Origin of the sequence: Methyloceanibacter sp., assembly GCF_051306395.1 — a bacterium.
Classification (GTDB): Bacteria; Pseudomonadota; Alphaproteobacteria; order Rhizobiales; family Methyloligellaceae; genus Methyloceanibacter.
The window spans coordinates 1-56,268 of record NZ_JBPPND010000229.1; the positions used below are offsets into that span (position 1 = coordinate 1).

Consider the following 56,268-nt stretch of genomic DNA (forward strand, 5'->3'; position numbering starts at 1 on the left):
GCCGCGGCGTCCGCGCCCGGCACCGGAACCCGAAGCGCCGATGCAAGAGACTGCGCCGGACTCTATGGATGCGCCCGTGAAGCAGCGGCGCGCGGCCGCGATGGAGAGCGAAAGGGTGGAGACGGCCAAGGCGCCGCCTACGGCAGAAACGCCATCCAGCGAGACGGAAGCACGGCCGCAGCCCGCCGCGACCGGACTCCTCGATCGCCTCCGGCAAGAGTTCACCGAGGAAGTCGAGGAAGCCGGCGTCCGCGAGAAGAGCAACACCCCGAAGCGTTTGGGCGGGCTCCTGGATCGCTTCCGCCGTACCGCCACCGAGCAAACCACTAAACGGAAGCCGCGGGCATCCTCGTCAAAGCCGAAAGGGGGCAATATGGCCGCGCTGAGCCCGAACGATCTTCGCCACTACCTCACCCAGCGCATCGCTGCGTCCGAAATCGACGAGGCGGCAGAGATATCTTCGAAACCCAAATCCGGCGCGGTTCCGGCCGGCCCCGTCCTGAAATCGCTCGATACGGTGCTCGACAAAGTACTGGACGCGGCCACCGGCGGCTTACCGCGCGCGCTTCTCGTCGCCGGCACCTCGTCCCGGGCCGACGCGACCCAGGCCGCCATTGGGCTTGCCCGCGCGCTGGTAGATCGCAACGAACAAGTCGTGCTCGTGGATCTGGCCAAAGGCGCTTCCGCCGTGTCCGGTCCACTCCGCATGCCGCGCGTTCCGGGCTTCGCCGATCTCTCCGCGGGCCGCGCCAATTTCGGCGATGTGATCCGCGTGGACGATGAGACGCCCTTGCAGGTCATCGCGGCGGGCAATCCCGCCGTGCAAGGCGACGGACCGGAGCCCGACCGCTTCATGCGCGTGTTCGAGGCGCTGACGCAGGCCTATGGCTGCGTTGTCCTTCATGCGGACCTCGCGGCGATTGAGGTGCTGATGCCCGCACTCAAATTCGAGCTGCCCATCATGGTCGCGGTGCTGCCCCCGCGCGGCAATGTCGAGAGCGAGGACGAGGCACTCGCCACGTTCCAGGCCCTGGGCTGTCCGGTCGTCGTTTATGAGGGGAGTGGGAAACTACGCCGCTCAGGACTGTTCAGCCGCTCCGCCGCCGTCTGAGGAAAGACTTAGCCGTTCTGGCTGTTGAGGCGCTTGCGCAGATTTTGGGCGACGGTCCAGAGATAGCTGTTCGACTTGATCGCGCGCTTGGCCCGTGCAGCGGCAGCAAGCGGCAAAGTCAAAACCAGACCTTGCGGCTTGAAGGCGATGAAGCTGTCGAACAGCGGGTAGACAGCGTTGTTCCACTCGTCCTTGTGCCGCGCCTGACCGACGCCGAGATCGAAAAACTTGACGCCTGCGGCGCAGGCTTCTTCGATTTGACGACGCAATAGAAGTCCGCCGGGCGATTGGCGCTGCTCCTCGCCTTCGGTCAGAGAGGACAGCACGACGCCCATCCGGTCGTGGCACAGGGCCCCGTTGAAAGTCGCGAGCACGTTTCCATCCAAAGCCGCATAGCCAAGGCGAAGCCGGCTGGGATTGTCCTCCGGCAGCAAGGCGAGGTCCTGGTAGAACGCGCGCGCGTCCTCATCGAAGACATCCTTGACGCCCATGGCGACAAACTGCCGGGCCTTCTGCGCGAAGAATGTCTCGAGCAGCGCGAGCTTGTCGTCGCGTGTCTCGGCCCAGCCATATTCGAGGGCGCCCATGTCGCGCAGGCGCCGCTCCTTGCGGTCGAGGGTCTGCCGGGACCGCTTGCTGAATTGGCTCTCGTAAAGGGCATCGAAGTCGCCGAGCTTGATCGCATAGCCGCTATTGGGAGCGCGCTGATGGGACAGCAACGCGAATGGGTTGGGAACGCCATCCCAGTCAAAGGGCTGCGCCTCGAGAATGGCGGCCGACGCGCCCGCTTGCCGCCCGGCTTCGCGTAAGAGCCGCGACATATCGGTGCGCGTGAAAGCCCGCGCGGCTTCCGGGGCGAACAGCCCCATGCTGTAATTGGCGTGGTCTTGTCCGAGCCATTTTAGGAAACCAAGCCCCGCGCGCGTTCCCGTCTCGAATGGCCACAGGAACAGCGGCGTGCCGTCCGCCCCATAACCCACGACGATGACCGGCGTGTCTCCGCGCGGCGCCAGAACATGTTCGGCCCATGCCCAGCCCCAATCATAGGTCTGCGCGGCCGTGCAAGGCACCGCCGCCTGCAGGCTCTCCCACAGGACTTTGAGGCTTTCCAGATCGCCGGTGACGCAAAGCGAAACCGTGCCGAGAGAGGTGGTCACAAACGAGGGGTCGGCTTGTAGGGTTGCAGAGCGGACAATCTCCGTCGAAGGACGAGACAAGGCCGTGGAATTCATGACTCGGCACACCCTTTTTCCGCGGGCATCACCCAGCCGAAAATTCGATCGCGATCGGCAATCGTTTTGCAAGGAAACGCCGTCAAACTGTCGGCTCGGACGATGGCAGAACGAGGTTAATGGTTGATGCTCACCTATGAAGGGACGCCCCGTGGCTAAGGTCAAGACTGCCATGATGAAGGCCGCCATGGCCGGGCTCTACCATACGGGCGCCCACCGTCTTCTCGCGCCTTACACCCAAGGGACGGGCCTCATTTTCACCCTGCATCAGGTGCGCCCGCAACCGGCCGAACCTGCGCCCTTCGCGCCCAACCGCATTCTCGAAGTGACGCCGGAATTCCTCGAAGCCGTCCTCGATCAGGTGCACGACGCCGATCTCGACGTCGTCACGCTGGATGAGGCCGCCGACCGGCTCGTCCGCGGCAAAGGGAGGCGCTTCGTCTGCTTCACCTTCGACGACGGCTATGGGGACAACTTTCAGTATGCCTATCCCATGTTCAAGGCACGCGATCTGCCGTTTACGCTTTACGTGCCGACGAACTACCCGGATGGCCAGGGCGAGCTGTGGTGGCTCGCACTCGAACAGGCGGTCGCGGGCGCTGGCGAGGACATCGCGGTGATGCGCGACGGCGAGACCTGGCGGCTACCGGCCAAGACCCTCGCCGACAAAGAGCAGTCCTTCGAGGAGATCTATTGGTGGCTGCGCGGTCTCGACGAGAAGACCCAGCGGGACGCCGTCCGCAAGCTTGCCGAGGCGCACCATATTGATCTCTCCGCCCAGTGCCGCGCCATGATCATGTCTTGGGATGAGCTCCGCATCATGGCGGCCGATCCCCTGGTGAGCATCGGCGCACACACCAAGGATCACTTCGCTGTTGCAAAGTTGCCGGAGACAGAAGCCATGGGGCAGATGGTCGGCAGCACGGATCGCATCGAACGCGAACTCGGCACGCGCCCCGTTCACTTCGCTTACCCTTACGGCGATCCGGCAAGTGCCGGGCCCCGCGATTTCGCGCTCGCCGAGAAGGCCGGCTTCAGAACGGCCGTCACCACGCGCAAGGGCATGCTGTTTCCCGGCCACAAGGATCATCTGACGGCGCTGCCGCGTGTATCCCTGAACGGCGACTATCAGTCGTTGACTTATACGGCGCTCTATCTATCCGGTGCGCCGTTTGCCCTATGGAACGGCTTCCAGCAGGTCAACGCAGCTTGATGCAGATCAGTCCGGACCCTGCATCCAGCGGATGAGAAGCCCGGCCGGGATCACCCACAGCAGCCCCGCTACCAGAAAATACGCAACCTGCGCCAAGCCGTGCGCCTCCACGATTCGGCCTGAGCCGATCGCCCCCGCGGCCCACACATAGAGCACCAGAAACACGAGCAGGGCCACGGTGCCGATCAGCTTGCGGACGCGGCTGCTCATGCCGTCCCCCGCTGCGGCAAAGGGGCAGACGATCGCCGATTGAGTTGGGGGCTTGAGCCCGCTATCACCGCGCCCATGACCACGGCCGCCGCCCAGAGCCTGAAGACCGCTTCCGCCGTACCCGCCATACCGGCTGGGCACGCGCGGGCGCTGCGCATTTGGCTCTGCTCAATCGCGTTTCTCATCGTTGCCATGATCCTCGTTGGCGGCGCCACGCGGCTCACCGACTCCGGGCTTTCCATCACCGAATGGCAGCCCATCATCGGCGCCATACCGCCTTTATCCGACGCCGATTGGCAAGAGGCCTTCGAGGCCTACAAACAGATTCCCGAATACTCCCAGATCAATCGCGGCATGAGCGTCGAAGCCTTCAAGTCCATCTATTGGTGGGAATGGGCGCATCGTTTCCTCGGCCGCTTCATCGGGCTGGTGTTCTTCGTGCCGTTCGTCTGCTTCTGGATCGCGGGCTACATCCCCCGCGCGTTGATCCCGAAACTGGTCGGGCTCTTCGTCCTCGGCGGACTGCAAGGTGCGCTGGGCTGGTACATGGTGAAGAGCGGTCTCGTCGACCGGGTCGATGTCAGCCAATACAGGCTTGCCGCCCATTTCGGCGTGGCGGTGCTGATCTTCGGTTACACGCTCTGGCTCATCCTTGGGCTCGGCAGGGAGCCCGGAGAGAAGCCGGCGCGCTCAAGCGCGGCCGCCGTCGCCGCCGGGCTCGTTCTCGGTCTCGTTTTCGTGCAGCTCTTGGCAGGCGCATTGGTCGCCGGCATTGACGGCGGCCTTGGCTTCAACACCTGGCCACTGATGAATGGGGCCTTCATCCCAAGCGGGCTTGGCGAGGCCTCACCCTGGTATCTCAACCTGTTCGAGAACCCGCTCACCGTGCAGTTCGATCACCGCATGCTGGGTTACGCGGTCGTAATCGTCACGATCCTTCAGGCGATTTGGCTTAGCATGAGAGACACTCGTGCACCGTACGTCGGCAGCGCGGCGACTCTCGCCGTGCTCGCCGTGCTGCAAGCGACGCTCGGGGTGTGGACGTTGCTGCTTGCCGTGCCCATCGAGCTGGGCCTCGCCCATCAGGCCGGCGCAATCATCGTCTTCGCCGTTGCGCTCTACCATTTTTGGCTGACGACACATGCGGGCTCGGCAAGAACTCAAACGGCCGCCAGCGCCTGATCCAGATCGGCGATGATGTCGTCGACACTCTCGAGCCCCACCGAGAGGCGGACCACATCGGCGCCAGCGCCCGCGCGCTCCCGATGCTCGTCCGAAAGCTGCCGGTGCGTGGTCGAGGCGGGATGAATGATGAGGCTCCGCGTGTCGCCGATATTGGCGAGATGGCTGAACAGCTGAACGTTGCTGACCAGTCCGATACCGGCCTCATAGCCGCCCTTCAGGCCGAAGGTGAACACGGCACCCGCTCCGGCCGGACAATAGCGCTGGGCCAGGCCATGGAATTCGTTACCGGGTAGGCCCGCATAATTCACCCAGGCCACTTTGTCGTGGCCAGACAGCCATTCGGCGACTTGCAGCGTGTTGTCGCAATGACGTTGCATGCGAAGGGGCAGCGTCTCGATGCCGGTGAGAATCAGAAACGCGTTCATCGGCGAGATCGCCGGGCCCAGATCGCGCAAACCCAGCACGCGACAGGCAATGGCGAAGGCGAAATTGCCGAAAGTCTCGGCCAGCGTGATGCCGTGATAGCTGGGGCAGGGCGCCGTGAGTGTCGGGTAGCGTCCGCTGCCCATCCAATCGAAGGTCCCGCAATCGACGATGACGCCGCCGATGGAGTTGCCGTGGCCGCCCAGGAACTTGGTCAACGAATGAACGATGATGTCGGCGCCGTAATCCTTGGGCTTGGTCAGGTAAGGCGTGGCGAGCGTGTTGTCGACGATCAGAGGCACCCCCGCTTCCTGGGCGACGGCGGAAATCGCTTCGATGTCCGTGATGATGCCGCCCGGATTGGCGATGGACTCCACGAAGATCGCGCGCGTCTTCGGGGTGACCGCCGCGCGGAACGAGTCCGCATCCGTGGTGTCGGCCCATTTCACCGTCCAGTCGAACTTGGCGAAGGCCTGACTAAACTGGTTGATGGACCCGCCATAGAGCTGGCGTCCGGCGATGAACTCATCGCCCGGCTCCATCAGCGTGTGGAGAACGATCACTTGCGCCGCGTGTCCCGATGCGACGGCCAGGGCGGCCGTGCCGCCTTCGAGCGCGGCCATGCGCTCCTCGAGAACCGCCTGAGTGGGGTTCATGATGCGGGTATAGATGTTGCCGAAGGTCTCGAGGTTGAACAGCGCCGCCGCATGGTCCACGTCGTCGAACACGAAAGAGGTGGTCTGATAGATCGGCGTCGCCCGCGCGCCGGTCGCAGGGTCGGGCTGCGCGCCGGCGTGAATGGCAAGTGTGTTGAACCCTGGCGTACGCTCCTCGGCCATCGATATCTCCTAGTCGCTGTTGTTTATTGTGATGATCTCGTACTTGACCCCGTTGCCGTCGCCGAAGTCCGCGAACCAGATATTGCGGCCGCCGTCGCCGACCATCAGCCCCTGATAGTTCTTGAAGTAGTGCTCCGGATCTTGCGCCAGCATGTTGGCCTTTAGTTTTGGGCCGATGATAGTGTCGTAGTGGCGCAAGAACCATTCCTTTGAACGGATGGTCTGCTTCGTCTCGCCGAAATAGCGTACGGGAAAATGCATGTTGGCGACGAACCAGTCCTTGTCGTCGGTGCGTATGGCAGACTGCAGGGCCAGAATGACCGCCGTTTCAGGATATTGGAATCCTTCGTCTTCGGCATCGTCCTCGGCGCGGGCCGGCGACCCGAGCGCCACCATCAAACTGAGTGAGGCAATCAACACGGCGCGCACGTGACGCTCCCTAGTCCGAGGCGCGGAGGACGCGCTGCTGACCGCCCTTGGTCCCAAGCAGAGGCCGCTTGCTCGAAAGCATGCGCGAGTTGACGCCCGCCCAGCCGATCTCCCCCGAGAGGCGTCCATATTCGATCTTGGGGCAACGGTTCATCACCACTTTCAGCCCGGCATCCTCGGCGAGGCAGGCGGCCTCGTCGTTGCGCACGCCGAGCTGCATCCACACGACCTTGGCGCCGATGCGGATCGCCTCCTCGGTGATAGGGAGTGCCGCTTCCGAATTGCGGAAAATGTCGACGATCTCGACGGGCCGGCCGATGTCACCGAGCGTGCCGAACACACGCTGGCCGAGGATGGTCCTTCCGGCGTGGCCCGGATTGATGGGGATCATCTCGAAGTCCTTTGCCATCAGATATTTCATGACGAAATAGCTCGGCCGCTGTTCCTTAGGGCTCGCCCCCACCATGGCGATCACGCGATGGCGCACGAGGATGTCGTGGATATAGGCGTCCGGGTAGCTGTCGTGATCCATGGGAAGGGCAAGTGGGGTAGGGGATGACGCGCTGCAAGTCAGCGCGGCCAGTTAGGCTCGCGTTTGTCGAGAAAGGCGCGGATACCTTCTTCGGCCTCGGCATCGAGCATGTTCTCGACCATGATATCGGCGGCGTAGCGATAGGCCTCCTCGAGCGGCATTTCGAGCTGCTTGTAGAATGCCTCCTTGCCGATCTTCAGCGTGCGGGCCGGCTTATCCGCGATTCTGCGCCCCAACTCGATCGCCTCGTTCACCACCCGGTCGGTCTCGACCACGCGGTTGACGAGGCCCATGGCGTGCGCGTCCTGCGCATCCACCATGTCGCCGAGGAGCAGCATCTCCATGGCGCCCTTGCGCGACACGTTGCGGCTGAGCGCCACCATCGGTGTGGAGCAGAACAGGCCGATATTGACGCCGGGCGTGGCGAAGCGTGCATCGACGCCTGCGATCGCCAAATCGCAGCTCGCCACGAGCTGGCATCCCGCCGCCGTGGCGATCCCGTTCACCGCGGCGATCACCGGCTTCGGCGACCGCACGATGGCGAGCATCATGTCGGAGCAGGCGCGCATGGTCTCCGCGTAGAAGGCGCGGCCTCTGTCCTCATCGTTGCGGTGCGCCGTAAGCTCCTTGAGGTCATGCCCCGAGGAGAAGGCAGGCCCGGTGCCGGTCAGCACCACGGCCCGCACGGCATCGTTGAAGCCGGCCTCCGTCACCGCCCCATGCAACGCCGCCATGAGGTCCATGGACAGGCAATTGCGCGCTTTGGGCCGATTGAGGGTCAGCACCCGGACCGCCTCGCGGTCTTCGCAGAGCAGGATGTGGCTTTCGTCCATTTTTCGGCCTATCCCTAGGGCTTCTGTGACGCCAACGGCTTACAGGAAACCCCGCAAAAAACACGCGATTTCAGCAGTCTTCAGCGCGGTACTTTAGTACCACATAGCTAAGTAGCTGATTATGATAAAGAACCCCAATCCACTTGACCGCATCGAGCCGAGCCGCTAGAAGCGCCGATCTTTGCCAGACCTTAAAGTGACGCGCACCATGAAAACCTATTCCGCCACGCCCAAGGATATCGAGAAGTCTTGGGTCCTCATCGATGCCGACGGCCTGGTGGTCGGACGCCTTGCGGCGCTCATTGCGACGCGCCTGCGCGGCAAGCACAAGCCCAGCTTCACGCCCCACATGGATGACGGCGACAATATCGTCGTCATCAACGCGGGCAGTGTCGTATTCACGGGCAATAAGCGCGCCGGCAAGGAGTATTTCTGGCACACGGGATATCCGGGCGGCATCAAGAGCCGCACTGCCGAGAAGATCCTGGACGGCAAGCATCCCGAGCGCGTGCTCCAGAAGGCTGTCGAGCGCATGCTGCCGAGAGGTCCGCTTGCGCGCAAGCAGATGAAGAACCTCAAAGTCTACGCAGGGCCCGAGCATCCTCACGAGGCGCAGAACCCCGTGAAGCTCGATGTCGCCGCCCTCAACCCGAAAAACGCAAGGAGCGCTTAAGAGCCATGAGCGAGACGACGACGCTGGAAGATCTGGCTCAATTGAAAGGCGAGGGTGATGCACCCGCGCCCGAGCGCGTTTACGAGAAGAAGGTCGACGCGCAAGGGCGCGCCTATGCCACCGGCAAGCGGAAAGACGCGGTCGCCCGCGTCTGGGTGAAGCAGGGCCCCGGCACGATCACCGTCAACGGCAAGGACCATACGACCTATTTCGCCCGGCCCGTGCTTCGGATGATCCTGAAGCAGCCGCTCGTCACGGCCGCCCGCGAAGGCCAATTCGACGTGGTCTGCACCGTGTCCGGCGGCGGGCTCTCGGGCCAGGCTGGCGCCGTTCGCCACGGCATCTCCAAGGCGCTCACACGCTACGAGCCGGAGCTGCGCGGCGTGCTGAAGAAGGCAGGCTTCCTGACCCGCGATGCGCGTACCGTCGAGCGCAAGAAGTACGGCAAAGCCAAGGCCCGAAAGAGCTTCCAATTCTCCAAGCGCTAATCTGAAGCGCTTCGGTTTGGGAAGTTGCGGTGGAGGGGCCGAGGGCCCACTCCATCTTCCGCAACGCGTCGAATTCCGCTAAGCCGCCTTGAGCGAGACTACTTGGTTAGGTTCAACCCATGGCAACCAAACCCATCCGGGCCGCCCTGCTCGGCGCCTCCGGCTATACCGGCGCCGACCTGATCCGGCTCGCGGCAAGACATCCCAATATCGAGATTACCGCGCTCATCGCCAAGACCCATGCGGGGCAGACGCTCGCCCAGGTCTTCCCGCATCTGTCGAGCCTCGATCTTCCGAGCCTCGTCACCTCGGATGAGGTGGATTGGAACAGTGTCGACGTCGCGTTCTGCGGGTTACCGCACGGCACCGCTCACGCAGAGATCGCCAAGCTGCCATCACGCGTGAAGGTCATCGACATGTCCGCCGACTTCCGGCTGCGCGATCTCGATACCTATGCGGAATGGTATGGCGGCGACCACGGCGCGCCCGAACTTCTCGAAGGCGCGGTCTACGGGCTCACCGAGCATTACCGCGACCAGATCGCGTCCGCGCGGCTCGTGGCCTGTCCCGGCTGCTACCCCACGGCCGTGCTGCTCGCGCTCCTGCCGCTCGCCAAGGACAAGCTGATTGTGCCCGAGGACATCATCATCGATGCGAAGTCGGGCGTGTCGGGGGCGGGGCGATCGCTCAAGCAGAACATCCTTTTCTCCGAGGCGGGCGAGGGGCTCTCGCCTTATGGCGTGGGCAGCCATCGCCATGTGCCGGAGATCGAGCAGGAGCTAGGCGAGGCCGCGGGCCAGCCTGTGATCGTGAACTTCACGCCGCATCTTGTGCCAATGACGCGCGGCGAGCTCTGTACCTCCTATGTGCGGCTCGCCGGCAAGGCGACCGCTGCCGATCTCAGGGCGGCGCTGACAACGAGCTACGCGGACAGCCCCTTCGTGCGCGTGGTGGAGGAGGGCGTCATCCCGGCCACGCAACATGTGCGTGGCTCGAACTACTGCCATATCGGGGTATTCGCCGACCGCATCCCGAGCCGCGCCATCGTGATCTCGGCCATCGACAATCTGGTGAAGGGCTCCGCCGGCCAGGCGCTGCAGAACTTCAATCTGATGCACGGCCTCGACGAGACCACCGCGCTCGAGCAGCTCCCGCTGTTTCCCTAGAGGCAGCGTCGGGCGGGCCTACAATTTAAGTAAAAGTTTACGCGTAGAGACGCTGAATCCATCACCTCAACGAGGGTCCGTGGGTATGTTCAGCGCATCGCGTCGCGTAAGTTTTGTCCGGTTTGGAGCCTTCTTGGCCGCCTGGGGCTTGGTCGCTCTGGCCTCCTTCCTGTTTTTTACCGGCCTGATCGGTAACGAGTCCGGCGAGGGCCAGACCGAGCTTGCCTGCGCCAAGAAGAAGCTCGAGGCCATGTGGGCCGTGCAACTGCCGGCGGATGCCGAGGTTGTCGGCTCCCTGCCCGGGTCGGGGGTGGTTTCTGCCGATTGGGATCTGAAGGAGCTGGGCTGTTCTGGCGCGGTCTATCCGACAGCAACTCTTAAGCTGCAAGAGTAGATCGGGCGTCTCTGTTTCGTGCCAGAAGCGAATGCACCGCAAGCCCAAAGCGCATGCCGTAAGAGGACTTTCGAAAAGCGCTAGCTCTTGCTCTTCACGAAGGAGCCCGGCGCGTCCTCGATAGGCTTGAGCGGTCCGGCAGAGGGATCGCGGGCCGGGACCTTCTCGCCGGATTGCTCCGCGAGCCAGGCCGCCCAATCGGGCCACCAGGAGCCCGGGGTCTCGGTGGCCTGGTCGATCCACGCCTCCAGCGTCTCGGCCGGCCCCCCGCTCCAATACTGATACTTCTTCTTGGCCGGGGGGTTGACCACGCCGGCGATGTGGCCCGAGCCCGCCATGACGTGGCGCACGGGACCGCCGAACAGCTTGCTGCCCTGAAAGACCGAAAGCGCGGGCGCGATGTGGTCCTCCCGGGTGAACAGCTCGTAGATCGGAATCTTGATCTTGGACAGGTCGAGCTTGACGCCGCCAAGCTCCATCTCGCCCTTGCTCAGGCGGTTCTCGTGATAGAACTCGCGCAGGTAGAAGGCGTGGTTGGCCGCCGGCAGCCGCGTGGAATCGGCGTTCCAGAACAGGAGGTCGAACGGGAAGGGCTTCTTGCCGAGCAGATAGTTGTTGACCACGTAGGGCCAGATCAGGTCGCGCGGCCGCAGCATGTTGAACACCGCCGCCATACGCGAGCCGTCGAGATAGCCATGCTCGGCCATCATCTCTTCGAGCGACTTGAGCTGCGTGTCGTCGATGAAGACCAACAGGTCGCCAGCCGCGCTGAAGTCGACCTGCGCGGTGAGGAAGCTTGCCGAGGCGATGCGGTCGTCGCCCTTCACCGCCGTGTAGGCCAAAGCCGAGGCCAGCAGGGTGCCGCCGACGCAATAGCCCAGCACGTTGACGTGGTGCAGCCCGAGCTGGCGATTGACGGCTTCGACCGCCCCCAGAATACCCTCGTTCATGTAATCCTCGAAGGTCTTCTGCGCGAGACGGCCATCCGGGTTGACCCATGACACCATGAACACGGTGAAGCCTTGGTCGACCGCGAACTTGACGAAGGATTTCTCCGGCACGAGATCGAGAATGTAGAACTTGTTGATCCACGGCGGCACGATGATCAGCGGTCGCTCATAGACTTGCTCCGTCGTCGGAGAATATTGGATCAGCTGGAGCAGGTCGTTCTGAAAGATGACCTTGCCCGGCGTGATGGCGAGATCGCGGCCCACCTCGAACGCCGACAGGTCGGTCTGGTTGACGCGCAGGAGATCCTTCGACTTCCCGAGATCCTCGGCAAGCTGGGCCATGCCTTGCACCAGGTTCTCGGCGTTGGTTGCGAGCGTGGTGCGCACCACTTCCGGATTGGTGAACGGGTAGTTCGACGGTGAGAGCGCCGCCAGCATCTGCTCCAGATAGAACAGGGCCTTCTGGCGCGTCCTATCGTCCACCCCCTCGGTCTTCTTGGTGACGTCCGACGCCCAGCGCGAGGTGATCAGATAGGCCTGCTTCCAGAAGTCGAAATATTGGCTGTTGGACCAGTCGGGATCCTTGAAGCGGTTGTCGCCGGGCTCCGGCTCGACCACCGGCTCGACCTCCTCGCCGAGAAAGCGGCGGAAGGAGCGGCCCCACAAATCGGCGTAGCTCTGGAATAGATCGCCTTGGGCGGCGGCGAGCTTGCCGGGGTCGGAAACCCAGACCCGGGCCACCTCGCCAAGGGTCTTGGCGGCTTCGCCCACCTCGGAGGCCATGCTGTAGGGCCCGTTACCGTTCGACGTGGTGCGTTCGGCGAGCGTCGAGAAGACCTTGGTGCTCTGGTCGAAGAGGCGCACCATGTTCCGGGCGAGTTCGTCGATTTGGGTGTTTTCGCAGCCGTCCGCGTCGGTTTGCCCAGCGCTGTCGTTACGCTCCTGCATCGAAAAGTCCTTATTTTACCCCCAACTGACCACGCTTCCGCCAGCTTGCGGGGCGATGCCCCGCGTTAGCTTCCGCAGCGATCTTCATTGTGCTATGCAATATAAGCGTCAGGCGATGTCAATCGCCAGGGGAAAGTCCACCAGAGCCAACATCTTACCGATGTTCTTGCGATCAGCTTCTTGCCTCGTGGCGATGCTGCCTGCCATTTTGATGGCCGGCTGCGCCGACAGCATGCCCGACGGCACGCGCCTCAAACGCTTCACCGAGGTAATCCGTGGCTATGACAACACCCTGACGGAGTCCGAGAAAGAGGCAGCGATCTCGGATCTTCAGAAGGAGAAGGAGCGCCAGCAACAGCAGATCGGCCAGGCGGAAGGCACGCCAAAAGCCAACTAAATCAACGCTGACCGGCCGGGCTCGACGCGGGAGCCGCTTGCCGGGCAGCCCCATTTCGTGGTTCAACAGCGGACTCCCTTCTAGAGTCCAATCGGGTGGGGACAGCCGTCCGTGCACAACGACTTTCACAGGATCAAGCGGCTGCCGCCGTATGTCTTCGAGCAGGTGAACCGGCTCAAGGCCGAGGCGCGCGCCCGCGGCGACGACATCATCGATTTCGGCATGGGCAATCCCGACATGCCGACGCCGCAGCATATTGTCGACAAGCTGGTGGAGACCGTGCGCGATCCGCGCACCAACCGCTATTCCGCGTCCAAAGGCATCGGCGGTTTGCGCCGGGCGCAGGCCAAGTATTACGAGCGCCGCTTCGGCGTGAAGCTGAACCCCGACACGCAAGTCGTGGCGACGCTGGGCTCCAAGGAAGGCTTCGCCAACGTGGCGCAAGCCATCACCGCGCCGGGCGACGTGATCCTCGTGCCGAACCCGACCTATCCGATCCACGAGTTTGGCTTCATCATGTCGGGCGGCGTTATCCGCCATCTGCCGGCAAGCACCGATTCGCAATTCATGGTGTCGCTGGACAAGGCCGTGCGCCATTCGGTGCCGAAGCCCTCCGCGCTTGTCTTGAACTATCCGGCCAATCCGACCGCGGTCGTCGCCACTCGCGACTTCTATCGCGAAGTCGTCAGCTTCGCCCGGAAGAACGACCTCATCGTGCTGTCCGACCTCGCTTACGCGGAGATCTATTTCGACGACGAGCCGCCGCCTTCTATTCTGGAAATTCCCGGCGCCATGGACATCGCGGTGGAGTTCACGTCGCTGTCGAAGACCTACTCCATGCCCGGTTGGCGCATGGGTTTTGCCGTGGGCAATGAACGGCTGATCCAGGCGCTCACCCGGGTGAAGTCCTATCTCGATTATGGCGCCTTCACGCCCATCCAGGTGGCGGCGACAGCCGCTCTCAACGGACCGCAAGAGTGTGTCGACGAGGTCCGCGGCGTGTATCGCCGCAGGCGCGATTGCCTGGTGGATGCCGTGAGCCGCGCCGGCTGGCCGATCCCGTCGCCGCCCGCGACCATGTTTGCCTGGGCGCCGATCCCCGACATGTTCGCGCATATCGGCTCGCTCGAGTTCTCCAAGCTGCTATTGGAGAGGGCGTCCGTAGCCGTGTCGCCCGGCGTCGGCTTCGGCGAGTACGGCGAAGGCTATGTGCGGATCGCGCTCGTGGAGAACGAGCAGCGCATCCGTCAGGCCGCGCGCAACATCCGGAAATTCCTCACCGAGTCAGCCAACGCGCTGCACAACGTCATTCCCATTGCCTCTAAGGCCAATCGCACCTTCTGATTTTTCCCATGGCGGACAGATTGAAGCTTGGACTGGCCGGTATCGGCACTGTCGGCGGTGGCCTGTTGCGGCTCATCGAGGCGCACGCGGGCGCGCTTTCCGAGCGCGCAGGGCAGCCCATTGAGGTGGTCGCCGTCTCGGCGCGCAATAAGCGCAAGAAGCGCGATGTCGATCTCTCGGGCCTCCGCTTCGTGCAAGACCCAATCAAGCTCGCCACCGACCCGGAAATCGACGTCTTTGTCGAGCTGATCGGCGGCGAGGAGGGTATTGCCAAAGAGGCCGTGGAGACGGCGCTGAGGGCCGGCAAGCACGTGGTCACCGCCAACAAGGCGCTGCTTGCGCATCACGGGCCAAACCTTGCCGCGCTCGCCGAGAAGCACGGCGTGGCGCTGAACTTCGAAGGCGCCGTGGCCGGCGGCATACCCGTGGTCAAGGTGATCCGCGAAGGCCTGCAAGGCAACGACATCGCCCGCGTCTACGGCATCCTCAATGGCACCTGTAATTACATCCTCACGCTGATGGAGCGTGAAGGGCGCAGCTTCGCCGACGTGTTGAAGGAGGCGCAAGAGCAAGGCTACGCCGAGGCCGATCCCACCTTCGATGTCGGCGGCTTCGACACCGCGCACAAGCTGGCGCTGCTCACGAGCCTCGCCTTCGGCACGCGCACTAAGTTCGACGCCGTCTACGTGGAGGGCATCGAGAGCATCACGCCCGCCGATATCGAGGCGGCGGACGATCTCGGCTATCGCATCAAGCTGCTCGGCGTGGCCCTCAGGACCGACAGCGGCATCGAGCAACGCGTGCATCCGACCATGGTCCCGAAAGACACGGCCATCGCCAATGTAGACGGCGTGTCGAACTGCGTGGCCATCGACGGCGATTTCGTTGGCGATGTCATGCTGATCGGCCCGGGCGCCGGCGGCGGTCCCACCGCCTCGGCCGTGATGAGCGACATCATCGACATCGCGCGCGGACAGGTCTTGCCGCCCTTCGGCATCAAGGCCAAGAATTTGCGGGCCTATCGAAAGGCGCAGATGCGCGCCCATGAGGGCGGTTATTACATCCGCCTGTCGGTTCACGACCGCACCGGTGCCTTTGCCGCCATCGCTCAGCGCATGGCCGCCCAAGGCATCTCGCTTGAGAGTATCGTCCAGCGGCGCCCGCAGACCGAACTTCCCGGGCAGGGCACACGCGGCGGCGGGCCTGCCGGCGTCGTCATGGTGACCCACGAGACCACGGAGGCCGCCGTGCGCAAGGCGCTCGTCGCCATCGAGCGCGACGGCCATGTCGATGCGAAGCCTCAGATGATCCGCATCGAAAAACTGTGATAGGGACTCTGCTATAAGACGCGGGGCGCACCTGCGCGCGAGCTAAGGGAGAATTCGACGTGTCAGAGGCTGCGGCAAAGACCGAGCTCGACCGTGCGCTTGCGCTCGATATTGTCCGGGTGACCGAAGCCACCGCCGTTGCCGCCGCGCGCTGGCGGGGCCGGGGCGACGAAGCGGCCGCCGATGAGGCCGCCGCCGCGGCCATGTATCGTGAGATCGCACGGCTGCCCATTCAAGGCGTCGTCGTCGTTGGCGAGGGCGAGGAGAACGAAAGCCCGATCCTCTATATCGGCGAGACTATCGGCGCGGGCTCCGAGTCCGGTGTCGAGCTCGACCTTGCCGTCGATCCCATCGAGGGGACCACGCTCTGCGCCAAGGCGCTGCCCAATGCCATGTCGGTGCTGGCCGTGGCCGAGCGCGGCAGTCTTCTGAAGGTGCCGCCCATCTACATGGACAAGATCGCCATCGGCGCGGGATACCCGGACGATCTCGTCGACCTCGACGCCACCCCCGTCGACAATCTCAAAGCGCTCGCCAAAGCCAAGGGTGTCGGCGTGCCGGAACTCACGGTGTGCATTCTCGACCGGCCCCGCCACGGCAAGCTGATCGAGGAGGTGCGTGAAGCAGGCGCCGCGCTGCGGCTGATCGGCGACGGCGACATTGCCGGCGTGATCCACGTCACCGATCCGCACGAGACAGGAATCGACATGTATCTCGGCCTTGGCGGGGCCCCGGAAGGGGTGCTGGCCGCTGCGGCGCTCGCCTGCATCGGCGGTCAGATGCAAGGCCGGCTCGTGGCCATGAACAATGAGCATCGTGCCCGCGCCCGGGCCGCCGGCATTTCGGATCTCGGCCGAACATATTCGATCAAGGAGATGATCTTGGGCGATCTCAGCTTTGCCGCCACCGGGATCACCGGCGGCTCGCTGGTTGAAGGGGTGCGCTTCGCCAAGGACGCCGTCTTCACCCAGAGCGTGGTCATGCGCGCCTCGACCCGCACCGTGCGCTGGATCAACACCGAACATGCCGATCTGAGCAAGTTCGACTGACCGGCCGCACGCTCGAATCAGCTACACTTCGCGATCCATTAACACGGTTTGTAAGAGTGCTTCACGCGTGACGGCAGCCCTGAAATATGACGCGACGGACACCGCGGCCATGCTCGGCGTGGAACGGTCCGTGCGTGGCCGCCGTTGGGTCGAGCGGCTGGAGGCGGGGCGCCTTCATACCGCGACCGCGATCGCCCAGGCCCATGGGCTTCCGGACCTGCTCGGCCGGGTGCTCGCCGCGCGCGGTGCCGAGCTTCAAAGCGTCGAGCGCTTTCTCGATCCCTCGCTCAAGACCTTGCTGCCCGATCCGGCCCGTCTCCAGGACATGGAGCGCGCGGCAGAGCGCTTCGCAAAGGCCATTCGTAGCTCGGAGCCCGTCGCCGTGTTCGGCGATTACGACGTCGATGGCGCCGCCTCCGTGGCCCTCGTTGAGCGCTTCCTGCGGGCTCACGGACAGTCCTGCATCACCTATATCCCCGACCGCCTCACCGAAGGCTATGGCCCCTCGGCGGGAGCGCTGAGCGGTCTCGTGGAAGAGGGCGCCCGGCTGATCCTCACCGTGGATTGCGGCACCACAGGAGGCGCGGCCATTGAAGCAGCCAATGCGGCTGGCGCGGAAATCATCGTGCTCGATCACCACCAGGCCGACGAGGCGCTGCCACCCGCCTTTGCCGTGGTCAACCCGAACCGGCAGGACGATCTTTCCGGACAAGGACATCTGGCGGCCGCGGGCGTCGTCTTCCTCTTCCTCGTGGCGACGATCGGGGTCTTGCGGCGCGAAGGGGCCTATGCCGGCAGGCCCGAGCCGGACCTTCTCGGCATGCTGGATCTCGTGGCCCTCGCCACCGTGTGCGATGTGGTGCCGCTCAAGGACGCAAACCGCGCCTTCGTCGCCAAGGGCCTGAAGGTGCTGCGGCTCCGGCACAATGTGGGTTTGCGCGCGCTCGCCGATGCCGCTCGTCTCGACGAGGCGCCGTCCACCTACAATCTCGGTTTCATCCTCGGCCCCCGCATCAATGCCGGCGGGCGCATCGGCGCCTCCGGCCTCGGCGCGCGGCTGTTGGCGACCGACGACGAGGTGGAGGCGCGCGCCATCGCCGGCAAACTCGAGGCGCTCAATGCCGAGCGCAAGGCGATCGAGGCGCGCATGCTGGAAGAAGCTTTCGCTCGCGCGGACGCGGCCATCGAAGAGTCACCAGATTTGCCGCTGCTGTTTCTCGGCGCCGAGGATTGGCACAAGGGCCTCGTGGGCCTCGTGGCCGGTCGCATCGCCGACCGGTTTCATCGCCCGGCCTTCGTCATGGCAAATGAGCGAGATGGCACCGCAACGGGCTCAGCCCGCTCGCTGCCCTCGGTCGACCTTGGCGCCGTGGTGCGCGCCGCCGTGCAGGAAGGGCTCTTCCTAAAAGGCGGTGGACACGCCATGGCGGCGGGCTTCTCTCTAGAGCTTGGCAAGCGAGACGCCGCCCGCGCCTTCTTGCATGAGCACCTGGCGGGGCCGGTGGCGCGCGCCGTCGCCAGCCAGCAGCTTGCGATGGACGGCGCATTGTCGGCGCGCGGCGCGACCCTTGAGCTGATCGATCTTTTGGAGCGGGCAGGGCCCTATGGTCCTGGGCACCCGAAACCCCGCTTCGTGTTCCCGGCCCATCGCGTCACGCGCTTGCGCACCATGGCCGAAGCGCATCTGCGCTGCACGCTCGTCGCCGCCGACGGCGGGCGGGTCGAAGCCTGCGCCTTCAGGGTCGCGGGCACGCCGCTCGGCGATCTCTTTGCCAGCGCCGAAGGAGGCCCCCTTCATGTGGCGGGCCATCTGCGCCGGTCGTTCTGGCAGGGCCGGGAAAGCGTCGAGCTGATGATCGAGGATGCGGCCCTCTGCGGCGAGGCGTCTTGAGCGCCGTTCTTGCGGGCTTCCGCAAACCTTTCTATATGACGGGGCTCAAAGCGGTACGCCCCCTTCGTCTAATGGTCAGGACGCCAGGTTTTCAACCTGGAAACAGGGGTTCAATTCCCCTAGGGGGTACCACTTCCCGCGCGCGCGGCAGCGCGCCTACCACTTGCCGGTATTTTCCATCGACGCCCAAGGCTCCTGTTTCGGCTTTGGTCCGCCCTTCTGCAGCAGCTCGATGGAGATGTTGTCCGGGGAACGGACAAAGGCCATGTAGCCGTCGCGCGGAGGCCGGTTGATGGTCACCCCGTGCTTCATCAGGTGGTCGCAGGTGGCGTAGATGTCGTCGACCTCGAAGGCCAAGTGACCGAAATGACGGCCTTCGTCGTAGATTTCCGGGTCCCAGTTGTAGGTAAGCTCGATCTGCGAGTCTTCGTCACCGTGGGCGGCCAGATAGATCAGGGTGAAGCGGCCTTGCTCGCTTTCCATCCGGCGGACCTCTTTCAGACCGAGCTTATTGCAGTAGAAGTCCATTGACTCGTCGACATCGGAAACGCGCACCATCGTGTGCAGGTACTTCATCGGGTCGTCTCCTCGTGAGATTGGATCGTGGCGGGCCCGACCCTAAAGCGGAGCGCGCAAGCCTGGCAAGCGTCCATGGCCGCCGTGAAACGCCTCGCCGCATGAAGATTTTGCGTCGATTGTTGCATAGGGTCCACAGCGCGACGTCCGCATCACACCGAATGAAAATTTGTCCGTCGCCAGAAAGATTTGCCTCCCCTTCATCGAGATTTTGCCGCGTCAGTCCCCTGTGCCGGCAACACGCTCGACATGCATCGGATTCTGTTGCCGATCAGATGCTTGCACGAATCTTTGCGCACCTGTCACGAACTCCGAGTCGGATTGTGGAGAAGGCTTTGTCCTCGGGAAAATTCCGCTGGCTCCGGTAACGCGCAATGCTATGTTCGAAAGAGAGTGCTCCAGTCGATTCGTTAGTGACGCGTCGAGTCGATTGGCAGAAGTGAAGCGGGGGAACGCGGCATGGGGGCGAAGGCATCGCCACTACAAGAGGAACACACCCAGCGCGACGAGGAAGCCACAGTTGATGTGTTCGAGGTTTCAGGGTCAATCAAGTGGTTCGATGCGTCGAAGGGTTATGGGTTCATCGTACCGGACGAAGATCTTCCAGACGTATTGCTGCATGTAACGTGTTTGCGCCGGGACGGTCATCAGACCGCTTACGAGGGCTCGCGCGTGGTATGCGAAGTTCTGCGCCGCCCCAAGGGGTTACAGGCGTTCCGCATCCTGGAGATGGACGATACGACGGCGATCCATCCTTCGGAGCTGCCGCAACGTACCCATGTTGTGGTCGTGCCGGAGAGCGACTGGGAGCGGGCCATGGTGAAATGGTTCAACCGTGTTCGCGGCTTCGGTTTTCTGACCCGGGGTCCGTCGACGCTCGACATCTTCGTTCACATGGAGACCTTGCGCCGGTGCGGTTTCACGGAGCTGAGGCCCGGGCAATCGCTTCTCGTGCGTTATGGCCGGGGTTCGAAGGGGTTGATGGCCGCCGAGCTCAAGCCCGACGGCGCCAACGGACCGGCTTCTCACTGACGACACCATCTTTGCGGTTACGTGTCGCGGCCGCATGTCTGATGACGGTCGCGCTGGCGCTGCCGCTTGGTCATGCCGCGGCGGCGGGCACGGACACGCTCGTCCTCAAGACCGAGAGCGGCGAGCACAGTTACACGGTCGAGATCGCCGACACCGATCGCGAGCGTGCCACGGGTCTCATGTTCCGGCGGTCGCTGCCGGAGAAAAGCGGCATGATCTTCCTTTACGACCCGCCCCAGCGCGTCGGCATGTGGATGCGAAACACTTACATCCCGCTCGACATGGTCTTCATCACCGCGGAAGGAACGGTCCGCCGCGTCGAGGCCGACACCGAGCCGTTCTCCACCGATCTCATCCGCTCCGGGGGTGAGGTGGCTGCCGTCCTCGAGCTCAACGCCGGCCAAGCCGCGAAGATCGGGGTCAAGCCGGGGGACCGGGTGGTCTTTCCCGGCCTCGGGACGGAGACCGCGCCTTGAGACGCGATGACGCGGGCTTAACCCCCTTCCGACTAGCCTGAGGCCGTTAGGGCCATTATGTATGGTGCGGCCTTTATGATGCGGCCTTGGCGGATACGGAAATGCCTGTCATGTCCTCGCCGTCGGCCCGTGATTGTTTCGGGGCATAGCGCAGTCTGGTAGCGCACCTGCTTTGGGAGCAGGGGGTCGCAAGTTCGAATCTTGCTGCCCCGACCACAACGGTCGGAAACCGAATCGAAGGGGAACACGCATGGCGGCCCGGATCTTCAAGCCCGCGCAAAATGTCATGCAGCAAGGCAAGGGCGCGACGCGCGAGTGGGTCCTGGAATACGTGCCGGCCCAGCCGCGTGTCATCGAGCCGCTGATGGGCTGGACGAGCTCGGGCGACACCAAACGCCAGGTTCGCCTGAACTTCGCCACCAAGGACGAGGCCATCGCCTTCGCCACGGAGAATGGCATCGCCTTCCGCCTGGAGGAGCCGCCGGCCGGCAAGCTCCGGCCGAAGTCCTATGCGGAGAATTTCAGATTTGGTCGCCCCGACCGCTGGACACATTGAGCCCGCGGTTTCGGGTATAGTCGCGTCCGAGCGTGATCCCGTAGCTCAACGGATAGAGCATCTGCCTTCTAAGCAGAGGGTTGCAGGTTCGAGTCCTGCCGGGATCGCCATTTTCTTGGGCTTCAGTGAGGAATTCATGCGTACCATTCTCGGCCTCGTTTTCTCCATCATCTTCGCCGGCGCGTCCTTCGCTCAAGGGCCAACGCTCGTATGGGAGACCAAAGGTCTGGCCAGGCCGGAATCGGTTGTCCACGACCCCGCGACCGACGTCCTCTATGTGAGCAACATAAACGGCGCCGTCATGCAGAAAGACGGCAACGGCTTCATCTCCCGCCTCAAGTCCGACGGCACCATTCTCGAGCGGAACTGGGTGACGGGCTTTAACTCTCCGACGGGGTTGGGCCTGCGCGACCGCACGCTCTACGTCGCCGACGTCGATGCCCTGGTCGAGGTCAACGCCGCGTCGGGCAGCATCAAGAAGCGCCATCCGGCGAACGGCGCGATCTTCCTGAACGACGTGGCGGTTGCCGAGGACGGCACGGTCTATGTCTCCGACACGCCGATGAACACGATCTGGCGGCTCAAGGACGGCGTCTTCGAGCCGTGGCTCACCAGTGACGAATTGGAAGGACCGAACGGTCTCCTCGTCGAAGGCGACAACCTCATCGTCGCCTCGCTCGGCCGGCTGAAAAGCGTCGGCCAGGAGCAGGAGCGCGCCGGCATGTTCTCCGTGAACCTGGAAGACCAGACCATCGAGCCCTTGGTCAAGGGCAAGACGATCGGCAATCTGGATGGGCTCCAGGTGCTTAAGCCAGGCGCCTATCTCGTCACCGACTGGGCCGACGGCGCGCTGTACCAAGTCAACGCCAATGGCAAAGTGGATCGGTTGATCGATCTCAATCAGGGCAGCGCCGACTTGAGCTATTCTCCCGATACGGGGATCGCGCTGATTCCGATGATGCTGGACAACTCCCTTGCCGCCTACCGCTTGAGCGCGCCGGCGCCGGACGTCAAAAAAGACGGCAAGAAGGACGGCGAGAAGAAAAAGAAATAGGTGCGGCCGGTGACGATGACCTCGGCGCCTTCCTGCGCCAGATCCTTGGCGATCGCGAAGCCGATACCGGCCGTGGAGCCGGTGACAAGCGCGCGCTTGCCATCAGTCGCAAATCCATGAGTGCCTCGCTTGTCTGGCGCTGCCGCTCAGGCCTTGGTCAGCCTGGCAAAGCCTGCAGCGAGGTCCGCCTTCAGATCCTCGACGTCCTCCAACCCGATATGGAGACGCAAAGCCGGCCCTTCCACCTGCCAGGTCGTCGCACTCCGGTAGCTGCGCGGGTCGAAGGGCAGGATCAGACTTTCATAGCCGCCCCATGAATAGCCCATGCCGAACAGCGTAAGGCCATCGAGCATGGCGGCGAGCGCATCCTGCGCGCAAGGCTTGAGCACGATCGAGAACAGCCCAGACGCGCCGGTGAAATCCCGTTGCCACAGAGCATGGCCGGGATCGCCGGGCCGGGCGGGATGGATGACCCGCGTCACCTCGGGCCGGCCCGCGAGCCATTCGGCCATCTCGAGCCCCGAAACCTGGTGGCGTGCAAGCCGCACGCTTAGCGAGCGCAAGCCGCGCAAGCCCAGATAGACGTCCTCGGGCCCGGGACACAGCCCCAACTCGTCGTGCGTCCTGGCCACGGCGGAACGCGTCGCCTTGTTGGTGGTGATGGCGCCGAGCATGGCGTCTGCGTGACCCACGATATATTTGGTCGCCGCGTGGATCGACACGTCGACGCCGTGGGAGAACGGCTTGAAGTAGAGTGGCGTCGCCCACGTATTGTCCATGATCACCACGGCGCCGCGCTTGTGCGCCGCCTCGGCGATGGCCGGAATGTCTTGCACTTCGAAAGTCTGCGAGCCTGGCGACTCGGTGAAGACGAGCTTGGTCTTGTCCGTGAGCAACTCCGCGATGCCGCCGCCGATCAAGGGATCGTAATAGGTCGTGGCGACCCCAAGCCGCTTCAGCACGTTCTCGCAGAAGCGCCGGGTCGGGCGGTAGACGCTGTCGGAGACCAAAATGTGGTCGCCGCTTGAAACGAAGCTCAGCAGCGTTGCCGAGATCGCCGACAGGCCGGACGGCGTTAGCAGCGTGGCGTGTCCGCCTTCGAGCTCCGCAAGCGCCGTCTGCAGGGCGTCCACCGTAGGCGTGCCGAGCCGGCCATAGCTGTAATCCTGGTCGTTCGCCTCCAGGCATTGAAGCGTCGGGTAGAGCACCGTCGAGCCGCGATAGACCGGCGTGTTGACGAAGCCGTCGAACCGCGCCGGGTCGCGGCCCGCATGAGCCAGACGCGTATCCTGCTTTTGAGACTTTTTGGACGTGCTCATGGAAGCCTCTGAAAGAGGCGAGGGGTACGGCGCGGGGCTTTAGTTCGTTTCGATGGGAAGACTGTCATCGGCGCCCCATTCGGTCCACGAACCGTCATAAACCGAGGTGCGGCGATGACCGGTCTCGGCCAGCGCCAGCGCCAGCACGCAGGCGGTGACGCCGGAGCCGCAACTCGTCACCACGGGCTTGTGCGGGTCGACGCCGGCGGCGGCGAAAATCGCATTGAGCTCCTCGGTCGATTTCAGCGTGCCGTCCGCGTTCAGCAACTGGCCGTAAGGCACGTTCTGCGCGCCGGGAATGTGCCCGGACCGCAAGCCTTCGCGCGGCTCCGGCACGGTGCCCGCAAACCGCTCGGCCGAGCGCGCATCGACGATGTCCGCGGACTTGTCGTGGATGACGGACTTCATGTCGTCTACGTCGCGCACGAGATCGAGATTGCGCCGGGCGGTGAAGTGACGCGGGGTGCGCGGACTGGGTTCACCCGTCATCAGCGGGCGTTCCTCGCGTTTCCATTTCGGCAGTCCGCCGTTCAGCACGCTGACCTCGTCGGCGCCCATGACGCGGAACATCCACCACACCCGCGGCGCGCTGAACATGCCGTGCCGGTCGTAGACTACGAGTCGCTGACCGTCGCCGATGCCCATCTTGCGCATGCGCGAGGAGAACTTCTCCGGCGACGGCAGCATGTGGGGGAGAGGGGAGTTGGTGTCGGCGATCTCGTCGATATCGAAGAAGATCGCGCCGGGGATGTGCTCTGCGAGGTACTCCTCGCGTGCGTCCTTGCCCTCATCCGGCATGTACCAGGTGGCATCGATGATTACGAAATCCGGCGCGTCCAGTTCGCGCTCGAGCTCGTCGGTCTCAATCAGCCATGTCTTCGGCGTCGTCAAAATATCTTCTCCGTACTTTCCTAAACGAACACGGTGGGCGCTGCGGCCTCGGGCCGGTCGAGCCATTCGGGGGTCGGCAATCCTTTTTCGCGCAAGAACTCCGGATTGAACAGCCTGCTTTGATAGCGCGTGCCGTAATCGCAGAGCACCGTGACGATGGTGTGGCCCGGCCCCATGGCCTTGGCGAGCCGGATGGCGCCTGCGACATTGATGCCGCTCGAGCCGCCAAGGCACAGGCCTTCCTCGCTCAAGAGATTGAACAGGACGGGCAGGGCCTCCGCGTCCGGGATCTGGAAGGCCTCGTCGACCTCGGCCCCTTCAAGATTGGCGGTGATACGGCCCTGGCCGATGCCCTCGGTGATGGAGCTGCCTTCGGACTTGAGCGCGCCGTGCTTGTAGTAGTTGTAGAGCGCCGCGCCCATGGGATCGGCCAAGCCGATGACGATGTCGGGCTTGTGCTCTTTGAGCCCCATGGAGACGCCGGCAAGAGTGCCGCCTGTTCCCACGGCGCAAATGAAGCCGTCCACCTTGCCGTCGAGGTCACGCCAGATCTCCTGAGCCGTCGTCTCGATATGGCCCTGCCGGTTCGCCACGTTGTCGAACTGGTTCGCCCAGATGGCACCATTCGGCTCCGTCTTGGCGAGTTCCTCGGCGAGCCGGCCGGAATATTTCACGTAATTGTTGTCGTTCTTGTAGGGCACCGCCGGCACTTGGATCAGCTCGGCGCCGCTGAGGCGGAGCATGTCCTTCTTCTCGTCGGACTGAGTCTCGGGCATGACGATCACCGTCTTGAGCCCAAGCGTGTTACCGACCAGCGCGAGCCCGATGCCCGTATTGCCGGCCGTGCCCTCCACCACCGTTCCGCCCGGGTTGAGCCGGCCCGCCTTCATGGCATCGCGGATGATGAACAGCGCGGCCCGATCCTTCACCGACTGGCCCGGGTTCATGAACTCGGCCTTGCCCAGAATCGTGCAGCCCGTCTCTTCAGACGCGCGCTTGAGCTTGATCAGCGGCGTATTGCCGATCGCCTCGAGAATGCCGTTGCGGTAGGTCACGGGGGGAAAGCCTTCGGGAATCTGGTTCGCCCGCAACCTAATGAGGCCGGTCGGCCCCCGCAAGTCGCGGAAATCCCACGAAACCGGCAGCAACGGGCATGCGGTTCCACGGGATGCTGGCTGGGGAGCATAGGTTGGGGGACGTAGGGTTAAGGCGAACCAGGGAAGACCGAATGAGCGGGTATCGGCCCTAGCAGCCGGGAAACCCGCTGTGTATATAGACCGCGAGATGTGGCCGGCGCGGTGCGCGAACCCTTTAGGCGGGCGTGGTGGAACTGGTAGACACGCCAGATTTAGGTTCTGGTGGCTTCGGCCGTGGGGGTTCAACTCCCTCCGCCCGCACCAACCAAGCGTTGGCCAATGTTGTTGGATGGATTGAAAGCGCCTCATGGCGCCGGAAAAATGGTGGATTGAGACGGTATGAACGTCACAGAGACAAATACTGAAGGTCTGCGCCGCGAGTTGAAAGTGGTGGTTGGCGCCGATGAGTTGGAGCAGCGGCTCTCCTCGCGCCTCGACGAGCTCAAGGGCAAGGCGCGCATCAAGGGCTTCCGCCCCGGCCACGTGCCGAAGGATCATTTGCGCAAAGTCTATGGCCGCTCGGTCATGGCCGAGGTCGTGCAGCAGGCCGTCACCGAGACGAGCCAGCAGGCGCTGTCGGAGCGCGAGGAACGTCCTGCCTTTCAGCCGAAGGTGGCGCTCCCCGAGGACGAGGCCGAGATCAATCAGATCTTCGAAGGCACCGGCGATCTGTCCTACACGCTAACCTTCGAAGTGCTGCCCAAGGTCGAGGTGATGGATCTCAGCACGATCGCCCTCGAGCGTCCCGTGACGCCGGTGAGCGACAAGGACATCGACGACGCGATCGATAGGATCCTCGCCACCAATCAAAACTACAAGCCGAAGGACGGGGCGGCCAAGAAGGCCGACCGCGTGACCATCGACTTCGTCGGCAAGCTCGACGGCGAGGCCTTCGAGGGCGGAACCGCCGAGGATGCGCCCATCACCCTTGGCGCCGGCGGCTTCATTCCCGGCTTCGAAGAAGGTCTGACGGGTGTGAAGACCGGCGATGAGAAGGTGATCGAGGCGACCTTCCCGGAGAGCTATCCGGAGGCCAAACTCGTCGGCAAAGCGGTAACGTTCGAGGTCAAGGTGAAGGAGGTGGCCGCGCCCGAGACGCCCACGCTCGACGATGATTTCGCCAAGAGCCTCGGCGTGGAATCGGTCGCACAGATACGCGAAACGGTGAAGGCGCGTATGGAGCAGGACCGCGCCCTGGCCTCGCGTCAAAAGATGAAGCGGGCGCTGCTCGACGCGCTCAACGAAGGCCATACTTTCGAGCTGCCGCCGACCCTGGTGGACAACGAGTTTCAGGCGATCTGGGATCAGGTGACCAAGGACCTCGAGCAGTCCAAGAAGACCTTCGAGGACGAGGGCACCACCGAGGAGAAGGCCAAGGAGGAATACCGCGACATCGCCGCCCGGCGTGTCCGGCTTGGACTTTTGCTCTCGGAGATCGGCTCGCGCAATGAGGTGACTGTCAGCGACGAAGAGGTCAATAAGGCGCTGATCGAGCGTATTCGGCAGTTCCCGGGCCAGGAGCGGCAAGTCTACGACTTTTACCGCAACACCCCTCACGCCCTGGCCGAGCTCAGGGCGCCCATCTACGAGGACAAGGTGGTGGACTACATCTTCGAGCTCGCCAAGCTGACCGACAAGGAAGTGAGCGTGGAGGAACTCTACGCCGATCCGGAAGGCAGGAATGGCCATCACCACCATGATCACGATCATGACCACGATCATGACCACGGTCACAAGCATGGCTGAGTGAGGGGGCCGGGCCGGTAATCAAGGCGGCATCTGGCCTCTTCCGTTTCCGGGCCCGACCTCATATGTAGGGTGATCCTGGGAGATTCGCCGGTCGGCCCCGACTGGCTCACCAAGCCCGAAAAGCAGGACATTCATGAACAACCCGGCCGAGACATACATGAGCACGCTTGTCCCCATGGTGGTCGAGCAGACCAACCGCGGCGAGCGCGCTTACGACATTTACTCCCGCCTGCTGAAAGAGCGGATTATCTTCGTCACGGGCGTGATCGAGGACCATGTGGCGTCCCTTATCACCGCGCAGCTTCTCTTCTTGGAGGCCGAAAACCCCAAGAAGGAGATCTCCATGTACATCAACTCCCCCGGCGGCGTGGTGACCTCCGGCATGGCGATCTACGACACCATGCAGTTCGTGCGGCCGCCCGTCGCGACGCTATGCATTGGCCAGGCGGCGTCCATGGGGTCGCTGCTCTTGTGTGCCGGCGAGAAGGGCATGCGCTATTCGCTGCCGAACTCGCGCATCATGCTTCATCAGCCGTCCGGCGGCTTCCAAGGCCAGGCCAGCGATATCGAGCGCCACGCCGAGGACATCATCAAGATGAAGCGGCGCCTCAATGACGTCTATGTCCACCACACCGGGCAGGACTACGAGACTATTGAGAAAACCCTCGACCGTGATTACTTCATGTCCGCGGAGGACGCCCGGAAGTTCGGCCTCGTGGACGAGGTGATCTCTAAGCGTTCTCCCCTTGAGGACAAAGGGGACAAAACTCCGTCGTCTTAACCGCAATTGGAAAGCCTTGATTGAGGCCCGTTAGGCCTAACCGTCAAATTGCCAAGCCCGGGCCTTGCCGTGGCCATACCGGCATGGTCCATGCACCGTCCCAGGGGTCTGGGAAAGGTGTGCACTCCTGAGATTCGCGCGATTAATCAATCCTTGATCAGTGGCGCCCTAGCATGCTCAGATTGCGCGTCGGGCAGCTTTCAAAGGGAGTCGCTCACACTTTGCAAGGCGGGACCAAGATAGCTGGTGCGGGCACCAGCATTGAATTGAAACCAAAAACAATCGGATAGATAGAATGAGCAAGGTGAGCGGAACGGATTCGAAGAACACCCTCTACTGCTCTTTCTGCGGCAAGAGTCAGCACGAGGTTCGCAAACTTATTGCTGGGCCCACCGTGTTCATCTGCGATGAATGCGTCGAGCTTTGCATGGACATTATTCGCGAGGAGAACAAGAGCTCCCTCGTGAAGTCCCGCGATGGCGTGCCGACCCCGATGGAAATTTGCGCCGTCCTGGACGACTACGTCATCGGCCAGGACTACGCCAAGCGTGTGCTCTCCGTCGCCGTGCACAACCACTACAAGCGGCTCAATCACTCCGGCAAGAATTCGGACGTCGAGCTCGCCAAGTCGAACATTCTTCTGATCGGGCCCACGGGCTGCGGCAAGACGCTGCTCGCCCAGACGCTGGCCCGCATCCTCGATGTGCCTTTCACCATGGCCGACGCCACGACGCTCACCGAGGCCGGCTATGTGGGTGAGGATGTCGAGAACATCATCCTGAAGCTGCTCCAGTCGGCCGACTACAATGTCGAGCGCGCCCAGCGCGGCATCGTCTATATCGACGAGGTCGACAAGATCAGCCGCAAGTCCGACAACCCGTCCATCACCCGCGACGTGTCGGGCGAGGGCGTGCAGCAGGCGCTGCTTAAGATCATGGAAGGCACCGTCGCCTCGGTGCCGCCCCAAGGCGGACGCAAGCACCCGCAGCAGGAGTTCCTGCAGGTCGACACCACGAACATTCTGTTCGTGTGCGGCGGCGCCTTTGCCGGGCTCGAGAAGATCATTTCCGCGCGCGGCCGGTCCGCCTCGATCGGCTTCGGCGCGAATGTGGAAGCCGTCGATGAGCGCCGCACTGGCGACGTCCTTCGGGGAATCGAGCCCGAGGATTTGCTGAAGTTCGGCCTCATCCCGGAATTCATCGGCCGTGTCCCGGTGATTGCGACCCTGGACGACCTCGATGAGGAGTCGCTGATCCGCATCCTCACCGAGCCCAAGAACGCGCTCGTGCGCCAATACCAGCGTCTCTTCGAGATGGAGGACGTGCAACTGTCCTTTGCCGAGGAAGCTATGCTCGCCATCGCCAAGAAGGCGATCGAGCGGAAGACCGGTGCCCGCGGCCTGAGATCCATCATGGAGGGCATCCTGCTCGACACCATGTTCGAGCTGCCCAGCATGAATGGGGTCGAGGAGGTCGTGATCAGCGCCGAGGTGGTGGACGGACACGCCCGGCCTTTGCGCATCTACTCCGAGCGGCATGAAGAGGTCGGGTCCAGCGCCTGACCGCATTCCCGCCAATCCCTGCTTGAAGGGGCGCGCGAATCCTACTCAAATCGTCGGAATTCGGGGGTAGCGCGCGGAAACAGCGGCCTGCCTTGACGGGGGCCGGAGTGATTGCCACCTTTCGGTGCCCGGCGGGCCAAGATGACGCAGTGCTTGGCTCGGCAAATGCCGGGACAATGTATCCAGGAAGGCGATCTTGGGGAGGGGAACTAAGGCAGGGCTTCGCGAAGCGGCGCTTGGTCCGTTTAACAAGAAAGCGACGGAACTATCATGACCGAAACGAACCCGTCCGAGATCATCGAAGGCGCCCCGGAGCTCTATCCGGTGCTCCCACTTCGCGACATCGTGGTCTTCCCCTACATGATCGTGCCGCTCTTCGTCGGTCGCGAGAAATCGATCGCGGCGCTTGAGGAGGTGATGCGCACCGACAAGCAGATCCTGCTCGTCGCCCAGAAGAACGCGTCCGATGACGAGCCGACCGCCGACGGCATCTACGACATGGGCACGCTCGCCTCGGTCCTTCAGCTTCTGAAGCTGCCCGACGGCACCGTGAAGGTGCTGGTCGAAGGCACGCGCCGGGCAATGATTTCCCGCTACACGGACAACGAGAACTATTTCGAGGCCGAGATCGAGCCCGTTGAGGAGACGCTTGGCGCCGAGGACGAGATCGAGGCGCTGGCCCGTTCCGTCGTGTCTCAGTTCGAGAGCTATGTGAAGCTCAACAAGAAGATCTCACCCGAGGTGCTGGGCACCGCGAGCCAGATCGAGGACTATTCCAAGCTCGCCGACACCATCGCCAGCCATCTCGCCATCAAGATCGCCGAGAAGCAGCAGATCCTCGAGGTCACGTCGGTCTCAGAGCGGCTGGAGCGCGTCTTCACCCTGATGGAGAGCGAGATCTCAGTGCTTCAGGTCGAGCGCAAGATCAGGAGCCGCGTCAAGCGTCAGATGGAGAAGACGCAGCGCGAGTACTACCTGAACGAGCAGATGAAGGCGATCCAGAAGGAACTTGGCGACAGCGAGGAAGGCCGGGATGATCTGGCCGAGCTCGAAAACAAGATCGAGAAGACCAAGCTTTCCAAGGAAGCCCGTGAGAAGGCCATGGGGGAGTTCAAGAAGCTTCGCCAGATGAGCCCGATGTCGGCCGAAGCCACGGTGGTACGCAACTACCTCGACTGGCTGTTGTCGATCCCGTGGGGCGTCAAGGGCAAGGTCAAGCGCGACCTGGACGATGCCCAGAAGGTCCTCGATGAGGACCATTACGGCTTGGAGAAGGTCAAGGACCGCATCGTCGAGTATCTCGCCGTGCAGAACCGGACCAACATGCTGAAAGGTCCGATCCTTTGCCTGGTCGGCCCGCCCGGCGTCGGCAAGACCTCGCTCGGCAAGTCCATCGCCAGGTCCACGGGTCGCGAGTTCGTGCGCATGAGCCTTGGCGGCGTGCGCGACGAGGCGGAGATCCGCGGCCACCGGCGCACCTATATCGGCTCGATGCCCGGCAAGGTCATCCAGTCCATGAAGAAGGCAAAGAAGGTCAATCCGCTCTTCCTGCTCGACGAGATCGACAAGATGGGCGCCGATTTTCGGGGCGACCCGGCCTCGGCCCTGCTCGAAGTGCTGGACCCGGAGCAAAACCACACCTTCAACGATCACTATCTCGAAGTGGACTACGACCTCTCCAACGTGATGTTCGTGACCACGGCGAATACGCTGAATATTCCGCCGGCCCTAATGGACCGGATGGAGATCATTCGCATCGCTGGTTACACCGAGGACGAGAAGGTCGAAATCGCCAGGCGCCACCTTATTCCCGAGCAGGTCAAGAACCACGGCCTTGAGGCGGAGGAGTTCTCCCTCGATGAGGACGCGCTGAAGCAGATCATCCGCCGCTATACCCGCGAAGCGGGCGTGCGTAGCCTCGAGCGCGAGATCGCCAAGCTCTCCCGGAAGTCGGTCAAAGAGCTTCTGACCACGGACCACAAGACCGTGCAGGTCACGATGGAGAACCTTTCGGACTATCTCGGTGTGCCCAAATACCGCTACGGCGAAGCAGAGCTGGAGGACCAGGTCGGCGTGGTCACCGGTCTTGCCTGGACCGAGGTCGGCGGCGAGATACTCACGGTCGAAGGCGTGATGATGCCCGGTAAAGGCAAGATGACCGTCACCGGCAATCTGCGCGATGTCATGAAAGAATCGATTCAGGCCGCGAACGCCTATGTGCGCGCCAGGGCCGTGGATTTCGGCATCGAGCCGCCTCTTTTCGAGAAGCGGGATATCCACGTTCACGTGCCCGAGGGCGCCACCCCCAAGGATGGGCCGTCGGCCGGCGTGGCCATGGTCACCGCCATCATCTCCCTCATGACCGGAATCCCGGTGAAGCGCGAGGTCGCCATGACGGGCGAAATCACGCTGCGCGGCCGGGTTCTGCCCATCGGCGGCCTCAAGGAGAAGATGCTGGCGGCCTTGCGCGCGGGCATCAAGACCGTGATCATCCCCGAGGAAAACGTCAAAGATCTCGTGGAGATACCCGACTCTCTTAAGAATAAGCTTGAAATTCTCCCTGTCTCGCGTGTGGAGGAGGTGCTGAAGCTCGCCTTCACCCGACCGCCTCAGCCGATCGTCTGGGAGGAGGAGGGCGAGGGTGCCGCGCAGGTCGTCCCGGCCAAGGACGAGAGCGCTTCGGGTCTGACCGCCCACTAGGCACGCGCGGGCGGCAGGCGCTCTGCCGTCGATTTGCCTCAATCGCGTGATCCGGCCTTATGCACCGAGTCGGCCAAATTTGTTGATTTTCCGCGTTTTTTGCGCCAGTCATACACCACTTGTTTGTGAATCGGAGCGTACCCAAAGCGGCCTCGAGGGTTCAAACCTGCGCCCTATGATTGGGGCCGAGCGAAAGGATGGAGCCGTGAACAAAGCTGAGCTGGTCGCCCAGGTGGCGAAAGAATCCGAACTGTCGAAGGACTCGGCCGAGAAGGCCGTCGACGCGACGTTCAAGAATATCGAGAAAGCCTTGAGCGGCGGAGACACTGTTCGCATCGTCGGCTTTGGCAATTTCCAGGTCGCGCAGCGTAAGGCCTCGGTCGGTCGCAATCCGCGCACCGGCGCCGAGGTTCAGATCCCGGCCTCGAAGGTGCCGAAGTTCCGCGCCGGCAAGGCGCTCAAAGAGGCCTGCAACGCTTAAGGCGTGAGAGCCGATGGATTTCTGGGCGGGGCCTCGCCGTTGCGCGAGGCTCCGCCTTTTCTTATTTGCAAGCCGTTGTTTGCCAGGTTTGCCTATAGGCGTTGAAGGAGGCTTGCTCTAACGCTTCCCGGACATGGGGCGGTTAGCTCAGTTGGTAGAGCGCCACGTTTACACCGTGGATGTCGGCAGTTCGAGCCTGTCACCGCCCACCACCCCGGGAGGTTTTTCATGCGCCGCGTAACCGCCGTTCTTGCCGCCAGCCTATCTCTCACCGTGTGTTTCTCGGGAGGCGCTCAGGCTGCTCCCTTGAATTTGAACGACGTCGTCAAGGACGAGCCCCCGGAGCAACTCTGTGAGCGTGTCGCCGCCGATCCCTTCGAAGGCTTCGGGCCTGACGAGTGGAGCCACCCCTTCAGCCGGGTCGATTTCTATCGGGCGGTCCCCGCCTGCACCGAGGCGCTTAAGGCCCATCCGGACGAACAGCGCTTCGCGCTGGGGCTCGCCATGGCCAACGTGGCCGGCAAGAAGCAAGACGTCGCAAAGCCGCTCCTGGAAGACCTCATCGCCAAGGGCAACACCTCGGCCATGCTTGTCCTGGCCTATATCTCGCCGGAGCCCGAAGCGGCAAAGCTGATGCAGCAGGCCGCCGAGACGGGCGCCCCCAATGCCATGATGCTCTACGGCATGACTCTGATCACCGGGAAGGGTGTGCCGAAGAACACACTCGACGGCGTCCGGATGGTCCGCCAGGCCGCCGACAAGGGCTCCACCCGCGCCATGCTCATTATGGCCAATTTCTACACCGAAGGCGCCTATGGGGTCGGCCGCAACTTGAGGGAGGCCGCCGACCTCATCGCCAACGCGGCGGAACTTGGCGACCCGGCCGCCAAGAACGTCCTGGCGAACCTCCAGGCGGCAGGGAAGGGCGGCGCCACGCCGCAATGAACCCTAGACGGTCTTCGCCCGGCTCACCTTGACTTGGGGAATCCCAGGCCGTACATGCAGAACATCGCCTCCGGCCGTGGTTTACGGCCCGGTGGGGGGTGTAGCTCAGTTGGTTAGAGCGCCGGCCTGTCACGCCGGAGGCCGCGGGTTCGAGTCCCGTCACTCCCGCCATTTCGGCCCCGTGAATGCAAACAAGAAGGCTTCGGAAAAGCCATGGGCCAGCTGCTGGTAGATTATCTGCCACTAGTCATCTTCATCGGCATCGCCTTCGTCATCTGCACGATCCTGCTCGCGGTGCCCTTCGTCGTCGCCGTGCGCAATCCGGACCCGGAGAAGGTCTCGGCCTATGAGTGCGGCTTCGAGGCCTTTGATGACGCCCGCATGAAATTCGATGTGCGCTTCTATCTCGTGTCGCTCCTTTTCATTATCTTCGATCTAGAGGTGGCGTTCCTCTTTCCCTGGGCGGTCGCCTTCGACGAGGTCGGCGCGCTCGGCTTCTGGGCGATGATCGTGTTCTTAGGCGTTCTCACCATCGGCTTCATCTATGAGTGGCGGAAAGGCGCGCTCGAATGGGATTGATGCCTGAAGTCAAGTTCGAGACCGAAGGCAAGGGCGGTGGCCTCGTCACCGCAGGCGCCACAACGTTCGGCACCTTCTCCGATGAGCTCGCCGACAAAGGCTTCCTGCTCACCTCGGCCGACGACCTGATCAATTGGGCGCGCACCGGCTCGCTCATGTGGATGACGTTTGGACTGGCCTGCTGCGCCGTCGAGATGATGCAGGCCTCCATGCCCCGCTACGACCTTGAACGCTTCGGTTTTGCCCCCCGCGGCAGCCCACGCCAATCCGACGTCATGATTGTCGCCGGCACGCTGTGCAACAAGATGGCGCCCGCTTTGCGCAAGGTCTACGACCAGATGCCGGAGCCACGCTATGTGATCTCCATGGGGTCTTGCGCCAATGGCGGGGGCTACTATCACTATTCCTACTCTGTGGTCCGCGGCTGCGATCGCATCGTGCCGGTGGACATCTACGTTCCGGGTTGCCCGCCGACGGCCGAAGCGCTCGTTTACGGCGTGCTGCTCCTTCAGAAGAAGATCAGGCGGACGGGCACCATCGATCGCTGACCCGCTCTGGTCCTGGAGCTTTGATGAACGACGCGCTGAATAAGCTGGGCGGCTACCTCACCGGGAAGCTAGGGCCGAAGCTTGTGCGCTTCGAGGTGGCGCTCGGTGAGCTCACCATCGAGGTGAAGCGCGACCGGATTCGCGATGTCATCACCTTCCTGCGCGACGACGAACGCTGCCGCTTCGGCTGTCTCATCGATATTTGCGGGGTGGACTATCCCGAGCGCGAGGAGCGCTTCGATGTTGTCTACCATCTGCTGAGCCCTTGGCAGAATCAGCGCATCCGCGTGCGCATCACGGCAAGCGCCGAGACGCCGGTGCCGAGCCTGGTCGAGATCTTTCCCGCCGCCAACTGGTTCGAGCGCGAGGCGTTCGACCTTTACGGGATTTTGTTCGATGGCCATCCGGACTTGCGCCGGCTGCTCACCGACTACGGATTTCAGGGACACCCTTTGCGCAAGGACTTCCCGCTCACGGGCTTCGTGGAGCTCCGTTATGACGACGAGCTGAAGCGGGTCGTTTACGAGCCGGTGAAGCTGATGCAGGAGTTTCGCAATTTCGACTTCCTCAGTCCCTGGGAAGCGATGGACACCGCCATCCCCGGCGATGAGAAGGCCGGGCTCGCACCCGACCGTAAGGGGGACACGTGAAACCGTCCCTTAAGAGCGGCCTGAAGCACAGCTTCTCTTACCAAGTGCCCGCCACCAAGACCGTGCCGCATCTCTATGACGAGGCGCCGCAGCTTCAGATCATGCCAGACGTGTTCGCCACTGGCTTCATGGTCGGGCTGATGGAATGGACCTGCGTGCAGCTCCTCGAGCCGCATCTCGACGAAGGCGAGGGCAGCCTCGGCACCCATATCGACGTCTCGCACAAATCCGCGACGCCTGTGGGCTTCACCGTGACCGTCGAGGCCGAGTGCGTCGAGCTGCGCGGGCCCCGCGCCAAGTTCAAGGTCAGCGCGCATGACGGGGTCGACGAGATCGGCGCAGGCACCCACGAACGCTTCATCGTCGGCTGGGACCGCTTCGAGAGAGGGATCGCCGCCAAGCGCGCTAAAGGACCGGCAAAGGTGGACGCGTGATGGCCGAGACCGACACCAAGACGACGACGCCCATCGACAGCGGCAAGCGTGAAGGCGACGACCGCACCTTCACGATCAATTTCGGCCCCCAGCACCCGGCCGCCCATGGCGTGCTCCGCCTCGTGCTCGAGCTCGACGGCGAGGTGGTCGAGCGCGTCGATCCGCATATCGGCCTGCTCCACCGCGGCACCGAAAAGCTGATCGAGCACAAGACCTACCTCCAGGCCGTGCCCTATTTCGACCGGCTCGACTATGTCGCGCCCATGAACCAGGAGCACGCCTTCGCGCTCGCCGTGGAGAAGCTGCTCGGGCTTACCGTGCCCAAGCGCGCCCAGCTGATCCGCGTGCTCTATTCGGAAATCGGGCGCCTCCTGTCGCATCTCCTCAACATCACCACCCAGGCCCTCGACGTGGGCGCGCTGACCCCGCCGCTTTGGGGCTTTGAGGAGCGCGAGAAGCTCATGGTCTTCTACGAGCGGGCCAGCGGCAGCCGCATGCACGCGGCCTATTTTCGCCCCGGCGGCGTGCATCAGGACCTGCCGCCCCAGCTTGTGGACGACATCTACGCCTTCTGCGATCCCTTCCTCCAAGTCTGCGACGACATCGAGGGCCTGCTCACCGACAACCGCATCTTCAAGCAGCGGAACGTCGATATCGGCGTGATCAGCCAGGAGGACGCCTGGGCCCGCGGCTTTACCGGCGTCATGATCCGCGGCACGGGCGCGGCCTGGGACTTGCGCAAGAGCCAGCCTTACGAGTGCTACGACGAGCTCGAATTCGACATTCCCATCGGCAAGAACGGCGATTGCTACGACCGCTATCTCATCCGCATGGAGGAGATGCGCCAGGCGGTCCGCCTGATGAAGCAATGTTGCGAGCGGCTCACGACCACGCCGGGTCCCGTCACCGTGGACAACCACAAGATGGTGCCGCCCTCCCGCGCCCGCATGAAGGGTTCCATGGAGTCCCTGATCCACCACTTCAAGCTGTACACCGAAGGCTATCACGTGCCGGAAGGCGAGGCGTATGCCGCCGTGGAGGCGCCCAAAGGCGAATTCGGCGTCTATCTGGTCGCGGACGGCACCAACCGGCCCTATCGCTGCAAGATCCGCGCGCCGAGCTTCCCCCATCTCGCGGCGCTCGAATTCCTATGCCGCGGCCACATGCTGGCGGACGTGTCTGCCGTGCTCGGGTCCATCGATATTGTCTTTGGAGAGGTCGACCGATGACGTTTTGTGCAGTTGCGAAACGGCGCGCGATCAGGGAGAGTCTCCAAGACCTTACGGAACTTAGTTAGGAGCGACTCGCGCAAGACTGTGCAACACCTCGCGCGGGATCATAGAAGATAGAGATGAGCGTCCGACGCCTCGCTGCGGAACAGCCTGAAGGCTTCGCCTTCACGCCCGAGAATCTCGACTGGGCCAAGGCTGAAATCAAGAAATACCCGGAAGGCCGCCAAGCCTCCGCCGTGCTGTCACTCCTGTGGCGGGCACAGGAGCAGATGGGCGGCTGGATCTCGGAGCCGGCATTGCGCGCCGTCGCCGACATGCTCGGCATGGCCTACATCCGCGTCTACGAGATCGTCACCTTCTACACGATGTTCAATCTCGCGCCGGTCGGCCGCTACTATGTGCAGGTGTGCGGCACCACGCCCTGCATGCTGCGCGGCGCCGAGGACATCAAGGATGCCTGCCGCAAACATATCGGGCCTAAGGATACGGTCAGCAAGGACGGCATGTTCTCCTGGACCGAGGTCGAGTGTCTCGGCGCCTGCGTGAACGCGCCCATGGCGCAAATCAACAAATATTATTACGAGGACCTGACGCCGGAGAATGTCGAGTCGATCCTCAATAGACTCCGCAAAGGAGAGCACGTCGAGCCCGGGCCGCAGAACGGACGGAAGACCTCCGCGCCCTTGAGCGGCCCGAACACGCTCACCGATGCGTCCATCTATGCAAGCGACACATCCGGACCCGAGTTCGGCTGCGCCGGACCGGCCCTCGTGGATGCTGAGGCGAAGCGTCCCGGCGCCTCCGCCAATGTCCGCGAGGCTGCCGTGCCCAAGCCGCCCCTGAAGAAGTCGCCTTTGAAGAAGCCGAGGCCCCGCTGATGCTTGCCGACAAGGACCGCATCTTCAAGAATCTTTACGGGCTCCGCAGTTGGCGTCTCGAGGCGGCGCGCGCGCGCGGCGCTTGGGACGGCACCAAGGAGATGATCGCGCGCGGCCACGACGCCGTTATCGACGAGGTCAAGGCGTCGGGCTTGCGCGGGCGCGGCGGGGCGGGCTTCCCCACTGGCCTCAAATGGTCGTTCATGCCGAAGAACGACAGCCGCCCGAGCTATCTCGCGGTCAACGCCGATGAATCGGAGCCCGGCACCTGTAAGGACCGGGAGATCATGCGCCACGACCCGCATCTTCTCATCGAGGGCGCGCTGCTCGCCGGCTTCGCCATGCGGGCGCATACCTCCTACATCTACATTCGCGGCGAGTTCATCGCCGAGCGCGAGATTCTGCAAGCGGCCATCGACGAAGCCTATCAAGCCAAGCTGATCGGCAAGGACAACGTCAATGGCTGGGACTTCGACCTCTACGTTCATCACGGCGCGGGCGCCTATATCTGCGGCGAGGAGACGGCGCTACTCGAAAGCCTCGAAGGCAAGAAGGGCCAGCCACGGCTGAAGCCGCCATTCCCGGCCAATTGCGGCCTCTACGGGGCGCCCACCACGGTGAACAACGTAGAGACCATCGCTTCGGTGCCGGACATCTTGCGGCGGGGCGCCACCTGGTATGCAGGCCTCGGCCGTCCCAACAACACTGGCACCAAGCTCTATTGCATCTCCGGCCACGTGAACGAGCCCTGCACCGTGGAAGAGGAGATGGGCGTTCCGTTGCGCAAGCTGATCGATTACTACGCCGGCGGCGTGCGCGGTGGCTGGGACAATCTGCTCGCGATCATTCCCGGCGGCTCGTCCGTGCCCTGCATCCCGGCCAAGGCGTGCGACGACGTGCTGATGGACTTCGATAGCTTGAAGGAGGCCGGAACCGCGCTCGGCACCGGCGGCGTCATCGTCATGGACAAGTCCACCGACATGATCCGCGCCATCGCCCGCATCTCCTATTTCTACAAGCACGAGTCCTGCGGCCAGTGCACGCCGTGCCGCGAAGGCACGGGCTGGATGTGGCGCGTGCTGGAACGCATGGCCAACGGTGACGCGGAGAAAGCCGAGATCGAGATGCTGCTCGACGTCAGCCATCAGGTCGAGGGCCACACCATCTGCGCGCTGGGCGACGCCGCTGCCTGGCCGGTGCAAGGTTTGATCCGGCACTTCCGCCACGTCATCGAGGAACGCATCGACGAGAAGGCCACGAAGCCGATCTCACCGTCCGTGCCGGTAGCGGCGGAGTAGAGGACCATGCCGAAGATCATCATCGACGACACCGAGCATGATTTCCCGGATGGCATCACGCTGATTCAGGCCTGCGAGATGGCCGGCGTCGAGATCCCGCGCTTCTGCTACCACGAGCGTCTGTCCATCGCCGGTAATTGCCGCATGTGCCTCGTCGAGGTCGTCGGGATGCCGAAGCCCGTGGCCTCCTGCGCCTTGTCCGTGAACGATCTCAGGCCCAGCCGTGACGGCACGCCGCCGACCGTGCTGACTCGTTCCGCGACGACGCGAAAGGCGCAAGAAGGCACGCTCGAATTCCTGCTCATCAATCACCCGCTCGATTGTCCGATCTGCGACCAGGGCGGCGAGTGCGACTTGCAAGATCAGACCATGGCCTTCGGTTTCGACGCCGGCCGCTTCCAGGACAACAAGCGCGCCGTCGAGGACAAATATCTCGGGCCGCTGATCAAGACCTATATGACGCGCTGCATTCACTGCACACGCTGCGTGCGCTTCATGACCGAGGTCGGCGGCGTTCAGGAGCTGGGGGCCATCGGCCGCGGCGAGGACATGGAGATCACCACCTACCTCGAGCACGGCATGCACTCGAACCTGTCGGGCAACGTGGTGGACCTCTGCCCGGTCGGTGCCCTGACCGCTAAGCCCTATGCCTTCGTGGCGCGGCCCTGGGAACTCACCAAGACGCCCTCCATCGACGTCATGGACGCGCTGGGCTCGGCCATCAGGGTGGATGCACGCGGCCGCGAAGTGTTGCGCATCCTGCCGCGCGTCAACGATGCGGTGAACGAGGAATGGATTTCCGACAAGGCGCGCCATGTCTGGGACGGCCTACGCACGCAGCGTCTCGACCGGCCTTACCTGAAGCGCAAAGGCAAGCTTGAGCCCGCCACCTGGGACGAGGCGTTCGCGGCGATCGGAGCGAAGCTGAGCGGCCTCGATGGCAAGAAGTTCGGCGCCATCGCCGGCGATCTCGCCGCCGCCGAGGACATGTACGCCTTGAAGGAACTCGCTGGCGGGCTCGGCTCGCCGAACATCGATTGCCGCCAGGACGGCGCCAAGCTCGATCCTTCGTTGGGCCGCGCGACCTATCTGTTCAACACCACGATCGGCGGCATCGAGGACGCGGACGCCGTTCTGTTTGTCGGCACCGATCCCCGCGTCGAGGCGCCGGTGCTCAATGCGCGCGTTCTGAAGCGCTGGCATCAGCGCGAGGGCCGGATGCCCCTCGGCCTTATCGGCACGGAAGTCGATCTCACCTATCCTTGCGAGTATCTCGGCGGCGGGCCCGAAACCCTCGCCAAGATCGCCGACGGCTCTCATGCCTTTGCCAAGTCGCTCCAAGAGGCCGAGAAGCCCATGATCGTCGTGGGGCAGGCCGCCCTCGCTAGGCCTGACGGCGCCGCGGTGCTGGCGCTGGCCGCCAAGGCCGCAAAGAAGGTGGGCGCGCTGACCGGCGGCTGGAACGGCTTCAACGTGCTGCATACGGCAGCAGGTCGTGTCGCCGGCCTCGATCTCGGCTTCGTGCCGGGGAAGGGCGGTCTCGACGTAGGAGGCATACTCGACGCCGCGGGCAGCGGCGATCTCGACGTCGTGTACCTGCTCGGCGCCGACGAGATCGACGCGGACCGGTTCGGCGATGCCTTCGTGATCTATCAGGGCAGCCACGGCGACCGCGGCGCACACCGCGCCGACGTGATCTTGCCCGGCGCCGCATACACCGAAAAAGACGGCACCTATGTGAATACCGAAGGGCGTGCGCAGATGACCGCCCGCGCCATCTTCCCCCCGGGGGAGGCCCGCGAGGACTGGACGATCCTCCGCGCGCTTTCCGCCGTGCTGGGCCGTGCGCTTCCCTTCGACAGTCTGCAAGAGCTGCGTTCGAAGATGTATGCGGCCTGTCCGCATCTGGCCCTGCTCGATCTCGTGGAGCCGGCCGACGCCGCCGCCATCGAGAAGCTTGCCGGCAAGCCGGCCAAACCCGGCAAGGACCGCTTCGGTCTCATGATTGAGGACTATTACCTTTCCAATCCCGTGGCCCGCGCCTCCGCCATCATGGCGAGTTTGAGTGCGATGCACGCCGGCGGGCCCGAGAAGGCGACCGGTACCGATGGTTGAATTCTGGACCAGTTACGGATGGCCGACCGCTCTCATCGTCGCACATAGCGTGGCGCTGATCGTTGTCCTGCTGATCGTCGTTGCGTTCGTGCTCTACGCCGACCGTAAAGTATGGGCTGCGGTGCAGATGCGGCGCGGCCCAAACGTGGTCGGGCCTTTCGGCCTGTGGCAGTCCTTCGCCGACCTTCTGAAATTCGTCTTCAAGGAAGTCATCATCCCGGCGGGCTCCAACAAGGGCCTATTCCTGTTGGCGCCGATTATCACGGCCGGACTTGCGATTTCCGCTTGGGCGGTCATGCCCGTCGACAAGGGTTGGGCCGTCGCCGACATCAATGTCGGCGTGCTCTACATTTTCGCCATATCGAGCCTGCAGGTGTACGGCGTGATCATCGCCGGCTGGGCGTCGAACTCGAAATACGCCTTCCTCGCCGCGCTGCGCTCGGCCGCGCAGATGGTCTCCTACGAGGTCTCCCTCGGCTTCGTCATCATCACCGCGCTGCTTGTCGCCGGCTCGCTCAATCTCACGGACATCGTCATGGCCCAGGACCGGGGCTGGGGCCTGTTCGGCTGGTACTGGCTGCCGCTGTTCCCGATGTTCGTTATCTTCTTCATCTCGATGCTTGCCGAGACCAACCGGCCGCCCTTCGATCTCCTGGAGGCGGAATCGGAACTCGTGGCCGGGTTCATGGTCGAATACTCCTCAACCCCCTACATGCTCTTCATGCTGGGCGAGTACGTCGCCATCATCCTGTTGTGCGGGCTGGGCACGGTGCTTTTCCTCGGCGGCTGGCTTCCGCCATTCCCGGTCGCGCCCTTCACCTGGATACCCGGCGTGCTATGGTTCGTCCTGAAAGTCGGCTTCCTGTTCTTCCTCGTCTCCATGGTCAAGGCCATGGTGCCGCGTTATCGCTACGATCAGCTGATGCGGCTTGGCTGGAAGGTGTTTCTACCCTTGTCGCTTGCCGCCGTCGTGGTCGTGGCCGCGGTCTTGCGCCTTTGGCAATACGGTTTTTGAGAGGAGTTGACGCGTGATGCGCGTTGCCCAATCCGCCAAATCGCTTCTGTTGCTGGAGTTCGTGTCGGCCTTCTGGCTCGCCATGAAGTACTTCGTCGGCCCCAAGGCGACTCTCAACTACCCGTACGAGAAAGGCCCGCTCTCACCGCGCTTCCGCGGCGAGCACGCACTGCGGCGCTATCCTAATGGGGAGGAACGCTGCATCGCCTGCAAGCTTTGCGAAGCGATCTGCCCGGCGCAAGCCATCACCATCGAGGCCGGCCCCCGCCGCAACGACGGCACACGGCGGACCACCCGCTACGATATCGACATGGTGAAGTGCATCTATTGCGGCTTCTGTCAGGAGGCCTGTCCCGTCGAGGCCATCGTCGAGGGCCCGAACTTCGAATTTGCCACCGAAACCCGCGAAGAGCTCTATTACGACAAGGACCGGCTGCTCGCGAACGGCGACCGTTGGGAGCGCGAAATCGCCAAGAATATCGCGCTCGATGCGCCGTATCGATGAGGGGCTCGTGGGGATCTTGGGGGCAAAACGTTTTTCCGTGCCCGGCGGCCGCGCCGGGCTCTGCTTTGATCTGCTAGTCAGCACGAAGAAGGCTGCATGATGCTCTCCGCGTTGTTCTTCTATCTGTTCTCCACGATGTGCATCGGCGCCGGGGTCATGGTCATCGCCGCGAAGAACCCGGTGCACGCGGTGCTGTATCTCATCTTCGCCTTCTTCAACGCCGCCGGTCTGTTCGTGCTGCTTGGCGCCGAGTTCCTCGCCATGATCCTGGTGGTCGTCTATGTGGGCGCGGTGATGGTGCTGTTCCTGTTCGTGGTGATGATGCTCGACGTGAATTTCGCCGAGCTGCGCGCGGGCTTTCTCAAATACCTGCCGGTCGGCGCCATCGTCGGCATTCTGCTGCTCGTGGAGCTCGTCTTCGTGGTGGGCGCCTGGCTGACCGCGCCGGATCTCATCAGGGATGCGCCCACGCCGCCGGCGTCCGAGATGAGCAATACCCAGGCCTTGGGCGAGTTGCTCTATACCCGCTACGTCTATCTGTTCGAGGCGGCGGGCCTCATTCTCCTGGTGGCCATGATCGGCGCCATCGTCCTCACCCTCCACCACAAGCGCGACGTGCGCCGCCAGTCCGTCCCCGCCCAAGTCGGCCGCACCCGCGAGACCGCCATCGAGGTGGTCCAGGTCGAGACGGGGAAGGGGCTCAAATGACCGTCGGTCTCAGCCACTATCTCACCGTCGCCGCGGTGCTGTTCACCATCGGCATCTTCGGCATCTTTCTCAATCGCAAGAACGTCATCGTCATTCTCATGTCGATCGAGATGATGATGCTCGCGGTCAACCTCAATCTGGTGGCGTTCTCCGCCTTCCACGCCGATCTCGTCGGGCAGGTTTTCACCCTGATCGTGCTCACCGTGGCGGCGGCGGAAGCCGCGATCGGGCTCGCCATCGTCGTCGTCTATTTCCGCAACCGCGGCACGATCGACGTCACCGAAATCGATCTCCTGAAAGGCTGACGGCAGGGCGCGATGTATCAGGCGATCCTCTTCCTGCCCCTGATCGGGGCCCTGTTCGCCGGCTTACTCGGGCGGTTCGTCGGCGCGCGCGCCTGCGAGGTGGTGACCATCTCGCTGATGTTCATCGCCGCCTTCCTGTCGTGGGTCGCTTTCTATCAGGTCGCCATCGGGGGCAACGACGTCCGCATCGCGCTGATCGGCTTCATCACCTCCGGCGAGTTCAAGACGATCTGGTCGATCCGCGTCGACACGCTGACCGCGGTGATGCTGGTCGTGGTCAACACCGTGTCGTCGGTGGTGCACCTCTATTCCGTCGGCTACATGGACGAGGATCCGCACAAGGAGCGCTTCTTCGCCTATCTCTCCATGTTCACCTTCGCCATGCTGGCGCTGGTGACCGCCGACGATCTGCTCCAGCTGTTCTTCGGCTGGGAGGGCGTCGGCCTCGCCTCCTATCTCTTGATCGGCTTTTGGTACAAGAAACCGGAAGCCAACGCCGCCGCCATCAAGGCCTTCATCGTCAACCGCGTCGGCGATTTCGGCTTTGCGCTCGGCATCTTCGCCATCTTCGTCGTCTTCGGCGCCGTGCAATACGACACGATCTTCGCCGCCGCCCCCGACCAGGTGGGCAAGACCATGACCTTCCTCGCCTGGGAAGTGCCGGTGCTGGAGCTGATCTGCTTCCTCCTGTTCATGGGCGCCATGGGCAAGTCGGCCCAGTTCCTGTTGCACACCTGGCTGCCCGACGCCATGGAAGGCCCCACGCCGGTTTCCGCCCTGATCCATGCCGCGACCATGGTGACCGCCGGCGTGTTCATGGTGGCTCGCCTGTCGCCGCTGTTCGATCTCGCCCCCTATGCGCTCGCCTTCGTCGCCATCATCGGCGCCACCAGCGCCTTCTTCGCCGCAACCGCCGCCGTGGTGCAGACCGACATCAAGCGCGTCATCGCCTATTCGACCTGCTCGCAGCTCGGCTACATGTTCGCCGCCGAAGGCGTCGGCGCGTTCGGGGCAGGGATGTTCCACCTCTTCACCCATGCCTGCTTCAAGGCGCTGCTGTTTCTGTGCGCCGGTGCCGTCATCCACACCCTTGCCGACAATCAGGACATGCGCCGCATGGGAGGATTGCGCAAAGTCATCCCCTTCACCTGGGCCATGATGCTGATCGGCTCGCTTGCGCTCACCGCCTTCCCGCTCACCTCGGGCTTCGTCTCCAAGGACTTCATCATCGAGACGACCTGGTTCGATCACACCCCCGTCGGCCAATACACCTATTGGATGACCCTGATCGCGGCCTTCCTCACCGCGCTCTACACCTGGCGTCTCATGTTCATGACCTTCGAGGGCAATTTCAAAGGCGGCAGACAAGTCCTCGATCACGCCCACGAACCGCCCTGGACCATGGGCCTGCCGCTTTTGATCCTGGCCGCCGGCGCGCTGTTCGCGGGCCTCGGCTTCCGCCATCTCTTCATCGGCGCCGATCAGGTCGCCTTCTGGCGCGACTCCATCGTGCTGCCCGAGCACGGCCATCATGACGTGCCGTTCTGGCTGACGCTGTCGCCGACCCTCGCCATGACGGCAGGCTTCCTCATCGCCTGGTACTGCTATATGTGGCAGCCCCTCCTGCCGTTCGGCCTGCTCAAGCGTTTCCCGGCGACCAACCAGTTCTTCCTTCATGCCTGGTATTTCGACGCGCTCTATGACCGCCTGTTCGTGCGGCCCGCGAAATGGCTCGGCAATTGTCTCTGGAAGTACGGCGACGGCGCGGTCATCGACGGCATCGGGCCGAACGGCATCGCCGCCCGGGTCATGGACATTACCAACCGCGTGGTCCGGCTTCAGAGCGGCTTTATCTATCACTACGCCTTTGTCATGCTGATCGGCGTGGCGCTTCTCATCACCTATTTCATCGTGGCGGGAGGCGCGCTGACCCCATGAGCTATGGCTGGCCGATCCTTTCCACGGTGACCTTCCTGCCGGTTGTCGGCGCGCTGCTGATTTTCGCGCTGCGCGGCAACGACGAGAGCACCTACCGCAACGCGCGCTATATCGCGCTGTGGACGACGCTCATCACCTTCGCAATCTCGCTGCTGCTGTGGCGCGACTTCGATGCCGCCACGGCGCAGTTTCAGTTCGTGGAGCTGCGGCCCTGGCTCGGCCCCATCACCTTCCATATGGGCCTCGACGGCATCTCCATGCCGTTCGTGGTGCTCACCACGCTGCTGATGCCGCTCACCGTCCTGTCGAGCTTCGGCGCCATCAAGGTGCGGGTGAAGGAGTTCATGATTGCCTTCTTGGTCCTCGAGACCCTGATGCTCGGCGTGTTCTGCTCCCTCGACCTGGTCATGTTCTATCTGTTCTTCGAGGGCGGTCTGATCCCGATGTTCCTCATCATCGGCATCTGGGGCGGCCCCCGGCGCGTCTATTCGAGCTTCAAGTTCTTCCTCTACACGCTCGCCGGCTCGCTGCTGATGCTGCTCGCTATCATGGCGATCTACTGGGAGGCGGGCACCACCAACATCCCGGCGCTGCTCACCCACGACTTCCCGCCGGAAATGCAAACCTGGCTCTGGTTCGCCTTCCTCGCCTCCTTCGCGGTAAAGCTGCCCATGTGGCCCGTGCATACCTGGCTGCCGGATGCCCATGTGGAAGCGCCCACCGCGGGCTCCGTGATCCTCGCCGGCATCCTTTTGAAGCTCGGCGGTTACGGCTTCTTGCGCTTCTCGATTCCCATGTTCCCGCTGGCCTCGGCCGAGTTCGCGCCGCTCATCTTCGCGCTGTCGGTGATCGCCATCATCTACACCTCGCTCGTAGCGCTTGCCCAAGAGGACATGAAGAAGCTGATCGCCTATTCGTCGATCGCCCATATGGGCTTTGTCACCATCGGCATCTTCACCCTCACCATGCAGGGTCTCCAGGGCGGCATCTTCCTCATGTTGTCTCACGGCATCGTCTCGGCCGCGCTCTTCCTCTGTGTCGGCGTCGTCTACGACCGCATGCACACGCACGAGATCTCCGTATTCAGCGGGCTGGTGAACCGCATGCCGCTTTATGCCGCCGTGTTCATGATCTTCACTCTCGCCAATGTCGGTCTGCCCGGTACCAGCGGATTCGTCGGCGAGTTCCTGACGCTGCTCGGCGCCTTCGAGGTGAATACCTGGGTCGCGCTGTTCGCCACGACGGGCATCATCCTGTCGGCGGGCTACGCCCTATGGCTCTACCGCCGCATTATTTTCGGCACGATCACCAACCCGGCGCTGAAGCACATCAAGGACCTCTCCTGGCGTGAAATCGCTGTGATAGTGCCGCTGATCGTCATCACCATCTTTTTCGGCTTCCATCCAAACCCGGTTCTCGACGTCTCGGCCGTCTCGGTCCAAGCGTTGATCTCGGACTTCAAAGCGAGCCTTGCCGCAGCCGAACAGGCGCGGTTCGCGCTGGCGCCGTAGAGGAGGCCGCGGTGTTCGACCAAGCCCATCTCCTCGCCATCCTGCCCGAGATCACGCTCGCGGTGGGCGCCATGGCCTTGCTCATGGTCGGCGTAGGGGGGCGCGGCCAGGAACGCGGTGAGCTCGTCCTGTGGCTCGCGGTCGCGGTTCTCGCCCTGGCCGGAATTTTCGTCGCGACCGGCGAGGGCACCGTCACCCTCTTCACCGGCAGCTTCATCGTCGATCCCTACGCGCGCATGCTGAAGCTGCTGGCTCTCGTGGGCGCCACTGTCGCTCTCGTCATGTCGCTCACCTACTGGCGCGACACCGAGGGCGGGGTGAAATTCGAGTATCCGGTGCTCCTGCTCTTCGCCGCCACCGGCATGCTGATGATGATCTCGGCCTACGATCTCATCGCGCTCTATGTGGGGCTAGAGCTCCAGAGCCTCGCGCTCTATGTGGTCGCCGCCTTCAAGCGGGACTCCGCGCGCTCTTCCGAAGCGGGGCTGAAATATTTCGTCCTCGGGGCGCTGTCCTCGGGCATGCTGCTTTACGGCGCCTCGCTCGTCTATGGTTTCACCGGCTCCACCGAGTTTGCGCAGATCGCAGGCGCCGTGCAGCCCTCCGGCGCCAATCTCGGCCTGATCTTCGGTCTGGTGTTCCTGCTCGCGGGCTTCGCCTTCAAGATTTCCGCCGTGCCGTTCCACATGTGGACGCCGGACGTTTATGAGGGCGCACCGACACCGGTCGCCGCCTTCTTCGCCGCGGCGCCGAAGATCGCGGCCATGGCGCTGCTCGTGCGGGTGATGATCTCCGCCTTTCCCGCGGTCACCACGGAATGGCAGCAGATCGTCATCTTCCTCGCTATCGCCTCCATGGCGCTCGGCTCTTTCGCCGCCATCGGGCAGCGCAACATCAAACGGCTGATGGCCTATAGCTCCATCGGTCATATGGGCTACGCGCTGGTCGGTCTCGCACCCGGGACGGCGGAAGGCGTGCAAGGCGTGATCGTCTATCTGGCCATCTATCTGGTCATGACGCTCGGCACCTTCGCCTTCATCCTGTCGCTCAGGCGGGACGGCAAGATGGTCGAGGAGATCAGCCAGCTTTCGGGCCTGTCCCGCACGAGCCCTCTCATGGCGCTGATGCTGGCCATACTCTTGTTTTCCCTGGCCGGCATTCCGCCTCTTGCGGGCTTCTTTGCCAAGTTCTACGTCTTCCTCGCCGCCATTGAATCCGGGCTCTATGCGCTTGCGGTCATCGGCGTGCTCTTGAGCGTGGTGGGTGCGTTCTATTACCTACGTATCGTCAAGATCATGTATTTTGACGAGCCCGTCGAAAGCTTCGAGCCCATGCCGCGGATCTTGGCCGTGGTGCTCGGTGCAAGCGGGGTGTTGATCCTGTTCTTCTTCGTCTACCCGGCGCCACTGGTTGCGGCCGCCGGCGTAGCTGCCAAATCATTGTTCTAAATGAGCTTTGTCGCTTCACCTTCACCCAAGATGCCCGCCGGCCATCGGCTGCTGCGGCTGGACACGGTCGATTCCACCAATGCGGAAGCCAGACGGCGCGCCGACATGGGGGAGCCCGGTCCGCTGTGGATCTGGTCGGCTCGCCAATCGAAGGGCCGGGGGCGCGCCGGCCGCGAATGGACTTCCCAAGTCGGCAACCTGTTTGCGAGCCTGCTGATCCGGCTCAACTGTCCGCTGCCGACCGCAAGTCAGCTCGCCCTCGTCGCCGGTATCGTGACCTACGAGACGGTCGCCAAGCTCATCGCTTATGAGGGCCGCTCGGCGCTTCTGCTCAAATGGCCGAACGACGTGTTGCTGTCCGAGGAGAAGGTCGCCGGCATGCTCCTTGAGAACGTGGGGAACCCGAACAAGCCAGGCACCACCGTCGTCATCGGTACCGGTATCAATCTCGCGGCTTACCCTGAGAACCTGCCGCAACCGGCGATCAGTCTCGATGCCTACGGTCTCACCGTCACGCCGGCCCAAGCGCTCCAAGTCTTGGCGGCGACCACTCACGAATGGCTTCAGCGCTGGGCCGAGGGCGCGACCTTCCCAACCATCAGGCGCGCCTGGCTCGACCGCGCCGGCCCGTTGGGCCGTCCTCTGGTCGCCCGGGTCAATGGCGAAGAGATTGAAGGCGCCTATGCGGGCCTCGATTCCGAAGGTGCGCTGCGGCTCAAGACCGCCGCCGGCGAGAAGCACATCACGGCCGGCGATGTCTTCTTCGCGAGCCGATAGACCGTCTTGAGCCGAGTGTCCCCGAAATCAAATCGCGGCGGTGACGCGCTCGTCTTCGTGCCCCTTGGCGGCGTCGGCGAGATCGGCATGAATCTCTATCTCTATGGCTATGGCCGTGACGGCGCTTACACTTGGCTGATCGTCGACATGGGCGTGACCTTCGGCGGCGAGTACGAACCGGGCATCGACGTCATTTTGCCGGATATCCGGTTTCTCGAGGAAGAGCGCCACAACATCGCCGGCCTCCTTTTGACCCATGCCCATGAGGACCACTACGGCGCCATCCCCGACTTGTGGCCGCTGCTCGGCCGCGTGCCGATCTACGCCACGCCCTTCACCGCGGAGATGCTGCGCTTGAAGTTCGGCGAGATGAACATGAGCGTTGAGGATTTGCCCCTCGACGTCGTGCCCATGGGCGGACGGCGCAGCATCGGGCCTTTCGACGTGGAGCTGATCGCCATGTCGCATTCGATTCCCGAGCCGAACGCCGTCGCGATCACCACGCCGCTTGGCACGGTGCTGCACACCGGCGATTGGAAACTCGACGAGCAGCCTTTGACCAGTGCTCCGACCGACGAGACGCGCTTGCGCGAGATCGGCCGCGACGGGGTTGCCGCGTTGATCTGCGATTCGACCAATGCCATCCGCGACGGCATCTCGCCATCCGAGGCCGAGGTCGCGGTGAACCTAGAGCAGCTCATCGCGAAAGCGCCCAATTGCGTGGCGGTGACGACCTTCGCCTCCAACGTGGCGCGTCTCGGCTCCGTGGCGAAGGCCGCGCGCGCCGCTGGGCGCGAGCTCGTCATCGCCGGGCGGGCGATGTACCGCGTCATCGAGGCGGCGCAGGCGACTGGCTATCTGGATCCCGATCTTTACTTCCATCAAGAGACGGCATTCGCGCAGCTCCCCCCGAACAAGGTCGTGGCGCTATGCACCGGCAGCCAGGGCGAATCGCGCGCGGCCCTGGCGCGCATCGCCTCCGGCGAGCATCCAAGCATTTCCTTGAAGGCCGGCGACTGGGTGATCTTCTCCTCGCGCACCATTCCCGGAAACGAGAAGGCGGTCGCGCGCGTGCAGAATGCGCTGTCTGACAATGCCATCGAGATCCTCACCGATCAGGACGCGCTCGTGCACGTCTCCGGCCATCCGCGCCGTGGCGAGCTCAAGCAGCTTTACGACTGGGTGAAGCCCGACGTTGCCGTGCCGATGCACGGCGAAGGACGACACCTCGAAGCGCATGCGGAGCTCGCCGAGGATCTCGGCATCAAGCAGGTGATCCGCGCGCGCAATGGCACCATGGTCCGGCTGTTGCCGCAGCCCGCCGAGATTATCGACGACGTGCCGGTGGGGCGCCTCTATCGCGACGGCGTCATTCTGACGAGCGCCGACGACGGACAGGTTCGCGAGCGCCGCAAGCTGAGCTTCGCGGGCATCGTCTCGGTGTCGCTGATTCTCACCACCAAGGGCGAGCTGGTGGCCGATCCGGAGATCGCTCTGAACGGGCTCCCCGAGGAGGACAATCAGGGGGTACCGCTCTGGGAGATCGCGCGCGATGCAGCCATCGGCACGGTGGAGAGCATCCCCCGTCCGAGGCGCAAAGATCCTGCGCTTGTCACCGAGGCGGTGCGCCGAGGCGTGCGCGCGGCCCTCAATCAGGCCTGGGGCAAGAAGCCGGTGTGCACGGTGCTCACGACGGTGCTATAGGCCCGCAATTGACCATCGAGAACGCCACTATGCGCATGCAATCTTCCCACTATTTTTCGCGCTGGAGCAGAGTTTCATGATTGGCCGTTTGAACCATGTCGCCATTGCCGTGCCCGATCTGAAGGCCGCCACCGCGGTCTATCGCGACACCCTGGGCGCCACTGTGTCGCCGGAAGAAGAGCAGCCGGAACATGGAGTTAGCACGGTTTTTATCGAGCTGCCGAACACCAAGATCGAGCTCCTCGGCGTCCTCGGCGAAGGCTCGCCCATCGCCGCCTTCCTGGAGCGCAATCCGAACGGCGGCATCCACCATCTCTGCTACGAAGTCCCTGATATCAAAGAGGCGCGCGACCAATTGCTGAAGGAGGGCGCGCGCGTGCTGGGCAGCGGCGAGCCCAAGATCGGCGCCCACGGTAAGCCCGTTTTATTCCTGCATCCCAAGGACTTCTGCGGAACTCTGGTGGAGCTCGAGGAGGCTTAAAGACCATGAGCCTCGTCTTCGCGCTCGCCATCTATTTCATCATCTGGTGGATCGTGCTGTTCGCCATGCTGCCAATCGGCGTGCGCACGACAGAGGAAGCCGGCGAGGAAGGCTCTCCCGGGTTCGCCGAAAGCGCCCCCCACCGGCCGCGCCTTCTGCCGAAAATGCTCGCCACAACAGTCATTTCGGCGATCGTTTTCGCGGGCGTCTACGCCGTCATCGTCCACAAGGTGATCAAGCTCGACGACATTCCGTTTTTCCCGCGCTACGAAGCGGTGCAGGAAAGCCGCTAAGCCGGCACGCCGGACAGCAGTCGAAAAAAAAAGCAAGGTCTGCTCGACCTTGCTTCAGTATCCTGACTCCTTGTCTCTTCCACCAACCTGGCTCGCCGTCACGGGGAGCCGTCGAGGCCGGTCAAAAAGCGGCAGCGCCCATGCATTCGCATGATTAACGCGCCTGGAGTACTTCCTCCCAAGACTTGGACCTAGTCCAATCTCTCAACGCTTCACTCCCGAGATCGAAAGGTCCCGAACGCTCTAACGTTGTGTCGGGACACTAGCCTAGCCGCGCCAAATTGTCACCATGATTGTGACCCGTCGCCGCAGAATTATGCGTCATACTTTCCGAGAAAGAGAACGCAAGACGAAATCAGGCAGTTGTCCAGTGTCCGCGATCAGCAAATCTGCCCACGTTCCAGGCAACATTTGCGGTCGCCTCAATGAGAAGCACTAAACTGTCGCTACCCCGCGTTGTACCAGGCAATCCTTCAAGCCCTGCTGCATCGCTCCGTCCACTCACTATCCAGTCGCGCAACCCGTTGGATTCGTGAACCGGGTCGATTGCCTCCCCTTGCGATCTTGGCTATTAGCCGCTGAAGGGGGCCCGGCGAGCGGGTATTGCTGCATCTCGCCAACATGGCTCACAGCAAAACGGCAGGCGCCGCGCTAATACCTGCTGTCCAACGCCGTCAGGGCTCGCCTAATGCGCCTCAGCCGCTACTTCCTGCCACTCTTGCGCGACGATCCCAAGGAAGCGGAGATCGTCTCACACCGGCTGATGCTGCGCGCTGGCCTCATCCGGCAATCGAGCGCTGGCATCTACTCTTGGCTCCCCCTCGGACACCGGGTGCTGCGCAAGATCGAACAGATCGTGCGCAAGGAGCAGATCCGGGCCGGCGCCATCGAACTGCTCATGCCCACCATCCAGCCCGCCGAGCTGTGGCGGGAGAGCGGCCGCTACGAGGCTTATGGCAAGGAGATGCTGCGCATCGAGGACCGCCACGAGCGCGACATGCTCTACGGGCCGACCAACGAGGAGATGATCACCGAGATCTTCCGCGCAGGCGCGAAGTCCTACAAGGACGTGCCCCGCATCCTCTATCATATCCAATGGAAATTCCGCGACGAGGTCAGGCCGCGGTTCGGCGTCATGCGTGGTCGCGAGTTCCTGATGAAGGATTCGTATTCGTTCGACCTCGATAAAGAGGGCGCCGTCAAATCGTATAACAAGATGTTCGTTGCCTATTTACGCACGTTCGCCCGCATGGGACTTCGCGCGGTGCCCATGCGCGCGGAGACGGGCCCGATTGGCGGTGATCTCTCTCACGAATTTATTATTCTTGCTGAGACCGGAGAGTCCCAAGTGTACTGTCATAAGGACTTGGTGCAGATGCCGACACCGCCACGGGACGTGGACTACGAGGGTGACCTCGCGCCTTATGTCCGTCAACGCACCGAGCTGTACGCCGCCACCGACGACGTGCACGATGCCGAGCGTTTCGACAGCGAAGTGCCCTCCGACATGCAGCTTTCGGCGCGCGGCATCGAGGTGGGACAAGTCTTCTATTTTGGCACGAAATACTCCGAGGCCATGGGCGCCAAGGTGCAAGGCCCAGACGGCGGGCTCGTCCCAGTGGAAATGGGGTCCTATGGTATCGGCGTGTCCAGGCTCGCCGGCGCCATCATCGAAGCTTCGCATGACGATGCGGGCATCATCTGGCCCCAAGCCGTAGCGCCGTTCGATGTCGGGCTGATCAACCTGAAAGTGGGCGACGCCGAGAACGATGTCGCATGCGAGGATTTCTACGCACAGCTGCAAGCGGCGGGATTCGATGTCCTCTATGACGACCGCGACGACAGGGCAGGGGCCAAATTCGCCGCCATGGATCTCATTGGTCTCCCTTGGCAGCTGATCGTCGGGCCCAAGAGCCTGAAGGCCGGCGAGGTCGAGTTGAAAGAGCGCGCCACGGGCGCCCGCCATAGTCTTACCTTCGAGGCCGCGTTGACTAAGTTGGTTGAGGCGGCGGAAGAGGCGCGAAAGGAAGGCGCATGAGTTCGGCCACGAGCACGCGGGCATTCGCGCCTTTCGAATGGATGGTGGCGCTGCGTTACTTGCGCGCACGCCGCAAGGAAGGCTTCATCTCGGTGATCGCCGGATTTTCCTTCATCGGCATCATGCTTGGCGTCGCCACACTGATCATCGTCATGGCGGTGATGAACGGCTTCCGCCAGGAGCTGTTCGACAAGATGCTGGGCCTGAACGGCCACGTCGTGGTGCACAGCCTCGGCGAGTTCACGGATTATGACGAGGTCGCCAACCGGGTCCGCAAGGTCGAGGGCGTGAAATACGCCTTGCCCTTGGTCGAAGGTCAGGTGCTGATCTCCACGCCCTATACATCGAGCGGCGCGCTGGTGCGCGGCTTGCGCGAGGCCGACCTCAAGAGTCTCAAGTCGATCTCCAGCAATATCCGCTTCGGCACGCTGGACGGCTTCGACGACAACCCAGGCTTGGCGCTCGGCAGCCGCATGGCGAATTCCCTCAACGTCAAGGTCGGGGACGAGGTCTCGATCCTGACACCCCGCGGGCCATCCACGGCGCTCGGCACGGCGCCGCGCGTGAAGCGCTATCCCGTGGCGGCGATCTTCGAGATTGGCATGTCGGAATACGATGCGAGCATTCTGTTCATGCCGCTGAAGGAGGCGCAGCGCTATTTCAGCCAGCCCGATAAGGTGACCGTGCTCGAAGTGGTTCTCGATTCGCCCGACGAAGTCGCCGATCTCGCGCCGAAAATCATCACCGCCGGCGGCCCGACAATCTATGTCAGCGATTGGCGGCAGAGGAACGCGACCTTCTTTACCGCGCTTCAAGTGGAGCGCAACGTCATGTTCTTGATCTTGGCGCTGATCGTGCTCGTAGCCGCGCTGAATATCATCTCGGGCCTCATTATGCTGGTAAAGGACAAGGGCCGCGACATCGCCATTCTGCGCACCATTGGCGCGACCCGAGGGGCGGTGATGCGCATCTTCTTCATCGCCGGCGCGAGCATCGGCGTTGTCGGCACCGTTGCCGGCTTCGCTCTGGGCGTGCTCGTCTGCCTCAACATCGACCGCATCCGCGGGGTCATCGCCTGGCTGACCGACACCGAACTCTTCCCGGCCGAACTCTACTATCTGTCGCAGCTGCCGGCCGATATGGACTCCGGCGAGACCGGCACCGTCGTTATCATGGCGCTCGTGCTCTCCGTGCTCGCCACCGTCTATCCGTCCTGGCGGGCTTCGCGTCTCGATCCCGTTGAAGCGCTGCGCTACGAATAGGGGGCACGGTGGATAATCCCGAGAGAACAGCGGCTCTGCGGCTCGAGCACCTGGATCGCGGCTTCACGCAAGGCGACCGCCGCATCGACGTGCTCAAGCAAGCCTCCGCCACGTTCTACCCAGGCGAGACCGTTGCGCTTCTCGGCCCGTCCGGCGCCGGCAAGTCGACCTTACTGCACATCGCCGGTCTCCTCGAAAAGCCGGACTCAGGCAGCGTCATTCTCAACGGCGTCGATTGCAACACCCTCAACGATAATGAACGCACCCGGGTCCGCCGCATGGAGGTGGGATTCGTCTATCAGTTCCACCATCTCTTGCCGGAGTTCTCGGCGCTCGAGAACGTCATGCTACCGCAGCTCATCTTTGGGCTCACCAAGGCCGACGCGCAGGCCCGCGCCAAGGACCTCTTGGTGACGCTTGGTCTCAAGGAACGCTGGGACCATCGGCCCGCGGAACTTTCCGGCGGCGAGCAGCAACGCGTGGCGATTGCCCGCGCCGTCGCCAACCAGCCCAAGATCCTGCTGGCGGACGAGCCCACGGGCAATCTCGATCCCAACACAGCGGAGCGTGTCTTCGACGAGCTTATGCAACTCGTGAACGAGGAGGGCGTGGCGGCGGTGATCGCCACCCACAATCTCGAACTCGCGGCCCGTATGG

The 56,268-nt window shown here is 63.3% G+C and carries 54 protein-coding genes, 6 tRNA genes and 2 pseudogenes (1 of these 62 only partly in view); 50 read left to right on the forward strand and 12 right to left on the reverse strand.

The features are described 5' to 3' along the window. A pseudogene (locus ACSLE4_RS11925) lies at window positions 1-1,111 on the forward strand (hypothetical protein); the annotation flags it as partial. 8 nt (window positions 1,112-1,119) lie between these two features. On the opposite strand, the gene ACSLE4_RS11930 reads toward ACSLE4_RS11925, so the two are convergent. Then, the gene (locus ACSLE4_RS11930) at window positions 1,120-2,268 is read right to left on the reverse strand and encodes a GNAT family N-acetyltransferase (RefSeq protein ID WP_435904666.1); all 1,149 of its coding nucleotides are present in this window, start codon (window positions 2,266-2,268) and stop codon (window positions 1,120-1,122) included. Window positions 2,269-2,494: 226 nt separating this feature from the next. On the opposite strand from ACSLE4_RS11930, the gene ACSLE4_RS11935 reads away from it, so the two are divergent. Then, window positions 2,495-3,556, forward strand: a complete 1,062-nt coding sequence (locus ACSLE4_RS11935; protein ID WP_435904667.1) for a polysaccharide deacetylase family protein — start codon at window positions 2,495-2,497, stop codon at window positions 3,554-3,556. A gap of 6 nt (window positions 3,557-3,562) precedes the next feature. On the opposite strand, the gene ACSLE4_RS11940 is transcribed toward ACSLE4_RS11935, so the two are convergent. Continuing rightward, window positions 3,563-3,766, reverse strand: coding sequence for a DUF2842 domain-containing protein (locus tag ACSLE4_RS11940; protein WP_435904668.1), 204 nt, complete (start codon window positions 3,764-3,766; stop codon window positions 3,563-3,565). 39 nt (window positions 3,767-3,805) lie between these two features. On the opposite strand from ACSLE4_RS11940, the gene ACSLE4_RS11945 reads away from it, so the two are divergent. Continuing rightward, window positions 3,806-4,948, forward strand: coding sequence for a COX15/CtaA family protein (locus ACSLE4_RS11945; protein WP_435904669.1), 1,143 nt, complete (start codon window positions 3,806-3,808; stop codon window positions 4,946-4,948). On the opposite strand, the gene ACSLE4_RS11950 is transcribed toward ACSLE4_RS11945, so the two are convergent. Genes ACSLE4_RS11950 through ACSLE4_RS11965 form a run of 4 tightly spaced genes read right to left on the reverse strand, consistent with a single transcriptional unit; the run spans window position 4,927 to window position 8,007 of the window. Next, the gene (locus ACSLE4_RS11950) at window positions 4,927-6,213 is read right to left on the reverse strand and encodes an O-acetylhomoserine aminocarboxypropyltransferase (RefSeq protein WP_435904670.1); all 1,287 of its coding nucleotides are present in this window, start codon (window positions 6,211-6,213) and stop codon (window positions 4,927-4,929) included. The genes ACSLE4_RS11945 and ACSLE4_RS11950 overlap by 22 nt on opposite strands. A 9-nt stretch (window positions 6,214-6,222) precedes the next feature. After that, a complete protein-coding gene (locus tag ACSLE4_RS11955) occupies window positions 6,223-6,642 on the reverse strand; it encodes a hypothetical protein (RefSeq protein ID WP_435904671.1) in 420 nt (139 codons plus the stop codon). Window positions 6,643-6,652: 10 nt separating this feature from the next. After that, window positions 6,653-7,174: a CoA-binding protein gene (locus tag ACSLE4_RS11960; protein WP_435904672.1), complete on the reverse strand. Its 522-nt coding sequence runs from the start codon at window positions 7,172-7,174 to the stop codon at window positions 6,653-6,655. 38 nt (window positions 7,175-7,212) lie between these two features. Then, window positions 7,213-8,007 carry an enoyl-CoA hydratase gene (locus ACSLE4_RS11965; protein WP_435904673.1) on the reverse strand — a complete coding sequence of 265 codons (795 nt, stop codon included), beginning with the start codon at window positions 8,005-8,007 and terminating at the stop codon, window positions 7,213-7,215. 208 nt (window positions 8,008-8,215) lie between these two features. On the opposite strand from ACSLE4_RS11965, the gene rplM reads away from it, so the two are divergent. The 4 genes from rplM to ACSLE4_RS11985 all read left to right on the forward strand — a co-directional run bounded on the left by rplM (window position 8,216) and on the right by ACSLE4_RS11985 (window position 10,728). Continuing rightward, entirely contained in the window at window positions 8,216-8,680 is a 465-nt protein-coding gene (gene rplM / locus ACSLE4_RS11970) for a 50S ribosomal protein L13 (protein ID WP_435904674.1), read from the forward strand. A 5-nt stretch (window positions 8,681-8,685) separates the two neighbouring features. Beyond that, the gene (gene rpsI, locus ACSLE4_RS11975; protein ID WP_435904675.1) at window positions 8,686-9,168 is read left to right on the forward strand and encodes a 30S ribosomal protein S9; all 483 of its coding nucleotides are present in this window, start codon (window positions 8,686-8,688) and stop codon (window positions 9,166-9,168) included. Window positions 9,169-9,287: 119 nt separating this feature from the next. Continuing rightward, the gene (argC, locus tag ACSLE4_RS11980; protein WP_435904676.1) at window positions 9,288-10,334 is read left to right on the forward strand and encodes an N-acetyl-gamma-glutamyl-phosphate reductase; all 1,047 of its coding nucleotides are present in this window, start codon (window positions 9,288-9,290) and stop codon (window positions 10,332-10,334) included. 133 nt (window positions 10,335-10,467) lie between these two features. Next, on the forward strand, window positions 10,468-10,728 hold the full coding sequence (locus tag ACSLE4_RS11985; RefSeq protein ID WP_435904677.1) for a hypothetical protein: 261 nt from the start codon (window positions 10,468-10,470) through the stop codon (window positions 10,726-10,728). Between the two features lie 80 nt (window positions 10,729-10,808). Here the strand turns inward: ACSLE4_RS11985 and ACSLE4_RS11990 are convergent, their stop codons facing one another. Beyond that, window positions 10,809-12,626, reverse strand: a complete 1,818-nt coding sequence (locus ACSLE4_RS11990) for a PHA/PHB synthase family protein (protein WP_435904678.1) — start codon at window positions 12,624-12,626, stop codon at window positions 10,809-10,811. A gap of 187 nt (window positions 12,627-12,813) precedes the next feature. Between ACSLE4_RS11990 and ACSLE4_RS11995 the strand changes: the two genes are divergently transcribed. The 6 genes from ACSLE4_RS11995 (at window position 12,814) to ACSLE4_RS12020 (ending at window position 18,767) form a co-directional block, all read left to right on the forward strand. Then, the gene (locus tag ACSLE4_RS11995) at window positions 12,814-13,023 is read left to right on the forward strand and encodes a hypothetical protein (protein WP_435904679.1); all 210 of its coding nucleotides are present in this window, start codon (window positions 12,814-12,816) and stop codon (window positions 13,021-13,023) included. A 111-nt stretch (window positions 13,024-13,134) separates the two neighbouring features. Further along, window positions 13,135-14,367: an LL-diaminopimelate aminotransferase gene (locus ACSLE4_RS12000; protein WP_435904680.1), complete on the forward strand. Its 1,233-nt coding sequence runs from the start codon at window positions 13,135-13,137 to the stop codon at window positions 14,365-14,367. Window positions 14,368-14,375: 8 nt separating this feature from the next. Continuing rightward, complete coding sequence (locus ACSLE4_RS12005; RefSeq protein WP_435904681.1) at window positions 14,376-15,695, forward strand: homoserine dehydrogenase; 1,320 nt, start codon at window positions 14,376-14,378, stop codon at window positions 15,693-15,695. A gap of 59 nt (window positions 15,696-15,754) precedes the next feature. Next, on the forward strand, window positions 15,755-16,744 hold the full coding sequence (glpX, locus tag ACSLE4_RS12010) for a class II fructose-bisphosphatase (RefSeq protein ID WP_435904682.1): 990 nt from the start codon (window positions 15,755-15,757) through the stop codon (window positions 16,742-16,744). 67 nt (window positions 16,745-16,811) lie between these two features. Next, the gene (recJ, locus tag ACSLE4_RS12015) at window positions 16,812-18,635 is read left to right on the forward strand and encodes a single-stranded-DNA-specific exonuclease RecJ (protein ID WP_435904683.1); all 1,824 of its coding nucleotides are present in this window, start codon (window positions 16,812-16,814) and stop codon (window positions 18,633-18,635) included. A 57-nt stretch (window positions 18,636-18,692) separates the two neighbouring features. Further along, window positions 18,693-18,767, forward strand: a tRNA-Glu gene (locus tag ACSLE4_RS12020). Window positions 18,768-18,791: 24 nt separating this feature from the next. Here ACSLE4_RS12020 and ACSLE4_RS12025 read toward each other — a convergent pair. Continuing rightward, window positions 18,792-19,211: a VOC family protein gene (locus ACSLE4_RS12025; protein ID WP_435904684.1), complete on the reverse strand. Its 420-nt coding sequence runs from the start codon at window positions 19,209-19,211 to the stop codon at window positions 18,792-18,794. A gap of 459 nt (window positions 19,212-19,670) precedes the next feature. On the opposite strand from ACSLE4_RS12025, the gene ACSLE4_RS12030 reads away from it, so the two are divergent. The 6 genes from ACSLE4_RS12030 to ACSLE4_RS12055 all read left to right on the forward strand — a co-directional run bounded on the left by ACSLE4_RS12030 (window position 19,671) and on the right by ACSLE4_RS12055 (window position 22,329). Continuing rightward, window positions 19,671-20,243: a cold-shock protein gene (locus ACSLE4_RS12030; RefSeq protein WP_435904685.1), complete on the forward strand. Its 573-nt coding sequence runs from the start codon at window positions 19,671-19,673 to the stop codon at window positions 20,241-20,243. A 41-nt stretch (window positions 20,244-20,284) separates the two neighbouring features. Further along, window positions 20,285-20,719, forward strand: a complete 435-nt coding sequence (locus ACSLE4_RS12035; RefSeq protein ID WP_435904686.1) for a DUF192 domain-containing protein — start codon at window positions 20,285-20,287, stop codon at window positions 20,717-20,719. A gap of 139 nt (window positions 20,720-20,858) precedes the next feature. Beyond that, a tRNA-Pro gene (locus tag ACSLE4_RS12040) sits at window positions 20,859-20,935 on the forward strand. A gap of 34 nt (window positions 20,936-20,969) precedes the next feature. Beyond that, a complete protein-coding gene (locus tag ACSLE4_RS12045; RefSeq protein WP_435904687.1) occupies window positions 20,970-21,275 on the forward strand; it encodes an ETC complex I subunit in 306 nt (101 codons plus the stop codon). 34 nt (window positions 21,276-21,309) lie between these two features. Continuing rightward, window positions 21,310-21,385: transfer RNA gene (locus tag ACSLE4_RS12050), tRNA-Arg, on the forward strand. A 26-nt stretch (window positions 21,386-21,411) separates the two neighbouring features. Beyond that, window positions 21,412-22,329 (forward strand): SMP-30/gluconolactonase/LRE family protein, encoded by a 918-nt coding sequence (locus ACSLE4_RS12055; protein WP_435904688.1) that lies wholly within the window; start codon window positions 21,412-21,414, stop codon window positions 22,327-22,329. Here ACSLE4_RS12055 and ACSLE4_RS12060 read toward each other — a convergent pair. The 4 genes and pseudogenes from ACSLE4_RS12060 to ACSLE4_RS12075 form a co-directional block, all read right to left on the reverse strand. Beyond that, window positions 22,329-22,442, reverse strand: a pseudogene (locus ACSLE4_RS12060) (SDR family NAD(P)-dependent oxidoreductase); the annotation flags it as partial. The gene ACSLE4_RS12055 and the pseudogene ACSLE4_RS12060 overlap by 1 nt on opposite strands. Before the next feature lie 33 nt (window positions 22,443-22,475). After that, window positions 22,476-23,648 (reverse strand): cystathionine beta-lyase, encoded by a 1,173-nt coding sequence (gene metC / locus ACSLE4_RS12065; RefSeq protein ID WP_435904689.1) that lies wholly within the window; start codon window positions 23,646-23,648, stop codon window positions 22,476-22,478. Window positions 23,649-23,687: 39 nt separating this feature from the next. After that, on the reverse strand, window positions 23,688-24,539 hold the full coding sequence (gene sseA, locus ACSLE4_RS12070; protein ID WP_435904690.1) for a 3-mercaptopyruvate sulfurtransferase: 852 nt from the start codon (window positions 24,537-24,539) through the stop codon (window positions 23,688-23,690). Window positions 24,540-24,559: 20 nt separating this feature from the next. Continuing rightward, window positions 24,560-25,594 carry a cysteine synthase A gene (locus ACSLE4_RS12075; protein ID WP_435904691.1) on the reverse strand — a complete coding sequence of 345 codons (1,035 nt, stop codon included), beginning with the start codon at window positions 25,592-25,594 and terminating at the stop codon, window positions 24,560-24,562. A 260-nt stretch (window positions 25,595-25,854) separates the two neighbouring features. Here ACSLE4_RS12075 and ACSLE4_RS12080 point away from each other — a divergent pair. The 31 genes from ACSLE4_RS12080 to ACSLE4_RS12230 form a co-directional block, all read left to right on the forward strand. After that, window positions 25,855-25,939 (forward strand) — tRNA-Leu (locus tag ACSLE4_RS12080). Window positions 25,940-26,014: 75 nt separating this feature from the next. Then, a complete protein-coding gene (gene tig / locus ACSLE4_RS12085; RefSeq protein ID WP_435904692.1) occupies window positions 26,015-27,421 on the forward strand; it encodes a trigger factor in 1,407 nt (468 codons plus the stop codon). Window positions 27,422-27,557: 136 nt separating this feature from the next. Continuing rightward, a complete protein-coding gene (gene clpP / locus ACSLE4_RS12090; RefSeq protein ID WP_435904693.1) occupies window positions 27,558-28,205 on the forward strand; it encodes an ATP-dependent Clp endopeptidase proteolytic subunit ClpP in 648 nt (215 codons plus the stop codon). Window positions 28,206-28,500: 295 nt separating this feature from the next. After that, window positions 28,501-29,766 (forward strand): ATP-dependent Clp protease ATP-binding subunit ClpX, encoded by a 1,266-nt coding sequence (gene clpX / locus ACSLE4_RS12095; RefSeq protein WP_435904694.1) that lies wholly within the window; start codon window positions 28,501-28,503, stop codon window positions 29,764-29,766. A 270-nt stretch (window positions 29,767-30,036) separates the two neighbouring features. Beyond that, entirely contained in the window at window positions 30,037-32,466 is a 2,430-nt protein-coding gene (lon, locus tag ACSLE4_RS12100; RefSeq protein WP_435904695.1) for an endopeptidase La, read from the forward strand. A 205-nt stretch (window positions 32,467-32,671) separates the two neighbouring features. Next, a complete protein-coding gene (locus ACSLE4_RS12105) occupies window positions 32,672-32,947 on the forward strand; it encodes an HU family DNA-binding protein (RefSeq protein WP_069625200.1) in 276 nt (91 codons plus the stop codon). 136 nt (window positions 32,948-33,083) lie between these two features. Next, window positions 33,084-33,159: transfer RNA gene (locus ACSLE4_RS12110), tRNA-Val, on the forward strand. Window positions 33,160-33,253: 94 nt separating this feature from the next. Then, on the forward strand, window positions 33,254-33,892 hold the full coding sequence (locus ACSLE4_RS12115) for a tetratricopeptide repeat protein (RefSeq protein ID WP_435904696.1): 639 nt from the start codon (window positions 33,254-33,256) through the stop codon (window positions 33,890-33,892). A 94-nt stretch (window positions 33,893-33,986) separates the two neighbouring features. Next, window positions 33,987-34,063, forward strand: a tRNA-Asp gene (locus tag ACSLE4_RS12120). Window positions 34,064-34,105: 42 nt separating this feature from the next. Beyond that, on the forward strand, window positions 34,106-34,471 hold the full coding sequence (locus ACSLE4_RS12125) for an NADH-quinone oxidoreductase subunit A (protein ID WP_435904697.1): 366 nt from the start codon (window positions 34,106-34,108) through the stop codon (window positions 34,469-34,471). Next, the gene (locus tag ACSLE4_RS12130; RefSeq protein ID WP_435904698.1) at window positions 34,462-35,019 is read left to right on the forward strand and encodes a NuoB/complex I 20 kDa subunit family protein; all 558 of its coding nucleotides are present in this window, start codon (window positions 34,462-34,464) and stop codon (window positions 35,017-35,019) included. Before ACSLE4_RS12125 ends, ACSLE4_RS12130 begins: the two co-directional genes overlap by 10 nt. A 23-nt stretch (window positions 35,020-35,042) precedes the next feature. Next, a complete protein-coding gene (locus ACSLE4_RS12135; protein WP_435904699.1) occupies window positions 35,043-35,669 on the forward strand; it encodes an NADH-quinone oxidoreductase subunit C in 627 nt (208 codons plus the stop codon). After that, window positions 35,666-36,103 carry a thioesterase family protein gene (locus ACSLE4_RS12140; protein ID WP_435904700.1) on the forward strand — a complete coding sequence of 146 codons (438 nt, stop codon included), beginning with the start codon at window positions 35,666-35,668 and terminating at the stop codon, window positions 36,101-36,103. The genes ACSLE4_RS12135 and ACSLE4_RS12140 overlap by 4 nt, the downstream gene beginning before the upstream one ends. Next, window positions 36,103-37,332, forward strand: a complete 1,230-nt coding sequence (locus ACSLE4_RS12145; RefSeq protein ID WP_435904701.1) for an NADH-quinone oxidoreductase subunit D — start codon at window positions 36,103-36,105, stop codon at window positions 37,330-37,332. The genes ACSLE4_RS12140 and ACSLE4_RS12145 overlap by 1 nt, the downstream gene beginning before the upstream one ends. Window positions 37,333-37,454: 122 nt before the next feature. Then, complete coding sequence (gene nuoE / locus ACSLE4_RS12150; RefSeq protein ID WP_435904702.1) at window positions 37,455-38,213, forward strand: NADH-quinone oxidoreductase subunit NuoE; 759 nt, start codon at window positions 37,455-37,457, stop codon at window positions 38,211-38,213. Continuing rightward, window positions 38,213-39,511 carry an NADH-quinone oxidoreductase subunit NuoF gene (nuoF, locus tag ACSLE4_RS12155; protein ID WP_435904703.1) on the forward strand — a complete coding sequence of 433 codons (1,299 nt, stop codon included), beginning with the start codon at window positions 38,213-38,215 and terminating at the stop codon, window positions 39,509-39,511. The genes nuoE and nuoF overlap by 1 nt, the downstream gene beginning before the upstream one ends. A 6-nt stretch (window positions 39,512-39,517) precedes the next feature. Beyond that, entirely contained in the window at window positions 39,518-41,626 is a 2,109-nt protein-coding gene (gene nuoG / locus ACSLE4_RS12160; protein ID WP_435904704.1) for an NADH-quinone oxidoreductase subunit NuoG, read from the forward strand. Next, window positions 41,619-42,641, forward strand: a complete 1,023-nt coding sequence (nuoH, locus tag ACSLE4_RS12165) for an NADH-quinone oxidoreductase subunit NuoH (protein ID WP_435904705.1) — start codon at window positions 41,619-41,621, stop codon at window positions 42,639-42,641. Before nuoG ends, nuoH begins: the two co-directional genes overlap by 8 nt. 16 nt (window positions 42,642-42,657) lie before the next feature. Beyond that, entirely contained in the window at window positions 42,658-43,146 is a 489-nt protein-coding gene (nuoI, locus tag ACSLE4_RS12170) for an NADH-quinone oxidoreductase subunit NuoI (RefSeq protein ID WP_435904749.1), read from the forward strand. Between the two features lie 96 nt (window positions 43,147-43,242). Continuing rightward, entirely contained in the window at window positions 43,243-43,854 is a 612-nt protein-coding gene (locus ACSLE4_RS12175) for an NADH-quinone oxidoreductase subunit J (protein ID WP_435904706.1), read from the forward strand. Further along, the gene (gene nuoK / locus ACSLE4_RS12180; protein ID WP_435904707.1) at window positions 43,851-44,159 is read left to right on the forward strand and encodes an NADH-quinone oxidoreductase subunit NuoK; all 309 of its coding nucleotides are present in this window, start codon (window positions 43,851-43,853) and stop codon (window positions 44,157-44,159) included. Before ACSLE4_RS12175 ends, nuoK begins: the two co-directional genes overlap by 4 nt. 12 nt (window positions 44,160-44,171) lie before the next feature. Next, a complete protein-coding gene (gene nuoL, locus ACSLE4_RS12185) occupies window positions 44,172-46,097 on the forward strand; it encodes an NADH-quinone oxidoreductase subunit L (protein WP_435904708.1) in 1,926 nt (641 codons plus the stop codon). Beyond that, window positions 46,094-47,608 carry an NADH-quinone oxidoreductase subunit M gene (locus ACSLE4_RS12190; RefSeq protein WP_435904709.1) on the forward strand — a complete coding sequence of 505 codons (1,515 nt, stop codon included), beginning with the start codon at window positions 46,094-46,096 and terminating at the stop codon, window positions 47,606-47,608. Before nuoL ends, ACSLE4_RS12190 begins: the two co-directional genes overlap by 4 nt. A gap of 11 nt (window positions 47,609-47,619) precedes the next feature. After that, a complete protein-coding gene (gene nuoN, locus ACSLE4_RS12195; protein ID WP_435904710.1) occupies window positions 47,620-49,056 on the forward strand; it encodes an NADH-quinone oxidoreductase subunit NuoN in 1,437 nt (478 codons plus the stop codon). After that, the gene (locus ACSLE4_RS12200; protein ID WP_435904711.1) at window positions 49,057-49,833 is read left to right on the forward strand and encodes a biotin--[acetyl-CoA-carboxylase] ligase; all 777 of its coding nucleotides are present in this window, start codon (window positions 49,057-49,059) and stop codon (window positions 49,831-49,833) included. Window positions 49,834-49,848: 15 nt separating this feature from the next. Then, a complete protein-coding gene (locus ACSLE4_RS12205) occupies window positions 49,849-51,537 on the forward strand; it encodes a ribonuclease J (RefSeq protein ID WP_435904750.1) in 1,689 nt (562 codons plus the stop codon). Between the two features lie 76 nt (window positions 51,538-51,613). Beyond that, on the forward strand, window positions 51,614-52,018 hold the full coding sequence (mce, locus tag ACSLE4_RS12210; protein WP_069623956.1) for a methylmalonyl-CoA epimerase: 405 nt from the start codon (window positions 51,614-51,616) through the stop codon (window positions 52,016-52,018). A 5-nt stretch (window positions 52,019-52,023) separates the two neighbouring features. After that, window positions 52,024-52,311 carry a DUF1467 family protein gene (locus tag ACSLE4_RS12215; protein WP_435904712.1) on the forward strand — a complete coding sequence of 96 codons (288 nt, stop codon included), beginning with the start codon at window positions 52,024-52,026 and terminating at the stop codon, window positions 52,309-52,311. Window positions 52,312-52,999: 688 nt separating this feature from the next. Beyond that, window positions 53,000-54,349 carry a proline--tRNA ligase gene (gene proS / locus ACSLE4_RS12220; RefSeq protein WP_435904713.1) on the forward strand — a complete coding sequence of 450 codons (1,350 nt, stop codon included), beginning with the start codon at window positions 53,000-53,002 and terminating at the stop codon, window positions 54,347-54,349. After that, complete coding sequence (locus ACSLE4_RS12225) at window positions 54,346-55,611, forward strand: lipoprotein-releasing ABC transporter permease subunit (protein WP_435904714.1); 1,266 nt, start codon at window positions 54,346-54,348, stop codon at window positions 55,609-55,611. Before proS ends, ACSLE4_RS12225 begins: the two co-directional genes overlap by 4 nt. Window positions 55,612-55,619: 8 nt before the next feature. Further along, window positions 55,620-56,268: the 5' portion of an ABC transporter ATP-binding protein gene (locus tag ACSLE4_RS12230; RefSeq protein ID WP_435904715.1), read on the forward strand. The gene runs 71 nt beyond the window's last position; only the first 649 of its 720 coding nucleotides appear in the window; its start codon is at window positions 55,620-55,622; its stop codon lies off the right edge, out of view.

Bases quoted from the DNA above. Each gene is read 5' to 3' on its own strand.
- ACSLE4_RS12225 (WP_435904714.1), top strand. From the start codon at position 54,346: ATGAGTTCGGCCACGAGCACGCGGGCATTCGCGCCTTTCGAATGGATG.
- mce (WP_069623956.1), top strand. From the start codon at position 51,614: ATGATTGGCCGTTTGAACCATGTCGCCATTGCCGTGCCCGATCTGAAG.
- lon (WP_435904695.1), top strand. From the start codon at position 30,037: ATGACCGAAACGAACCCGTCCGAGATCATCGAAGGCGCCCCGGAGCTC.
- nuoF (WP_435904703.1), top strand. From the start codon at position 38,213: ATGCTTGCCGACAAGGACCGCATCTTCAAGAATCTTTACGGGCTCCGC.
- rplM (WP_435904674.1), top strand. From the start codon at position 8,216: ATGAAAACCTATTCCGCCACGCCCAAGGATATCGAGAAGTCTTGGGTC.
- ACSLE4_RS12130 (WP_435904698.1), top strand. From the start codon at position 34,462: ATGGGATTGATGCCTGAAGTCAAGTTCGAGACCGAAGGCAAGGGCGGT.
- ACSLE4_RS12200 (WP_435904711.1), top strand. From the start codon at position 49,057: ATGAGCTTTGTCGCTTCACCTTCACCCAAGATGCCCGCCGGCCATCGG.
- ACSLE4_RS11950 (WP_435904670.1), bottom strand. From the start codon at position 6,213: ATGGCCGAGGAGCGTACGCCAGGGTTCAACACACTTGCCATTCACGCC.
- ACSLE4_RS12030 (WP_435904685.1), top strand. From the start codon at position 19,671: ATGGGGGCGAAGGCATCGCCACTACAAGAGGAACACACCCAGCGCGAC.
- ACSLE4_RS12055 (WP_435904688.1), top strand. From the start codon at position 21,412: ATGCGTACCATTCTCGGCCTCGTTTTCTCCATCATCTTCGCCGGCGCG.
- ACSLE4_RS12125 (WP_435904697.1), top strand. From the start codon at position 34,106: ATGGGCCAGCTGCTGGTAGATTATCTGCCACTAGTCATCTTCATCGGC.
- nuoG (WP_435904704.1), top strand. From the start codon at position 39,518: ATGCCGAAGATCATCATCGACGACACCGAGCATGATTTCCCGGATGGC.
- ACSLE4_RS11965 (WP_435904673.1), bottom strand. From the start codon at position 8,007: ATGGACGAAAGCCACATCCTGCTCTGCGAAGACCGCGAGGCGGTCCGG.
- nuoH (WP_435904705.1), top strand. From the start codon at position 41,619: ATGGTTGAATTCTGGACCAGTTACGGATGGCCGACCGCTCTCATCGTC.
- ACSLE4_RS11990 (WP_435904678.1), bottom strand. From the start codon at position 12,626: ATGCAGGAGCGTAACGACAGCGCTGGGCAAACCGACGCGGACGGCTGC.
- ACSLE4_RS12175 (WP_435904706.1), top strand. From the start codon at position 43,243: ATGATGCTCTCCGCGTTGTTCTTCTATCTGTTCTCCACGATGTGCATC.
- ACSLE4_RS12035 (WP_435904686.1), top strand. From the start codon at position 20,285: ATGACGGTCGCGCTGGCGCTGCCGCTTGGTCATGCCGCGGCGGCGGGC.
- tig (WP_435904692.1), top strand. From the start codon at position 26,015: ATGAACGTCACAGAGACAAATACTGAAGGTCTGCGCCGCGAGTTGAAA.
- argC (WP_435904676.1), top strand. From the start codon at position 9,288: ATGGCAACCAAACCCATCCGGGCCGCCCTGCTCGGCGCCTCCGGCTAT.
- rpsI (WP_435904675.1), top strand. From the start codon at position 8,686: ATGAGCGAGACGACGACGCTGGAAGATCTGGCTCAATTGAAAGGCGAG.
- nuoL (WP_435904708.1), top strand. From the start codon at position 44,172: ATGTATCAGGCGATCCTCTTCCTGCCCCTGATCGGGGCCCTGTTCGCC.
- ACSLE4_RS12005 (WP_435904681.1), top strand. From the start codon at position 14,376: ATGGCGGACAGATTGAAGCTTGGACTGGCCGGTATCGGCACTGTCGGC.
- ACSLE4_RS12215 (WP_435904712.1), top strand. From the start codon at position 52,024: ATGAGCCTCGTCTTCGCGCTCGCCATCTATTTCATCATCTGGTGGATC.
- nuoE (WP_435904702.1), top strand. From the start codon at position 37,455: ATGAGCGTCCGACGCCTCGCTGCGGAACAGCCTGAAGGCTTCGCCTTC.
- nuoI (WP_435904749.1), top strand. From the start codon at position 42,658: ATGCGCGTTGCCCAATCCGCCAAATCGCTTCTGTTGCTGGAGTTCGTG.
- ACSLE4_RS12025 (WP_435904684.1), bottom strand. From the start codon at position 19,211: ATGAAGTACCTGCACACGATGGTGCGCGTTTCCGATGTCGACGAGTCA.
- clpP (WP_435904693.1), top strand. From the start codon at position 27,558: ATGAACAACCCGGCCGAGACATACATGAGCACGCTTGTCCCCATGGTG.
- clpX (WP_435904694.1), top strand. From the start codon at position 28,501: ATGAGCAAGGTGAGCGGAACGGATTCGAAGAACACCCTCTACTGCTCT.
- ACSLE4_RS11940 (WP_435904668.1), bottom strand. From the start codon at position 3,766: ATGAGCAGCCGCGTCCGCAAGCTGATCGGCACCGTGGCCCTGCTCGTG.
- ACSLE4_RS12145 (WP_435904701.1), top strand. From the start codon at position 36,103: ATGGCCGAGACCGACACCAAGACGACGACGCCCATCGACAGCGGCAAG.
- ACSLE4_RS12190 (WP_435904709.1), top strand. From the start codon at position 46,094: ATGAGCTATGGCTGGCCGATCCTTTCCACGGTGACCTTCCTGCCGGTT.
- ACSLE4_RS11960 (WP_435904672.1), bottom strand. From the start codon at position 7,174: ATGGATCACGACAGCTACCCGGACGCCTATATCCACGACATCCTCGTG.
- ACSLE4_RS12045 (WP_435904687.1), top strand. From the start codon at position 20,970: ATGGCGGCCCGGATCTTCAAGCCCGCGCAAAATGTCATGCAGCAAGGC.
- proS (WP_435904713.1), top strand. From the start codon at position 53,000: ATGCGCCTCAGCCGCTACTTCCTGCCACTCTTGCGCGACGATCCCAAG.
- ACSLE4_RS12135 (WP_435904699.1), top strand. From the start codon at position 35,043: ATGAACGACGCGCTGAATAAGCTGGGCGGCTACCTCACCGGGAAGCTA.
- metC (WP_435904689.1), bottom strand. From the start codon at position 23,648: ATGAGCACGTCCAAAAAGTCTCAAAAGCAGGATACGCGTCTGGCTCAT.
- nuoK (WP_435904707.1), top strand. From the start codon at position 43,851: ATGACCGTCGGTCTCAGCCACTATCTCACCGTCGCCGCGGTGCTGTTC.